Source organism: Streptomyces sp. NPDC006872, assembly GCF_040635845.1.
Classification (GTDB): domain Bacteria; phylum Actinomycetota; class Actinomycetes; order Streptomycetales; family Streptomycetaceae; genus Streptomyces.
This window is the reverse complement of sequence record NZ_JBEYIL010000008.1, coordinates 1-54,861: the sequence shown is the minus strand read 5'-3', so window position 1 is coordinate 54,861 and position 54,861 is coordinate 1. Positions and strand designations below refer to the sequence as shown.

The following is a 54,861-nucleotide window of genomic DNA, read 5'->3' as shown; positions in this document are numbered from 1 at the left end:
GCAGGGTCCGGATCCGAAGGTCCACGGCGTCCGCGTGCACCGCGACGACATCCGCCAACGAGACCTTGCGGTCCAGCACGCGTCGGATGGTGGCGAGATCCATCTCCAGCTCCCGCAGCGTGCGGACGAGTTCCAGACGAAGCACCGCGTCGAGGTCGTAGAGCCGGTAGCCGGCGGGACTGCGGTCGGAGAACGGCACCACCCCCGAATCGGAGTAGAACCGGATCGTCTTCACCGACAGGCCGGTGAGCCGGGCAACTTCCCCGATCGTGTAAGGAGTCGCGTCGTTCATGCCCCTCATCCTGGCGTCTCCCGTAACCGGAGACTCAAGGCCGATTCCGCCGGCTGCACCAGCGCGTCAGTGGTGCCAGGCCCGCCCGCCCGTGTTGTGGATGAAGCGCTGCAGCACTTTGAGTGTGGTCAGGTACTCCTCGTCCGAGATGCCCGCGTGCCGTTCGGCGCTCAGCTCCTCCTGAAGGGCCGCGACCTTGGCGTAGAACGCCTCGCCCTCGGTCGTGAGGCCCAGACGTCCCTCGGCGTCCTCGGTGATCCAGCCCTGGGCGATGGCCGTGTCGATCTCGGACTCGATGCTCTCCGAGCCCTCGTCGAGGTAGTTCCGGAGGAGGCGAGAGACCTCGTCGCGGGTCTTGACGGTGTCCGCGCGTGCGACCTGTGCGAGGACCCACCACTGCGGCTGGGTCGTGCCCAGGTCGGCGAGGGAGGCCCGGATGCGGGTGACGACCGCCTTGGAGGCGGCCCAACTCCAGTAGCCGATGGGCTGCCGGATCAGTTCGGTGTCGCTGTGCGAGTACTCCATGGCCAGTCCCTCTGTCGTCGTCTGCGCTGGTTCGCTGGGACCGACCGTAGGAACTCAACCTGACTTGAGGTCAAGGCCGTGCATCAGGCGCGTCGCTGTTCCGATGCGGTCGGGCCGGGCGACAGGTCCTGGGTGCCGATGACGGAGAGAAGCTCGAGCTGGGCGGCGCCCTCGCTGCCGGGCGGCGCGGTGAACCAGAGCAGGCGTTGGCGTCCGTCCTCGCTGAACAGGCTGTGACAGTCGAGCTCGATGACGCCCAGGGTCGGGTGTGCGATGCGCTTGTGGTCGGTCCGCCGGAGGGCGACGTCGTGGGTGTCCCACAGGACCGTGAATTCTTCGCTGTGTCGGCGGAGTGCGGCCACCATCTGGTGCACCTCGCTGTCCCCGCCGCGTCGGGCGGCGACGGCCTGGAGGTCGGCGACGAAGACCCGCGAGTGGTGGGGATGGTCCTCGGCCGGGTAGACGGCGCGGGCCTCGGGCTCGGTGAACCAGCGGTAGACGAAGCTCGCCGCGGGGCCCCGAACGGCCGGATGCCGACCGACGAGGGCCACGGCCAGCTCGTTCTGGACGACCGTCTCGTGGAGGTCGGTGATGACCTGGGCGGGGGTGGTGGTGAGCCGGTCCAGCAGGCCGAGCAGGGCGGGCTGGACATGCGCGGTCGAGCCGTGCGCGGCCGGTGGCACGGGACGGTCGGCGAGATGGAACAGATGGTCGCGTTGGTCGCCGTTCAGACGCAGCGCCCGGGCCAGAGCGGCGAGCACCTGCGCAGAGGGCTGAGCGCCGCGCCCGCGTTCCAGCTCGGTGTAGTAGTCGGCGGACAGACCCGCCAGCTGGGCGACCTCCTCGCGCCGCAGTCCGGGCACTCGTCGCCGCGGACCCACAGGCAGGCCGACCTCGGTCGGGCGGATGCGGGCGCGCCGGGACTTCAGATATGCGGCGAGTTCGGAATGGTTCACGCTCCCCAGGATGACGCGCACCGCAGCCGTGAGCCAGGGGATGACAACCCCCGGGTACGGACAGCCCTGGCTGGGACCGGATCACCGGCTCACGATGAAGACACACGGCAAGCAGCCCCCGGCGGCAACGCCGACGCCCCACGCCACGGCCACCCCCCGTGGCCCCCGTACTACTCGATTACTCGCAGGAGTCTCCATGCCACACCAGGACACCGCGGCGGATCGCGCCGCAGTCGACCACCCCGCACCGCCGCGCGTCGCCGTCGTCACCGGTGGTTCCCGTGGCATCGGCCGGGAGACGGTGAGCCGGCTGGCCGCCGACGGGTTCGCCGTCGTGGTGGGTTACGCGGGCAACCGTGAGCAGGCCGAAGCCGCCGTAGAGGCGGTCGCGGCCGACGGCGGCCGGGCGGTCGCCGTCCAGGCGGACGTCGCGGACGAGCAGCAGGTGGCCGCACTGTTCGACACGGCCGAGTCGAAGTTCGGCGGCGTCGACGTCGTCGTCCACGCAGCCGGCCGGATGCATCTCTCCCCGGTCGTCGACCTGGACCTGGCGCAGCTGGACGCGGTGTACCGCACCAACATCCGAGGGAGTTTCGTCGTCGCCCAGCAGGCCGCCCGCAGGCTCCGCAGCGGCGGGGCAGTGATCATGTTCTCCACGTCCGTGGTGGGCCTGGCGTTTCCCGGCTACGGCGCCTACAGCGCCAGCAAGGGCGCAGTCGAAGCGCTCACGATGATCCTCGCTCGCGAGCTGCGCGGCCGGGACGTCACCGTCAACGCCGTCGCGCCCGGCCCCACCGCCACCGACCTGTTCCTCGAAGGCAAGGACGAGCAGACCATCGCCCGGTTGGCCGCCCAGCCCCCGCTGGAACGGCTCGGCACCCCCGCCGACATCGCCGAAGTCGTCGCCTTCCTCGCCTCCCCGGCCGGCCACTGGGTCAACGGCCAGGTCGTCCGGGCCAACGGCGGCATCATCTGAGCGACCACGGCGCCTGCGCCGTGTGGCCCCTCATCCCATCTCCACCCCATTCCCATGTCCATGCTCATGTCAGAAACGAGATCCGTCATGCCGTTCGCCAACTTCAAGGTCCCCGCCGGCACCCTCGACGAGAAGCAGAAGGAGAAGATCGTCACGCGCACCACCGAGCTGTACGTCGAGATCTACGGGGAGCGGGCCCGCGCCAACACCATGGTCCTGGTCGAGGAGGTCACCGACGGCGGCTGGGGCATCGGCGGCAACGTCCTGACCCGCGCCATGCTCGAGGAATCGCCCGAGGAATCGCCCGAGGGCTGACGCCTGCGGACGACGCCGGCCCGCCCGATGTCCCTGCCCGGTCGGCGACCGCCGGTGCGGTGACTCACTCAGGATCGGGCAGCTCCATCGACGCGAGCCTGGCCGGGTGGGTCACGGCCGTGAGGTCGGTGATCCGGCCGTCGGCGACGGTGAAGGCGAGGACCGAGAGCGGGGTGCCGTCCGCATGCCAAGACACCACCCCGGGAAGGCCGTTGACGAGCACCGCCCGCCCCCGCGTGGCGGCGCGGGCGGCCAACTGCGCGCCGGCGGCGACCCGGGTCGCGCCGATGGTGACGACCACGCCGTCGGGAGTGTCGGCGGTCAGCCGCACCTCGGGGTCGAGCACCCGCAGCAGCCCGTCGAAGTCGCCGCCGCGAGCGGCCGCCAGGAATGCCTGGACGACCTCTCGCTGCTCCTGTCCGACGGCCGTCGGCCGGTCCGCCGCCTGTACCTTCCTGCGGGCTCGGCTGGCGAGCATCTTGGTGGCGTCGGTGGACTTGCCGAGGATCTGGCCGATCTCCTCGAACGGCACCGCGAACAGGTCGTGCAGCACGAACGCGAGCCGCTCGCTCGGCCCGAGCGACTCGAGGACGACCAGCAGCGCGAGCCCGACCGAGTCGGCGAGCGCCACGTCGTCCTCCGGCGCAGGACCGTCGTCGACCGCCACGACGAGCTCGGGCAGCCGGGCGTCGTAGGACGCCTCGGGGTGGGACTGGCGCGATCGCAGCACGTCGAGACTGATCCGGCCGACCACCGTGGTCAGCCAGCCGGCGAGGTTGTGGATGCTCGCCGTGTCCTGGCGGGACAGCCGCAGCCACGCCTCCTGGACCACGTCCTCGGCGTCGGCGTGTGATCCGAGCATGCGGTAGGCGACCGCGCACAGCCGGTCGCGCTGGGCGTCGAACGCCTCGGCCACCGGGTTCGTGGGGCTGCTGTCGGACATGTTGTTACCTTCCTCGGTGCTGCTCCGTCATGGGTGATGACGGACCCGAACGACCACAGGTAACCGATGAAGGAGCAGCACCGATGGAAACACGTATGAAGAGCCCGGCAGATCCCCAGGTGATCGCGGCGATCCAGCAGCTCAACAAGGCGATTCAAGCCGCCGGCGTCGACCCGCTCGTGCTCGAACTGGTCCACCTGCGGGCCAGCCAGATCAACGGCTGCGGCCCGTGTGTGTTCGCCGGGGTCCGGTCGGCGAAGAAGCATGGAGAGACCGATGAGCGGCTCCACAGCGTGGGCACCTGGCGCGAGACGCCCTTCTTCACGGAGGAGGAGCGGGCGGCCCTCGCACTGGCCGAAGCCGCCACCCGGATCCAGGACGGCGCACCGGGCGTGACCGACGAGATCTGGGACGCCGCCGCCGACCACTTCGACGAGAAGCAGTTGTCCGCGATCATCCTGAACATCTCGATCACCAACTTCTTCAATCGGATCAACCACACGATCCGCGAACAGGCCGGCAAGACCTGGTGAGTCGGACGGGGCGTCACCCGCCTGGAGGCCACGCCCCGGCAACGACCGGTCAGCGTACGAGCAGGTCGACGACGCCGGTCAGGTCCTCCGCGCCGCTGCCCTCGGCCAGGCGGCGGCGCATCAGGTCGAAGTAGGGACGCAGCAGTTCCGGACTGACGCCCTGCTCCTCGGCGGTGTTCAGGAAGGTCGGTGTGCCGGCCACCTGCATGGCCAGGTTGGAGACGACGCCCTCGGTGTAGTCGCCGCTGCGCAGTTGGGCGGCGGTCTGGTGAACCGCCGGGGCCATCGCGACGAGCCAGTCGGCGAGGAGCGGGGCGAGCGACGCGGGGTCGATGTCCTCCTTGCGGATCAGGGCGAAGGCGTGCGCGGCACCGGCGAACATCCCGTACATGGCGCTGAGCAGGGCCACGTCGTGCAGGGCGGCGAAGCCCGCGTCCAGGCCGACGTAGGCAGTGCCGGCCGGGACGCTCAGTGTGTCCCGGTGCCGTTCGAACAGTTCCCGCGAGCCGCTGTAGAAGACGTAACCGCCGGCTCCCGGGACGCCGATCATCGGAGGGACGGCCATGATCCCGCCGTCCAGGTATCGGGCACCGCGCTCGCGGGCCGGTTCGGCGCGGGCGCGGGCCTCGGCCGGGGTGCTGGTGGTGAGGTTGACCAGGTCCTTCCCGGCGAGGTCGGCGCCGGCCAGCACCTCGTCGACCGAGGCGTCGTCCAACAGACAGACGACGACCAGTGTGCTCGCCGCGACCGCCTCGGCGGCGCTGTCCGCGACCCGAGCACCCTCGGCGGCGAGCGCCGCTGCGCGGGCCGGAGTGCGGTTCCAGACGGTGAGCGGGTGGCCTGCGGCAAGCCAGGCGCGCGCCAGCGCGGTGCCCATCGCGCCGAGGCCCAGCAGTGTGACGGGGGTCTTCTCAACAGTGTTGTGTGTCATGCCGATCAGGCTGGTCGCAGCTCCGAAAGCGATCAAGTACGCACTTGGGAGTGGGTGGTTACCCTGAAGTGAGCGAGCACGTCAGAAGGGTGGGGGCATGACGACGCTGAACCGGCCGGGCGCACCGGACGGACACACCTGCGGGATCGACGCCGCGATGGAGGTGATCGGCGGCAAGTGGAAGGTGCTGATCCTCTGGGCGCTCCACGAGCACCCCTGCCGCCGCTTCGGCGAGCTGCGCCGACTGCTCCCGGGGATCACCGAGAAGGTGCTGGCCTCTCACCTGCGAGAGATGGAGGCGGCCGGCGTGGTGCGCCGCGTGTCCTACGACGAGGTGCCGCCCCGCGTCGAGTACTCGCTGACCGAGGACGGCACGCGCCTCAACGAGGCACTCCAGCCGCTGGCCGCCTGGGGACGGGAGCGGCCGACGGCTGGGCGGACGCAGGAGACGGCGGGCCAGCACGTTCGGTGAGAGGGCGCCGGCCACGGCAGGTTGCTCTGCGCCGGTCCCCGATGTCAGTGGGGTCCGTTACCTTCGGGCCATGTCGATCACCGCACAACTGCGTGACTCGGTCAGGCTGCCGGGAGGACACGCGCTGGTCAACGGCTTCGCCTTCGAGAGCCGTGGGGAAGCCCCGCGCCGCGCCCTGCTCCAGAACGGGCACGAGCTGGAGGTCTACGACCTGCACGAGGTCTTCGCGGGGGAGCGCGCCCCGGCTGCCGTCTTCCCTCTGCCCTGGCCCGGATGGGACCGAGGCGTCCACTCGGTGAGCCCCGACGGCCTGGTCGCGGTGTTCTCGGGTCAGCGCGCGGTGCGGGCCGTGGGCAACGGCGGAGAGACGCTGTGGGAGTACCGGCACGGCTGTTGGGGGCCGCAGCTCGGGCACCCGCACACGGGGGACGACCAGGAGGTGTGCAGGGGCATCGAGCACGGTTCCTGCCGCGTCTCCGACGACGGGCGCTTCGTCTGGGCGCATGTGGTCGAGCCGCAGGAGCGCGGCGGGCGGGAGTGCTGGGTCGTCCTGGACGCCTGGGACGGGCGGGAGTTGGCCCGGCTGCCGCTGGACAGCGCGGCCGCCGGTTCGTTCCACCTCTCCCACCCGGACGGTATCCACATGGGGCTGTGCATCGGCATGGGCCAGGACGGCATCCTGCTGTACTGGGCACGCTGGGACGGCGAAGAGCTGACCGCCCGGGACCTCGACGAGACGACCGACCGCGACCGCATCCTGACGGACGTCCACACGGGACATGCGGGCTTTCTGACGGTCGAGCAGGACGGAGCGGACCTGCAACTCCACGCCCTGGACGGCGTCGTGCTCGCGCACGGGGAGCCCGAGTGGGCGGACGAGTACCCGCCCTACTGGGACGACGGCTGCGGTTTCGTCGACGCCGACACCGTCATCGCCTCGACGCTCGAATCCGACGAGGACCCCGAACAGGCCCACCACTGGCTGCTCGACGCCCACACCCTGGAGATACGTGGGTCGGTCGCGTATCCCACCGGCCGGGTCGACAGTTATGTGCGCCCGCTCGGCGACGGGACCTGGCTCACCTACGACGGCAGCAGCGAGACGCTCAGCCGCTGGAGCGAAGCAGCGCGATGAGCGCGGCCACCCGACTTGATCGGGCACAGGATGTCGGGCCAGGAGGGGGAGCGGCTGCCTAACGTGGTGATCACAAAGGAAGGGGACCCCGGAATGCTGGAGCGGCTCAACCAGGCCATGGATCACATCGAGGCCCACCTCGACGAGACCATCGACGTGGCGGAGCTGGCGCGCATCGCGGCCACCTCGGAGTACCACCTGCGCCGGATGTTCTCGGCGCTGGCGGGCACGCCGCTGTCGGAGTACGTCCGGCGCCGGCGGCTCACCGTCGCGGGCGCCGAAGTGCTCGCGGCCCGTGAGCCGTTGTTGGAGATCGCGGTGCGCTATGGCTACGGATCGGGCGAGGCGTTCGCCCGGGCGTTCCGTGCCATGCACGGCGTCGGGCCGGGCGAGGCCCGGCGCACCGGTGCCGCGCTCGTCTCCCAGTCCCGGTTGACCTTCCGCCTCACCGTCGAAGGGAGCAGCAGCATGCGCTATCGCGTAGTGGACAGGCCGGCTTTCACCGTCGTCGGCCTCAAGGCCCGGGTGCCACTGGTGCACGCGGGACCGAACCAGGCGATCATCGACTTCGTCCGCGGGATCGAACCGCGGACCCTGGAGCGCCTGGAGAAGCTGTCGGACCAGGAGCCACGGGGCATCGTCGCGGTCTGCGACGACCTGGACCCGAGCCGCGCCGAAGGCACCGAACTCGACTACTACCAAGGGGTGATCACGTCCGCGGACGCCCTCGACGGCACGACCGTCCTGTCTGTCCCGGCGGGTTCGTGGGCGGTCTTCACCGTCTCGGGGCCGGTGCCGCAGGCCATCCAGAACCTGTGGCGGGACGTGTTCACGGAGTGGTTCCCGTCCAACCCGTACCGCAGCCGCCCCGGCCCCGAGATCCTGCACACCCGCCTGTCCCCGGACAAGACCGAAGCCGACGCCGAACTGTGGCTTCCCGTGGAGCGGGAAGAGGGCCGACGCTACGAGCCGTCCGCGCGGACCGCGTAGACGTAGCGCTGGTCGGGGTACTCGCTGACGTTCCAGATCACGGACTCGCCGTAGGTCCAGCCGGACGCCCCGCTGCTGTGGTAGCTGAGGTCCTCGCAGCCGACCGCCAGGTCGCAGACGGCGCTCGCGGCCGGGGCGCCGGAGGCGAAGGTGCGCAACGCACCTGTCCCGGAAGGGCCGTTGCTCACCGCATGACGGCTCACCACATCGCCACCGTCACTCATGCCTCGCGCCGCGCCCTTGATCCCACAAGGCGGCGACGGTGTCGAGTTCCGCGCGGAACTGGCCGGCGGTGGTGAAGCCGCGCTCGTCGAGGAACAGCAGGGTCTTGCGCCGGTGCTGCTGACCGATGGCGACGGTCACCACATAGCGCGAGCTGACCTGGAAGCCGTACGCCATGTGGACGACCTCCCGGTCGACCAGCTCGAGCGCGTGGACGTCCGCCCACGGGTGCTGTCGGTCCGTCAGAAAGCCCCGGCGTGTGACGCCGTCCGCGGACACGACCGTGCCGAGCCGTAGAATCCGGACGACGACGATGAGGATGACCGCCAGACCCGCGAGCGCCAGCAGGGCCGTTGTCGAGCCGGGTAAGCCGATGCCCCAGGGGATCGCGGACATGATCCCGAGGAACACGACCGCAGCGAAGATCGTGTACCTGATCATGCTGGGTGGGATCCGGTACTTCCTCGGCAGCGTCGACAACGCGGCTCCCCCTTTCGTTCCTGCGTGGATAGCAGGCCACGCTGCGGCGGTCAACGTCGACGAACGCGGTTTCTCGGGCGGCGCAGCCCCGTCGAGTCGAGGTGGTCCCGCATCGGCATCAGCCGGCGTTGCGCCGGGTGCGCAGGGCTGCTCGGGCCGGGAGTGCAGTCGCCGTCATCCCCAGGGCGAGGATCGTCGCGGCGAAGGAGCCGTACAACAGCGGGGGAATGTAGGGCGCTTCGCCCGTCAGTCCCTTCATCATCGGTACGAGAGTCGCCAGGGCGATCGCGGTGCCGAGCCCGATCCCGGTCAGGGTGACCAGCAGGGCCTCCCAGCGGATCATCCGCAGAGTCTGGCGGCGCGTGGTGCCGATGAGGCGCAGGGTGGCGAGTTCGCGGCGGCGGTCGAGGACGGTCATCACCAGGGTGTTGACGGCGGCCACGGCCGCGAAGCCGCCGAGCACCGCTGCCATCACCGTGTTCGCCCAGGCGTTGAGCTCTCGGTCCAGGGACCGCGCGGCGGTGTAGTCGCCGGCGTCGAGGACCCTGCCGAGCGGGGTGAGGGCCTCGGCGGTGCCGCCCTTCGTCCAGACCTCGGTGTCGAACGCCGAGGTGACGTGGGCCGCCAGGTCGGAGCGGCTCAGTGTCACCTGGGACAGGCCCAGGCCTCGTCCGTACGTCGCCACGACCGTCGGCTCCGCCTTGGTGCCGTCGGGCAGGCGCAGGGGGAGCCGGTCGCCGACCCGCACATGGGTGGTGTCGGCCAGCGTCGCGTCGAGCGCGACCTGCCCCGGCTGCAGGGAGACGGCGCCGGTCCGCACGTCGAGGTCCTGGACACGGGCGAGCGCGTGCGGGGAGCCGGTGACGCCCTGGGCGGAGACCGACTCCAGGGAGCCCGAGGCCGGGACCAGCACGGAGGTCCTCAACAGGCCGACGGCGGCGGTGACGCCGGGTGTGCGGGCCGCCCTGTCCACCGCGTCCGGGGCCAGCCCCGCGGGGGAGGTGACGATGTGGTCGGCGACGATGCCCGCCTGCTGCTGGGATGCGATGGCCCGCTCCTCGCTGGTGTGCATGAAGACGAGCGTGCAGGAGAACGCCATGGCCAGCACGATGGGTGTGATCGCCGAAGCCAGTCGGCGGGCGTTGGTCTGGGAGTTGGCCGCCGCCAGCGAGGCCGGAGCGCCGGCGCCGCGCAGCGGGAGGCCGAAGAGCGCGGCGCAGGCCCGGGCCACCAGCGGGCCGAGCAGGGCCACCGCGAGCATGAAGAGGAACACGATGCCGAGTGCCGCGTTGGCCGCGTCCTCGCCGCTGAGCGAGGTGGCCAGACCCGCGCAGACGAAGCCGCCGACCGCCGCGGCGATCCCCAGCGGAGTGCGGATCCAGCCGACGCGCAGTCGTTCCACCGAGACCTCGGCCAACGCCCGGCCGGGCTTGATCCGGGCCGGGCGGCGGGCCGCCGTGTATCCGGCGAGCAGCGCGGTCAACAGGACGGCGCCCACCGCGGAGAGGAGCGGGATCCCGGAGACGGAGAGAGTCACCTCCTGCGGGACGGCCCCCCTGTCCTTGAGCTGGCCGAACCACCAGCGGGCCAGGGCGATGCCGGGCAGACAGCCGAGCGCGCCCGCGAGCGGGGCCACCAGCAGCGTCTCGGTGGCGATGGTCCGGCGGATCTGGCGCGGGGTGGCGCCGATCGCCCTGAGCAGGGCGAACTCCCGGGCACGCTGGCCCACGGAGAGCGCGACCGTGCCGGCCGCCGTGAACACCGCGACCATCGTGGCGACGCCGCCGAAGGAGCCGCCGAGCGCGATGAGCAGTTCCTTGGCCTCGGCCAGTGAGGTGTCCTCCGCGGCGCCGCGGTCGTCGCCGGTGTAGACCTGGGCTCGGTCGCCGAGGGCGTGTGCCACCTGCGACTTGAGCTCGGCCGCAGACACCCCTTGCTCGGGGAGTACGGCGATGGCGTCGATCCGGCCCGGACGGCCGGAGAGGCGTACGGCTTCGGAGTCCGTGAACCAGGCCGTCGGCGGCCGGCCGGCGGAGGCGGTGATGCCGGAGACGCGGAAGTCACGGGGGCCGTCGGCGGTGGTGAGGGCGATGCGGTCGCCGACGTCGGCGGCGCCCTCGGTGAGGACGACCTCGCCGGTGCGCGGCGCCCGCCCTGCGGTCGGCTGCTCGCCCGTGAACGCCGTGGAGCCCCAGCCGTGCGCCGTGAGGGCGCTCTTGCGCAGCTGGATCGGGAAGGTCACGTCCGCCACCGCCGTGCGGGCGCCGGGAACCGAAGCGGCCTTCGCCACCAGGGAGTCGTCGAGGCGGGCGGTGTCGGGCACCGGTGTGGAGTCGTCTTCGCGATCCTCACCGTGGCCGGTGATCCAGTGGGCGCGCTGGTCGGCGGCGGCGACCACGGGAGCGTCGGCGTAGCGCTGCGGCGGGACGAAGGCGCGCACAGGAGGATGCCGCACGCCGACACGATCGCCGCGGCCATCGCCAGTGCGACGAATGTGCCCACGAAGGCGGCGGGCTTGAAGCGGACGGCGGCGCGGGCCAGGCCGTTGGGCACGAACATCAGGCTGCCGCTCCCACACGGGACGGCCTGGTGAGCGCCGTCATACGGGCCGCGATCTGCTGGGCCGAGGCCCCCTCCAGACGGTCGACGATCGAGCCGTCGGCCAGGAACAGCACACGGTCGGCCCAGGCCGCTGCCGCCGGGTCGTGCGTGACCATGACGACCGTGGCGCCGGTGGGGGCGCTTTGGCCAGAGCGAAGACCGAAGTGCGGGACGTCCACCGCGCGGCGCAGCAGACCGAGGATCTCGGTGGCCGTGGTCGTGTCGAGCGCGCCGGTCGGCTCGTCCGCGAAGACGACGTCGGGCCGGGTCACCAGCGCACGGGCGATGGCGACGCGCTGCTGCTGGCCGCCGGAGAGCTGGCCGGGCCGGCGCCGGGCCAGCCCGTCCAGACCGACCTGGGCGAGGACCTGGGCGGCGTGGCGTCGGTCGGCGCGGTGGCCGGCCAGGCGCATCGGCAGCAGCACGTTCTGCTCGACGGTCAGGGACGGCAGCAGGTTGAAGGCCTGGAAGACGAAGCCGAGACGGGTGCGGCGCAGCGCGGTCAGCTTGTTCTCGCTCAGGCTTGTGATCTCCGTGCCGCCCAGGTGGACCGTGCCGGCGCTCGGGCGGTCCAGGCCCGCCGCGCACTGCAGGAACGTGGACTTACCGGAGCCGGAGGGGCCCATCACCGCAGTGAAGCCGCCGCGTGCGAGGGTGAGATCGATACCGCGCAGGGCGTGCACGGCCGAGTTGCCGCGGCCGTACTGCCTGCGCACTCCCCGCAGCTCGATGGCCCGGTCCTGCGCCGGCTCCGCGCCGATCCGCGAGGTGTCGCCGTCCTTCTTCTGCTTCCTCCGCAGGCCCATGGCGGGGTCCGTTCCTTTCGCCGTACGTCCGTTTTCGGTGGTGTCTCGAACGTACGATCTCGGGCGGTGCCGGGACCATGACGGCGGCTGCCGGATCGATGGTGGGGATAACCCCAGGTACCCACCACAAGGACTGCTCCCGGCTACGGCTACGGCTGCGGCCGCGGACCAGGATCCGCGGTCCGAAAAGGGATCATGGTGTCTTCGCGGTGCACGTAGGCTCTGGACGCGCGGTCGACCAGGGTGTGCCGGGCCGGTGCCCGAGAGATTGGACGAAGGGAGCGTTCCACTGTGGCGCATGCTCACGAGGAAGAAGTTCTGGCCCGGATCGCCAAGGGGCTCGTCTACAACGAGACGGAAGCGGCGTTCCAGGCCCCGCGGCGCCGCACCGATCAGATCTTCGAATACAACCACACACCACCGAGCGAACCGCAGAAGCGTCGCTCGCTACTCGACGCGATCTTCGGCTCGGTCGGCGAACGCACGGTGCTGCTGCCTCCGTTCCACGCCGGGTTCGGCAGCAACGTCCATATCGGCGACGACTTCTTCGGGAACGTGAACCTCACGTTCGTCGACGACGTGGACATCCGCATAGGCAACGGTGTCATGATCGCGCCCAGCGTGACACTGACCACGACGGGGCACCCGGTGCATCCCTCACGACGCGTCGACTTCGCACGGTTCTCGGAGCCGATCGTGATCGAGGACAAGGTGTGGATCGGCAGCAACGCCGTGGTCCTGCCGGGTGTTCGCATCGGCTACGGGTCGGTCATCGGCGCCGGCAGCGTCGTCAGCCGCAGCATTCCCCCGATGAGCGTCGCGGTCGGAACCCCTTGCCGGGTGCTCCGCCCCATCACGGACGAGGACCTCGCCACACGTATCGCCGAGCAAGAGCACTGACGCGCTCGGCGTGTCCCCGGCTCCTCAGTCGTCGAGCAGCCGCCATGCGGTCAGGGCGAGCTTGGCCCGTATCAGCCCGGTGGGTTCGGTGAGTTCGATGCCCAGGGCCTTTCCGGTCCGATCGAGTCGGCGGGCGACGCTGCTGTGGTGCAGGTGGAGGAGGTCGGCGGCCCGGCGCAGGGAGGCCGTGGCGCAGTAGGCGTCCAGCGTCTCCAGGTGTTCCGGGTTGCCGGCGATGCGAGCGATCGCCGCTACGTCGGCGTTGTCCCGCGCGGCGTCCTGAGGTGTCTCGGCCAGCAGCGCCAGCGCGCCCAGCTGGTCGTAGCCGATGACAGGTTCGCGTGGGGTGGTGAAGCGGAGGGCCGTGCGGGCCTGCTGCCAGGACCGGTCGGGGGTTTCGGCGGCGCCGATGCCCGCACGTACACCTGCCGGAAACCGGGCCGGGTCCACGGTGGTGGCCAGGATGGCGCCCACGTCGGCGAGCGGCGCCGCCTTCACCGGGCGGGCCGGACAGACCAGGCCGCCGACCTGGTCGAGCGGAACCTGCGACCGGACGGCGATGACGCGGACCGGAAGGTCGGCGGCGAACCCCAGGAGCCGTAACGCCCGGGCTCGGGCCGCCTCGTCGCTGTCGGAGCTGATCGCCAGTTCGACGAGGGCGGGGTCGGCCATCGTGGTGCGGGCCGGGCCGTACCGCTCGACGGCCGTCGCGGCGGCGATGGCGAGCCGGTCGAGGAGAGCTTCGTCGAGCGGATTCGGCGGGCCGGGGCGCTCCAGCCACACCGTGCCGATCTCCTCGTCGTCGAGGGTGATCGGCGCCGTGGTGGACGCCGGTGGCGGCGGGCCGGAGGTCTGCCTGCCGTCGGGCGCGACACGGACCACCCGCCCGGTGCCGTGGAGCCGTATCCCGGCCACGCACTCGGCCAGGCCCGCCGAGGCCCGGGCGAGCGCCGGGAGGTCCACCCGTCGGCGCATCAGCGTGTCGTAGAACATGACGATCCGGACCACGCCTTCAGCTTCCGAGTCCAGTCCCGACAGCCGTAACGCCAGTGCCTCCATGGCAGGAGGATAGGGCCCCCTGGTGGGGAGGAGAAGCGCCGATCGGCGCGCGATCAGGGCGGGATACCCGACAGTCGGCGGACGATTCCGGGGCGGCCGGCGGTGAGGATGGCCGTCATGGATCCCGAACTCGAAGCATTCATCCCCCTCCTCCCCCGCACCGACCTGACCGACCTGGTCGGCTACCGCAAGATCTACGCAGACCTGGCCGCGTCGAGGCCTGCGCCGGACACCTCGGGGCTGGAGATAGAGGACCGTACGGTGCCCGCCGATCCGGACGTGCCGGTGCGGATCTACCGCCCGCAGCAGCCCCAGGGCGCCGTCATCTGGCTGCACGGCGGCGGATGGGTCGTCGGCTCCCTGGACACCGAGCACCTGTGGGCCGCCCCGATGGCGGACCTCTCCGGCGCGGTCGTGATCACCGTCGACTTCCGCCTGTCGCCCGAGCACCGGTTCCCGGCCGCCCTCGACGACGTCTACGCCGTGCTGACCTGGACGCACGACCACGCGGCCGAACTCGGCATCGACCCGGACCGGATCGCGGTCGCAGGCCACAGCGCCGGCGCGGGGCTCGCGGCCCAGGTGGCGTTGCGCGCCCGTGACCGGCAGGGGCCGCCGATCCGCTTCCAACTGCTCAACGAGGCCGAGCTCGACGACCGGCAGGAGACGTGGTCGCAGCGGAACTTCACCGATACGCCCTGGATCGATCGCGACGTGGTCGCCGCATCGTGGCGGCACTATCTGGGCTCCCAGCCCGCCACGCCCTACGCCGCACCGGCGCGCGCCGACGACCTGTCCGGCCTTCCGCCGGCCTACATCGCCACCGCGGAGTTCGATCCGAATCGCGACGATGACATCGCCTACGCGCTGCGCCTGCTCCAGGCGGGTGTGTCGGTCGAGCTGCACCAGTGGCCCGGCACTTTCCACGGGTCGCTGGCGATCCAGTCCGCCGACGTCTCACAGCGGCAACTCGCCGAACTCGGCGCCGTCCTGCGCCGCGCCCTGGCGGAGTGAGGCAGTCGCAGAGCGGGTGCATAGGATCGCCGGCATGGCGCTGCGACCTGTTCAGGTGAACATAAAGGCTCTTGACGGCTCGGCGGTCGGCCGGTTCTGGGCGGAGGCGCTCGGCTGGAGTGTTTTCCGACCCGGTGTGACCACCTACGTCGGACCCGGCGGCGACCTCGTCTGGCCGGACCCGGTCGCCGTCTGCATCGACGTCGTTCCCGTCCCGGAACCCAAGACAACGACCAAGAACCGTGTGCACCTCGATCTCACCACCACCTCCGCGGCCCATCAGGCGGAGTTGGTCGCACGCCTGAAGGCTCTCGGTGCCACGCCCGCCCATGTGGGCCAGGGCGAAGTGCCGTGGACGGTCCTCGCCGACCCGGAGGGCAACGAGTTCTGTGTGCTGGAGCCGCGGGAGATCTACCGGGACACCGGGCCGATCGCCGCGGTGGTGGTCGACTGCGCGGATCCGCGGGCCATGGCCCGGTTCTGGGGTGAGGCGATCGACTGGACCCTGCACGAAGTGACCGACGATCATGCGACGTTGCGCTCCGCCAAAGGTGTCGGCCCGTATCTCGAGTTCCTCCGCACGCCCGACGTGAAGACCGTGCCGGACCGCGTCCATCTCGACCTGCTGCCGTACCCCGGTGACGACAAAGACGCGGAGGTGGCCCGACTGCGGGCCCTCGGTGCCACCGACCTCGACCTCGGCCAGGGCGACGTCCCATGGACGTGCCTGACCGACCCGGAGGGCCACGAATTCTGCGTCCTCGCCCCGTCCTGACGCCGTCCCGACGCGGAGCCCTGACGCCCCCGACCCGTTGGCTGCCCGGGTCGGTCAGGCGACGGGCGTGATGTCCTCCACCTGGGCGGCCAGGCCCGGCGCGGGCGGCCGTCGTTTGAGGGCCAGGCTCCAGCCATGCCGCCCGATACGCCCCGCCACCCGGACAGACGGGGCGGCATGCCTGTGCGGGTGGTCGGCCAGCAGGAGCCGCAGCACGGGCTCCCAGGTCGAGAAGTCGCGTATCGATGCCACGGAGGGCCCTTGATCAGCCATGCGCAGACCGTACGCGGAACCACTGACAACCGCGGTCGCCGGGCCCGCAGTCGCCGGGCCCGCACTTGTCAGGGACCGACAACGCCGCACATCAGGGGGACAGGAGTGTGTGCCAGTCCTGGGCGGCTGCCCAGTCGGCGAAACTGTGCCAGCCGACTTCGGGGTAGTCCCGTCGCAGCCCGACGACGTCGACGTCGAGCCCGACGGTGGTGAAGTACTCGAACATGGCCGCCAGATCGGCGGATCGCGTCCGGACGTGGGCCAGCGGGACCTCTTGGTGGGTGATCGGCCGGTCGGCGGCCGCAGCGAGGATCTCGGCGATCTGGCCGGGGGTGCGCTCGTCGGAGGCGATGTCGATGCGGCGGCCGGCGAACTCGTCGCGGCGCTGGAGCGCGAGCGCCGCGAACGCGCCGATGTCGACGGCGGGGATGAGCGTGAGCGGCCGGTCGGCGGGCATGGGCCAGGCGAACGTGTCGTCGCGCAGCCCGTCGAGGGCCCAGCCGCCGGCGTAGTTGTCCATGAAGGCCGCCGGGGCGATCACGGTCCAGGGCACACCGGCTGCGCGAAGGTGCCGCTCGACCAGGTGCTTGCTCTCGTAGTGCGGGACTTCGGTGCCGCGGTCCGCGTGGGCGACGGAGGTGAGCACGATGTGCCCGAGGCGGGCAGCTGCCGCGGCGTCGACGAGGGCCTTGCCCTGCCGCGTTTCGATGGCGGTGTCGGCGCCGAAGGGGGTGGTGACCGCGAAGAGTGAGTCCGTCCCGGCGAGGGCGGCGTCGAGGGAGGCGCGGTCGTCGAAGTCGGCGTGGCGCACGTCGGCTCCCAGGCCGCGCAGGGCGTCGGCGGTGGGCGAGTCGAGGCGGCGGGTGAGTGCGCGCACATGGTGGCCTGCGGCCAGCAGGGCGCGGGCGGTGGCTCCGCCCTGGGCTCCGGTGGCTCCGGTGACGGCGACGGTGAGCATGGATTCTCCAGACTGGTAAGGGCACTTCGTTCGCTGCGTGGAACATTAACTGCGTCACGCAGTTAAGCGCCAGGAGATATTGCTGCGCTGTGAAGTGCTGCGCTGCGAAGTGATTGGCGTGCTAGCCCCGTAGCCCCGTAGCTCCTGTGACGAGCGTCACCATCGAAGGTTCGAACTTCGGCATGCGCCGTGCATCTAGTCCGCGTCTGACATCTGGCCCTTCACCAAGGAACGAACAATGGGTTATCTGCGCGGCTTCATCCCCTGGATCGTCTCGGGCGTCGTCTCGTCCTTCGACTGGCGTTGGGGTGCGATCGGGGGCCTCGTCTCGGGTCTGCTGCTTCTGTTGCAGGACCGCAGGCGAGGAGTGGCCCTCGACGCTCTGGTCCTGGACATCGCCACCATCGCCTACTTCGTCGTGGTCGGCGCGGTGGCTGTCGTCAGCCCGAACTCGGCTCTGGCAGACCACACCGACGTCGTCTCCTTTGCCTGGCTGGCCGCCACCGCCTGGGGGAGCCTGGCGATGGGCCGCGCCTTCACGCTGGGCATCGCCAAGCGGCAGACTCCGCGCGAGTACTGGGACATGCCGGAGTTCGTCCAGGTCAACAACCACATCACCAGTGCGTGGGGAGTCGGCTTCAGCTTCATCGGCGTCAGCCTGCTCATCTGCGGCGCGGTGGAGGCCCCGGCCTGGGTGGGTATCACCGCCCATGTGCTCGGGCTCGTCGGCCCCGCCGTCTTCACGAAGGTCTACCCCGCCCGGGTCCAGGCCCGAATGGAGGCCCAGGCGTCGGTGGCAGCCGGATGACCGACGAGACGACCCTTCCCCTGTATCTGCGGGGCCGCTTCGCCCCGGTCCCCGAGGAGCACAGCGCGGCCGATCTCACCGTACGGGGCTCGCTGCCGCCCGAGTTGGACGGCCGCTATCTGCGCAACGGCCCCAATCCCCTGCCCGGCGAGGAGAAGGGGCACTGGTTCACCGGTCCCGGCATGCTCCACGGCGTCCGACTGCGAGACGGACACGCCGAGTGGTACCGCAACCGATGGGTGCGCACCCGGGAGTTGGAGGGACATCCCCTCATCCGCGAGGACTTCACCGTCGACCTGGCCGCGACGCCCGCCAACACCCACGTCATCCGGCATGCCGGCACCGTGCTGGCGCTGTGCGAGGTCGGTCTGCCCTACTGGGTCACTCCGGAGCTGGAGACCGTCGGGCCGTACGACTTCGGCGGCCGGCTGCGCACCGCGATGACCGCCCACCCCAAGGAGGACCCGGTCACCGGCGAACTCCACCTGTTCGGGACCGGGTTCGCCCCGCCCTACCTCACCTATCACCGAGTCACGGCGGAAGGGGCCCTGCTGGACAGCCGGCCGATCGACGTGCCGGGCCCGACGATGATGCACGACTTCGCCATAACCGAGCGCCATATCGTCTGGATGGACCTGCCGGTCGTCTTCGATCCCGATCTGGCCGGGCGCGGCGGTATGCCCTACCGGTGGGACGAGGCGTACGGCGCACGGCTCGGGGTCATGCCCCGCACACCCGGCAGCACCGAGGTGCGGTGGTACGAGATCGATCCCTGCTACGTCTTCCATGTGGGCAACGCCTACGAGGACGCGCAGGGGTGCATCGTGCTGGACGCGGTGCGCTACGACCACACCGGATTCCAGCGGAGCTGGTCGGACATCGGCGGTCCCACCGGGCCGAGCGGTCTGGCGATGCCCCCGCCGGGCGACTCGCCGACCCCGGCCGTTCTGCACCGCTGGCTGCTGGACCCGGCCACCGGCCGCGTCACCGAATCCCGACTGGACGACCGGGCGGCCGAGTTCCCCACGCACAACGAGACCCGCACCGGGCGCCCCCACCGCTACCTGTACACCGTCTCCGGTGACGGCATCGCTAAGCACGACCTCACCCACGGCACCAGGAGCATCCATGAGACGCCAGGCAGCCGTCATGCCGGGGAGGCGGTCTTCGTACCGGCGGCGGACGGCACCGGCGAGGACGACGGCTGGCTCCTGACGCTCGTCTCGGACGACAACGGCGAGGCGGGCGAACTCCTTGTGCTGGACGCCGCGGAACTCTCCGTCCAGGCCGTGGTGGAATTGCCTCACCCCGTGCCGGCCGGGTTCCACGGAAGCTGGCTGCCGGAGTTTCACCGTGACGCATCGCCACGGAGGCGTTGACCTATGGCACCCCTCGACCCGCCCACCGACGAGGAACTCACCCGCCGGGCGCAAGCCGGTGAGACCGGATCCCTCGGGCTGCTGCTGGCCCGGCATCAGGCGCCGATGCGCGCGGTGGCGCTGAGCCTGCTCGGCTACGGCCCCGACGCGGAGGACGCGATGCAGGATGCGGCGCTGACCGCGCTGCGACGTATCGGCGACGTACGGGATCCCGCGGCCGTGGGGGCGTGGCTGCGGGCGATCGTGCGCAACAGCGCCCGGATGCGGCTGCGCGCCACACGGGAGATGCCCGGGCTGGACGGCCTCGACCACCTGTACCCGTGTGACCACGAGCCGTCGCACCCCGAGCGCGTCGTCGAGCAGCATGCGATGCGGGACTGGCTCTGGGACGCGGTGGAGGAACTGCCCGAGCAGCAGCGGCTGGTGCTGATGCTGCGGCATTTCAGCGGCATCACCTCGTACCAGGAGATCGCCGCCACGTGCGAGATACCGGTCGGCACGGTGCGCAGCCGGCTCAACCAGGCCCGGGCGAAGCTGTCCCAGGTGCTGCTGTCGACCGCGACACAAGCGCACGACGACGCTGCCGCCCTCACCGAGGACAGCAGACAGGAGGCCCTGGTGACTTTGGAGGGCGCTGCGCGTGGCAGCCTGTCCCGGGAGATAGCCGAGTTGTGGCCCGCGGAGACCGAACTGCTCGGCGTGCTCAGCCGACCGGGAGAACGCACCCATCCCGTCCCGGCCATGCGACAGAACCGGGAAGCCGGGGTGCGCCAGCATCTGCGCCATGTCGTGGCCAGCCGGGACATCACGATCTGGGAGATGGACGTCACCAACCCCGCAGGCGCCGTCAACCCCTGCCCGCCGACCCTGGCCTGGCTCATGATCCGCAGCGACAGGAGGGTTCGCACCCTCCGGGTGGTCTTCCCCGAGCCGACGCCGTGAGCATGGCAACACCCCAGCGTGACCCAGATCATGCCAACGGGATCGAACTTCCTCCCTGCTCCCGCATCTTGTCGGTGTTCATCGAACGACCCTCAAGATCGGGAGCTGTGATGGTCCTACCTGGCACTGACCCTCTGGCCGCGGGAGTCCACACCGTCGAGGTGGAGGGCGCAGTCCTGCGCTACCACGTCCACGGCACCGGGCCGCTGTGCGTGGCGCACCCCGGCGGGCCGGGTATCGCATGGGAGTACCTGCGTGCACCGGAGCTGGAGAAGAAGCTCACCCTGGTGTATGTCGAGCCGGTCGGCACCGGCGGCTCCGATCGGCTGCCCAGCCATCCCCACGGCTACACCAGGGCCCTATACAGCAGGCATCTGGCCGCAGTGATCGATCACCTCGCCGTGCCGCGTGTGCATCTGCTGGGCCATTCCCACGGCGGTTTCGTCGCCCAGTACCACGCGCTGCACCGTCCCGACCAACTCGCGGGAATCGTGCTGTACGACAGTGCGCCGGTCACCGGGGACGAGCACGCGGCCGAAGTGATGCGCTCAGTGCAGGAGTTCGCCGCCCGGCAGGCCGACCACCCGGAGCTGCCGGCCGTGCTGAAGGCCTTCGCGGCCATCCCGGCCATAGCCGACGACGCGGCCATGCTGGCCGCCGCGAGAGGCGTGCTGCCGGCCTACATCGCCGGTTACTGGGCCGAACCGCAGCGGTGGGCGCCGCTGCGGGAGTCCCTACGGGCGACCTACATCTCGGGGCTGGACGAGCACGACGCACCCGATCAGGTCGACGACCGCGTGCCGCTTGCCGCTCTTTCCCTGCCCGCGCTGGTGGTCGCGGGACGGTACGACGTCGTATGCGGGGCGCGATGGGCCGAGGAACTGCACAAACTGATCCCCGCCTCGCAGCTGGTGATCCTGGAACGCAGCGGCCACTTCGGCCATCTGGAAGAGCCCGGGCGATTCGCCGACGAAGTCGCCGCGTTCGTAACCGCGGATCACGCGACCGACCGGCCCGAGTAGCGCCGCGTCCTGTTCCAACTGCTCGATGTCGACGATTTCGCGCGCTCGGACGCTCGGGCCGAGAGTCCGCGGGGCCGAGGAGGACGACCCGGGGCAGCCGGATCGCCTCCAGGCCCGGCTCGAACCGCGGGGGGATCACCCCACCACTCCTCCGGCTCCCAGGCCTGGAGCAGGTCGAAGAGGCATTGGTCGCCGTCGAGCTTCACGGAGTTCACCGCGGCGGGCTTGTGCGGCCAGGGGCTCGTCGTTGCGCAGCAGGTGGACAGGAACTCGTCGGCACCGTCGAGTGCCGCCTCGTCCGGCAGCGGCTGCGGGGCGCCCACGGTGATCTGGGCGTCGTAGGTGTGCAGCGCGATCTCCTGGAGCTGATGTCGAGCGACTGCACCGGACGTCTGCGGCGACTGCGACGTACCCCACCACGTCCGGTCGGCACCTGCACGTCGAGGCCGGGAGCGGGGGTGCCGACGCCGAGCGCGTCGTCCCGGTGCTCGAAGCAGGCGGGACGGGACGGGCGGGCTCGGCGGGGTGTGCTTCATGCCGGACCGGCTCCGCGATGCGCTGCGATGCGATGCGATGCGCTGCGCGGAGTCACGGAAGTCGAGGAGTTCAGCGGGTCGGCGGGACGAACTCGGGCTGGTCGAGCAGGCGCAGCCAGCTTCCGTCAGGCTGGCGCCGGACGACCTGCGCCCGGGCGCCGGCCCCGTCCTTCGGCGGGGTCGATGTGAGGGCGATACCGCCGCTGATCAACGTCGGCAGCGGTTGTTCCGGTTCGAAACGAGGACGGTTGGTCAGTACTTTCTCCCACAGCGCACGGATCGCCTCCCGCCCCACCGTCAGCTCCCCAGGCGGGTAGGCCAACACCGCTTCCTCTTCGTAGAGCGCGGCGACTCCGGCCGCGTCACCGGCGTTGGATCGCTCGACGAACAAGCGCGTGATGTCCTCGGGCCGCAGGGCCTTCTCGTACTCCGGCATGGGTTCCTCCTGACGTCTGGCTTCGGTGCTCCCCAGCCTGGTCGCCCGCCGATCAGAAGTCCAACAGATGGATTTGCTGGAAGCTAGAATCTGCAGTCATGGAGCAGTCATGGAACTGAGGCAGCTGGAATACTTCGTCGCAGTCGCCGAAGAGCGGAACTTCACCCGGGCGGCCGAGCGTGTGCACATCAGCCAGTCCGGCGTCAGCGCCCAGATCCGGCAGCTGGAACGTGAACTCGGCGCCGAGCTGTTCGACCGCTCGGCGCGCACCGCCACCCTCACGGTCGCCGGAAAGGCCGCGCTCGAACACGCCCGCGCCGCACTTGCCGCAGCTGAAGCGGTCGGCCAGGCAGTGGGGCAGGTGACCGATCTGATCCGGGGTCGGCTCACGGTCGGGATGGTCATGGGCTGCACCCTCACCCCGCTGTTCGACGCCCTGGCCGCTTTTCACCGGGCGCATCCCGGTGTCGAGATCTCCCTGCTGGAGGACAACTCCGACCGGCTCGTCGAGGAGGTGCGCGCCGGCGCCATCGACCTGGCTCTCATCGGCACCGCGACCGCCACCCCCGACGGGCTGGACGCCCTGACCATCGTCAGCGAGCGGCTCGTCGCAGCGGTTCCGGCCGAGCACCCCTTGGCGAAACGACGGCGGGTCACTCTGCGCGACCTGACCGCCCACCCAATCGTATGCATGCCACCCGGCACCGGCCTGCGCACGGTGTTCGACCGGGCCTGCGCTGCACAGAGCCTCCAACCCACGATCGCCTTGCAAGCCAGCGCCGCGGACGCCATCGCCGACCTCGCGACCCGCGGACTCGGCGTCGCCATCCTCAGCAGTTCGATGGCCGTGAGCTACCGTGACCGGCTCACCGCCCGCATCATCGATGACGTCGAAGCACCGGCGCTGCTGGCCCTGATCTGGAAAAGCATGCAAAGCACGCACAACCCGGCGGTGCGCGAGTTGCTCAAGCACAGCCGGGAAGCGTTCGCCCAATCCGACCCCACTGAACAGTAACTGCCTCTGCTCGACGGACACTTGGACGCATGCGGCCCTGGCAGGGGCCGTGCCGAGGCCCTAGGGTCAAACCCTTGGGGGCCGAAGAGGAAACCTGGAGGACCGCGGAGCGTGCGAGAGACAGTGACACCCTCGGTGCTGCCCACCCCTGCGGCGGGACCGAGGAAGCGGGTACAGGACGCGGCCCCGGAGCGAGCCGTTGGGCAGCAGGTGCCGCACCCTGCCGGGCTCGCCGTCCTCCAGCGGACGGCAGGCAACGCGGCTGTGACGCGCTGGCTGCAGCGCCAGGAAAACCCCGAGGCAAGGGAGGACGCACAGCGGCACGCCGCTGATCCCACCGTGCACGGGGAGTGGGGCACCTTCCGCGCCATGATGGCTCGGGCCGGCTTCCCCGACGACGTCACGGACATCGCCTGGCAGCTCATCCTCGGCGGCATCGCCGAACAGGGACAGCTCAACGACGACGCCATGGCGAAGTTCAGCGAACGCCAGAAGCAACGCGACCACCGCGCGTCGAACAGCTGGTATCAGGAGCTGGTGAAGCTCGTCGGCGACTATCTGGCGATCGACACGCCGACGCTGGCACTCTGGTCGGGCGGCAGGGCGGTCAGCGACTACGCCCGGGCCAAGGGCCACACCCCTCTGGAGGCCAGCCCCTTCGGCGGCGTGGTCGACAAGCTGACCCTGACCTCGGACTGGATGCTGAAGACGCCGATGTGGAACGTCCTGTCCAAGGCGTTCGTGAGCCGGGCTCGCGGCCCCGTCCATATCTTTCTGCGGGCGTACAACCCCGACAGCGTCCTCATCGCGCAGGAAGTCCCGCAGCTCCGCGTGGTCATGGCGCTCAACCCTGCGGTGCAGCTCATCTGGCACCCGGTGTACGCCGCTGCCGACGGCAAGCTGATGGAGGTCACCAAGAACCTCGAGCTGGCCTCCGACGCGGCCTACCCCAGCCGGGACAAGTGCGTGCAGGTCCTCTACGACTACCTCCGGCTCATCCACGACCCGGCCAACGCCCACTCGCAACTCGCCTACGAGGGGATGAGCGCCCGTCTCGCCGCCAACGGAATCCCGCAGTAGCGCCGGGCTGACCCACGCGAACCTCGGGCAGCGCCTGAACCATCCCGTCGATCCATGGGATTTGAACCATGACCCGCACTAGGCTGCTGCTTCGTGCAGGAGACACGCCTCGACATTGCCCGGATCCGGGCGGCTCGCCGGGTGATCGACCCGGTCTTTCTCGACACCCCGCTGTACCGCTGTGAGGCGCTGGAGCCCGAGCTCGGGTGTGCGGTGAGCGTCAAGCTCGAAACGGCGAACCCGGTGCGCAGCTTCAAGGGCCGCGGCACCGAGGTGATCGCGAACCTGCTGGCCGACAACGGCTCGCGAGCCGCGGTGTGCGCCAGCGCGGGCAATCTCGGCCAGGCCCTCGCCTGGTCCGGTCGCGGCCGGGGGCTCGAGGTGAGCGTCGTGGCGTCCCGCTTCGCGACTGTGGCCAAGCTCGACCGCATCCGCGCGTTGGGCGCCAGGCTGGAGCTGGTGGACGGCGACCACGAGCTGGCTCGCGAGCGGGCGGCGGCCATCGCGCGGTATGACGGCATCCGGCTGGTCGAAGACAGTCTGGACATCGAGACCTGTGAGGGCGCGGCGACCATCGGCCTGGAACTGGCGGACGCCGCACCGTCGTTCGACACGGTCCTGATCGCTCTCGGCGGCGGGGCGCTGGCCACCGGCGTGGGCCATGTGCTGAAGGCGCTGGCACCCGAAGTCGAGGTGATCTGCGTCCAGCCGCTGGGCGCACCGGCGTTGACACTCTCGTGGCGCAGGCGACGTGTCGTCACCACTGACGCGACCGACACCATCGCCGACGGCGTCGCCGGCCGACGTCCCATCCCGGCCGTCCTGGACGACCTCCTCCTCGTCGCTGACGACGCCGTCCTGGTGCAGGAGGCGTCGATCATCGCCGGTATGCGGATGCTTTTCGACCATGCCGGCCTGGTGGTCGAACCGTCGGCCGCGCTCGGCATCGCTGCGATCCTCGAAGACCGTGACCGCTTCGCCGGTCGACACGTAGTCACCATCGTGTGCGGCAGCAACGTCGACGTGGACGCCTATCACCGCTGGATCGGTGGGGCTCCCCTCCACCGGTCTTGACAAGCTTGAGCCGACCGCCGCCCGGCGTCTCACCTTCTACCGCTCAACGACGGCAGCGGGCTCTGCCTGCGGGTCCCCGGCACCGGGGACGGGCTCGTGCCGGTGCAGGACACCTGCACCGGCGCTGCTGACCGCTCCTGGACGCTGGCCGCGTCGACCGGCGGCGCCATCCGCACGCTACGCAACGCGCACAGCGGCCGATGCCTGGCCGTGGCGGGCGCGGAGAACTTCTCCCCGGCCCGCCGACCCGCCGGCCCGCCGGCTCGCCTGCACCGCCCGGCCCGACGGGCAGCACTGGGAGCAGCTGTGGGGGACCGGTGACCGGGCCGGGCACTTCATGCTGCGCAGCGTCGGCAACGCCAAGTGCCTCGTGGTTCAGGGCCGCGAGGCGGCCCGGCCCGCGGCGCAGACGTCCTGCGGCGAGGAGTACGACGACCAGAGGTGGCACTTCGCCCCCTAGGCCTCGGCGACGCGCCTGTTCGGGATCCCACGATCGGCCAACGCCAGGATCACGGTGGATCCCGACGTCGACAGCCTGCCGACCAGGCCCTCGAAGGTCCGCGATCAGCCACGGACATCCAGGCCGTTGTGACCGAGTGCTGCTCGGATCTGGCCGAGCCACTCTGCGCCCAGCCGGCGCCCGTTCGGGAGTTGGTCGTCTCGATCCCAGCGCCACGTCGTGATGATCGCCAGCACGAGGATCCGGCACTCGCGCAGCAAGTCTTGATCGACACCGGGACAGTGCTCGCTGACTTCTTCGGGCGCATGGGCGAGGTCGAATTCGACCGGCCCACGGCAACACGTCTCAAGGTCGATGAACAGCAGCCCGTTCTCCGTGGTGAGCAGGTTGCCCGGGTGCGGCTCGCCGTGCAGCAGCTGCTCGGCGCCGCCGCGCTCGCCGATCACTCGTCTCAGGCTTCGTAGCGTGTCGCCGAGAAGCTCCCGGTCCGCCTCGGCGAGTGCCGGAGTGCGGTCGCGGTTCGCCACGAGCTGTTGTGCCTGTTCGACTCGATCCGTGAAATGCGGGGTCGGGACGTCGAGCCTGCGCATGCCGGCGTGCAGCCGTTCGAGCGCATGGGCGTAGTCGGCCGGTGAGACCTCGTGAGGTGTCACGGGTTCGTAGTAGGTCCATAGCGTGACCACGAAGCCATCACGCTCATGGACGCGTGGCTCCACTCGAGGCTCGAGAGCAGCCACGGGACACCCGGATTCGACGAGCCGCTGAGCAAGCTCGACTTCGAACTGCGCGACCTGATGCGCCACGGGTGCCACCCGGGCCAGGACGTCACAAGGCAGCAGACGCAGAGTGAGCTTGTTCGAGTCATGAAGAACGAGCGCGTCGTCGACCGTCAGGCCAAGCGATGAGGCGATCGACATGGCCGCGGCCACCGCACGCGGAAACTCAGACGCCTGCATCGTCGCCCGGCCCCTTTCCCTTGCCGGTGACGATCTGTCCGCGGCGAAGAGTCTTCAGAAAGGCCCAGTTCAGGTCGCTGAGGGTCGGCTCGGTCCTCCATCGGGCCCGCAGGACGCCGTCGCTGTCGGTCATCACAGCGGTGAATAGAGGGTGCCGTGAGTCGACGTCCAGGGGCAGGGCGGCAGCGGCGCGAGCACCCGCGATCCGAGCAGCCGGCGCCCGGTACTCGCTTTCGTCCGCGATCGTGCTGGTGATCACCCCGTTCCCGTCTTCCCAGACGAGTTCCACCGGGCCTTTCTCGGGGAGCGTGGCGAGAACTGCATCGATGTCGGCGGACAGGTCCGGCCAGACGGTCAACTTGGCACGCGGGCTGAGCCTCGCGCGCACCGCATCCAGGGTGTCCTCCGTGAGGCGGTGCCAGCGGGAGGCATTGTCGACGTAGCCCTCCTCCAGTACGGCTGCCTGTCGCACCGCGACGGACCGGCGCAGACGGGCCCAGAAGTCGTCGTCGGCGGGTCGTTGTACGCCGGGCTCGTCGAAGTCGGCCTCGTAGGGCGACGCCTGCAATCGTTCCGGGAAGAGGCCGAGTGCCCGGGTATGTGCAAGGGCGTTCTCGCTCGGCTTGTCGGTACGGACGTAGACGTATTGGTCCCACCCGACGTGCACGGCGAACGTGTCCTCGACTTCCAGACGGCACCAGGCGCCGTTGTCGCGGAGCATGGCGCGTACCAGCTCCAGACCGACGGAAAGAGGGATCTCTGCGCCGTCGTGGAATCCGCTGAGATCGGGTGGGAAGAGCCCGCCCAGACCGTGGCCCTCTACGGCCGGCTCCAGGCCGAAGTGGGCAAGGCCGGTGATCTGGGGCTCGCGAATGGCCAGATGGTCGACGCCTGCGGCCGCGGCGAAGGCAGCGACAGCCTGCAGGTAGGCCGACTCGACCGCCCCGTGGTCGCTGGTCGGCTCCTCACTGCCGATGTAGTGGCCGTGCTCGTCGCGGTCGGCGGGATCGTACTTGGTGATCCGGTGGACGAAAGGCGGCACACTGCTCCCCGTGGTTGTCCGCGATGCTCGCTCAGCGGTCGATCTCGTCATCGAGAGCGTAGGGCAGGCTGGGTCGACTCCAGCATGACCCCGCCTCCTGGCCGAGCTCGACGCCGAAGAGACCGGGAGCCGGCCGCCCGGACCGCGCAGCGCGCCGCGCAGGCTCGCCACGCTGGGCGACGCGGTCGGCACCGCGCTCGACTCCGGTCCGGTCGGCGGCCCCAACTTCGGGCTGCCCGGCCTGGACGCCGCTGCAGATGGTCTGCAGTCAGGCGGCCTGCGGCTCGTACTCGAACCAGTCGAAGTGGAGCGTGCCTTCGGCCGCGTACATGCCGATGACGCGACCGGTGAAGCCGCCGGCCACCTCGGTCGACAGGTAGCGGCCGTCGAGTGTCGCGAGCACGGTGAACGTGCCGTCGGGCTCCTCGACGCCGAGGGAGACTACGTCGGGTCCGGTGCGCGCGTCGTGCGGAGCCGGCGGGGCGCCGACCGCGATGCCGAGGACCAGCGGCAGGCCGGGCACGGGCCGCTCGGCCACGAGGGTGCGCAGCGGGCCGACGCGTGCGAGCACCCGCACCTGCGTGGCGGACGCCTCGATCTCGTAGTGGTGCTGCTCGTCGAGGCGGACGGCGAGACCGCCGCGTCCCTCCGCCGGGTCGACGAGGGCACGCGCCCGGCACGCCAGGTGCTGCTGGCGCCGGCCGACGAAGACGACGTCGGGCTCGTCCAGGGAGCCGCCCCGCGCGCGGAGGGTCAGCCATCCGGAGCGCTTCTCGGTGGTGCAGTGCTCGGCGGGTCGGTCACGCAGGGAGATCCAGGACGGCCGTAGTTCGCCGAGGTCGAAGTCGTCCCGGGGCGCCTCACCGGGGTGGGGAGCGAGCGGCCATGGGGGAGTGGGCAGGTGCAGTTCCACCTCGCCGACGACCGGCCAGCCGTCCACCCAGGTCACGGGGGCCAGGAACGTCTCACGGCCGAGCACGTGCCAGCCCGGTGTGCCACCGCCCGGCCGTACGCCGAGCAGCAGCATCCACCAGGAACCGTCGGGGGCCTGCACCAGATCCGCGTGGCCGGTGTTCTGGACGGGGTGATCGGTGCCGCGGTGGGTGAGGATCGGGTTGGCCGGGCACGGCTCGAACGGGCCGGTGGGTGCGCTGCCGCGGGCGATGGAGACGCCGTGGCCGCGCTCGGTGCCGCCCTCGGCGATGAGCAGATACCAGTGGTCGCCGATCCGGTACAGATGCGGCGCCTCCGGAGCCTTGGCGCCGGGGCCGCCCGACCAGAGTCGCCTCGGTGGGCCGTAGGTCTCGCCGGTGTACGGGTCGACGCGGATCTGTCCGACCCCCGCGAAGGTGCACCAGCAGGTGCCGTCCTCGTCCCAGGCGAGGTCCGGGTCGATGCCGGGGATGTCGGGCAGCGGGAGGGGATCCGACCAGGGGCCGGCGGGGTCGGTGGCGGTGACGAGCAGGTTGCCGCCGCCTTCGCTCACATTGGTGACGATCAGCCAGAAACGGCCGTCGTGGTGGCGCAGGGTGGGGGCGTAGATCCCGCCGGAGGACGGCACGCCGACGGGCAGACGCAGTTGGCTCGGCCGGTCCAGGACGTTGCCGATCTGCGTCCAGTGCACCAGGTCGCGGCTGTGGAAGAGGGGGACGCCGGGGAAGTACTCGAAGCTGGAGCACGCGAGGTAGTAGTCGTCGCCGACGCGGCAGACGCTGGGGTCGGGGTGGAAACCGGGGATCACGGGGTTGGCGAGGGCGTCGTCCGCCCGGTGCTGGTGGGGCATCCCCTGCGTCCTTTCGTCGTCGAAGCGCTTCACCTGACAGCGAAGCTAGCGACATGTTTCCGACGAAACAATAGGAGGAATCAAGGGAATGGCTCTTTGTTCTGCTGTATTGACGGTCCAGCAGGGTGGTGCTCGGTGTCGATGCGCTTCGACGAATGCCAGGAAGTCGTCTCCCCGGGCGGCGTAGACGTGGGTCCTCCTTGAGCCCGTACCGAGCGGAGAGTGAGCTCCGCTCGGTACGGGCGGAGGGCAGCGCGGGCCTTCCACCGCGCGCGCTGCTGCTCTGGGCCGCCGGCTCGCGGCAGTCGTCAGGCCTCGGCCTGGAGCTGCGCCAGCTCGGCCTCGAGGTGAGCCATGGCTTCGCCGCCGGCCATGAGGTCGGTGATCTCTTCGCGAGTGCGCTCGCCCTTGCGGAAGTCGTCGGCCTTCTGACCGCGGATCAGGACGGCGAAGTGGTCGCCGACCATCATGGCGTGGCGGACGTTGTGGGTGACGAGGATGACCGCGACGCCCTTGGCCCGGGCCTGCATGATGATCCGCAGGACGTGTGCGGCCTCCTTGACGCCGAGGGCTGCGGTGGGCTCGTCGAGGATGAGGACGTTGGCCCCGAAGTACACGGCGCGGGCGATCGCGAGGGCCTGGCGCTCACCCCCGGACAGGCTGCCCACCAGACGGGCGCCGTCGGTGACCCGGGTGATGCCCAGGGACTGCATCTCGCGGACGGCGATCTCACCGGCCATCTTCTTGTCGAACAGCTTGAACGGGCCCCATCCCTTGGTGGGCTCGGCCCCGACGAAGAAGCAGCGGCCGACGCCCATCAACGGGAACGTCCCGCCGAACTGGTGGACGGTGGCGATGCCCCGAGAGCTGGCGTCCCGGGGGCTGTCGAAGACGACCGGCTCGCCGTTGACCTCGATCGTGCCGGTGGTGGGCTTGTGGAACCCGGAGAGGATCTTGATGAGGGTCGACTTGCCGGCGCCGTTGTCGCCGAGCAGACACAGCACCTTCCCGGGATCCACCTCGAGGGAGATGTCCTGCAGGGCGTTGGTGCCGACGAACGACTTGCTGACGTCGGTCAGGCGCAGAAGGGGCGCGGTCATGGTCAGGCCTTCTTAGCGTTGCGAGGGGTGTAGGACAGGGCGAGCCGGCGGAAGGTGTTGTTCATCAACACGGCGGTGAGGATGAGGATGCCGAGGATCAGGCTGGCCCAGTCGGAGTTCCAACCGGTGTAGTAGATGCCCTGGTTGACGATGGCGAAGGTCAGCGTCCCCAGCGCCACGCCGAAGACGGAGCCGTAGCCGCCGGTGAGCAGGACGCCGCCCACGACGACGGCGATGATGGAGTTGAAGACGAAGGACTGGCCGTTGGCGACCTGCGCGCCGTTGTAGAGGATCGTCTGGATCACGCCGACCAGGGCCGCCCCGAACCCGCTCGCCATGTACAGGGCGATCTTCACCTTGGAGACCGGGATGCCGGTGGCGCGGGCGCTCTCCTTGTCACCGCCGATGGCGAAGATCCAGTTTCCGTACTTCGTCATCTGCAGCAGCACCGCGACGACGACCGCCGCCGCGAGCCACCAGAAGATCGCCACCTCGAACTGGCCGTCGATCAGCTGCCCGAAGAGCGACTTCGACAGGGGGTCGGGGGCGATGGCCACGCTGGTGGTGCCGGTCGTGGCGCGGGACAGGCCCAGGGTGAGACCGGCCATGCCGGCCATCGTGGCGAGAGTGACGACCAGGGACGGGACGTTGGTCCGCGTGACGATGATCCCGTTGAGCAGCCCGGTCAACAGGCCGAGGCCGAGGGCGAGGACGATGCCGACGATCATCGGGGCGCCCCAGTGCCCGGACACGATGGCCAGCGTCATCGAACTGCCCGCGAGCACCGAGCCCACGGAGACGTCGAGTTCGCCGGCGATCATCAGCAGTCCGACGGGGATGGCGATGATGCCGAGCTCGGCGGCGATGTTCAGCCAGCTCGCCGCACCCGCGGGGGCCAGGAACTTCTCTCCGCCGAAGATCGCGAAGAAGACGAAGACGCTGATCGTTCCGATGAGCGCGCCGGCCTCGGGCCGATGCCACAGTCGGCCCAGTCGGCTTTCGGACTCCTTTGCTGGGGTGACGGCGGTCTCGGGCTCGGCCGTCGACTGGGGGAGTGAGGTTGTCATCGGGTCTGGTACCACCTTTGTGGATCTTGGAGTGCTGCAAGAAGCGGAGCGCCGGTCAGAGGCGCCGGCCCGGCCCGGTCCCGTCGAATGGGGTCCCGTCGGACGGGGTCCCGTCGGGTCCGGTCCGGGCCCGGCACCTCTGATGCATCAGCGGACGCCGGCCTTGGTGCCGGCGATCGCGGCGGCGACGTTCTCGGACGTGACCAGAAGGGGGCCGGTCAGGAGGGGGTTCTGCGGCGGGAGCACGCCGTAGGACAGGTACTGGTTGGCGATGGACACGGCGTAGAAGCCCTGGAGGTACGGCTGCTGGTCGATCGCGAAGAGCTGCTTGCCGGCCTTGATCCGGTCCAGTTGGCTCTGCGAGAGGTCGAAGGTGCCCAGCTTGACCTTGTCAACGGCCTTGGCCTGCTCGATCGCGGCGGCGGCGCTGTCCGCGTCCTGCACGCCGATCGTCACCAGGGCGTCGATGCTGTCGTCCTTCAGCAGCGCACCCTTGATCGCCTGGGTGACCGCGGACGGGTTGCCGAAGTTGGAGGACGCCAGGGGCAGTTGCTTGGACGCCGAGCCCTTGCTCTTGGCGCCGTCGGCGATGCCCTTGCAGCGTGCCTCCTGATTGGCCGAACCGGGCACGGTGTTGACGCACAGGATGTTCTTGGCGCCCGACTCGGCGAACTTGACGCCGCCGGCCTTGCCCGCCTCGTAGTCGTCCGACCCGATGTACTTGACACCGCCGACGCGCTCGGCCGCGTCCGCGCCGCCCGAGTTGTAGATGAACACCGGGACGCCCTTGGCCACGGCCTGCTTGATGGCCGCGTCCTGGTTGTCGGGAACCCAGTCCGGCACGAGGATGGCCGACGGGTTCTGCGACAGTGCGGTGAGCGTCAGCTTGGCGGCGTCCGGGCCGAGGTTGTCGTAGTTCTGCGGGCCCAGGAAGGTCACCTTGCCGCCGTCGGCGCTGACCAGCTTCGCCGCGTCCTCGCCACCGCGCTTGATCGCGGACCAGAACGGGTCGTCGGCCTTGCCGCCGATGACGTAGATCGAGACCTTGCCGTTGCTCTTCGCCGGGGTGGTGCCAGACCCGTCGGCGCTCGCCGTCGCCTGTGCCGTGTCGCCCGTGGCCTTGCCGCTGCTGCACCCGGTCAGTGCGGTCGCCGCCACGGTGAGCACGCTGACCGCCGTCAGGACTCTGCGGGAGAGGCGACGGCCGACCAGCGGTCGACGGGTCTGTATGCGTTCCATGTGCTGGGTGCTCCTTCAAGTGAATCCGGGCGGCTGCCTGGGCGGACCAGGAGTGCCTCGGAGGGTCGAGCGAGATGGGTCCCGCGTGAGCCGAGGACCCGCGAATCGCGGGGGAGTGGCAGGCGGGACGTCCAGGTGAGAGCGGTCTCGGCGACGAGGGCTTACCGCACGGGTATCGCGGCACCGGTCGCGTCAACGCAATTCTGAGCAATTGCTCTTGGGAAACTTCTCGGTAATATGCGCGCCTTTTTAAAGCGCTTTAAGCGGTGCGCAGAGCATCCTTCTGTTTCGGGAGGGTGTCAAGGGCTTGTGCTCACCTGTACTCAATCGAAACCATGCCGCCGCCTCGGGGTGTCTCGGAGCGCCTCAGGGCGGCGGGCGGTCGACGTCGTCCGCACTGTCTCTGGTCGACTTGCGCCAGGGCCCTTGACACGCGACTGCGTGGGCGCTGATAGTACGAGTACTTAAAGCGCTTTAAGAGATGCTCTCGGTCGGCCTTTGCCAGCTTTCCGGTCGGCTTTATCCGGCGATCTCTATCGGCGTTCTCTGTCGGCCTTGCGCCCCTCGCACCGGGGAAGCCTGACGGTGAAGGCGGCGCCGCGTCCGGGTGCGCTGGAAGCCGTCAGGACGCCGCCCCGTGCGCCTCAAGGGTGACCCGGCCGTCGGGCGGCGTGTGGCGGACGGCGTTGGACACGAGGTTGCCGACGACCTGACGCAGCCGCAGCGGATCGCCCCACAGCTCCAACTCGCCCGGGTCGTGGACCAGCAGCGTGACCTCCGCCTTCTCCGCCGTGGCTCGGTGCGCCGACGCCACATGCCTCAGGACGGCCGCCGCCAGGACCGGTTCCGAGTACACCCGCAGGGTGCCCGCATCGGCGGCGACGAGATCCTGCAGGTCGTCGATGACGTGCTGCTGCAGCAGCCCTCCGGCGGGGTCGACGTGCCCGACCTGCAGGAACTCCAGAGGCGTTGCCGTATCGAGGCGTTCAGTCGGTAGCCGAGCCTACGCCGCACGCCCGACCGGACGGAGAACCATCAGTGAGCCCTCCAAGGTCGCCGCCATCGCAAAGGGGAACCGGTCGAGCTCGAGACAGAGCGCGACGTCGTCAGGATGGACTCCCTGTCGCACACCCTCCGCCAGCTCGGACGCGGCGCGGGACTCGCCGGCGCGGCGGAGGAACTCGGCCGCATCCGTCTCGGCCTCGGTGGCCCGCCGAGCGATGTACTGAGCGCACGCCAGATCTTCGTCGGCGTGCCCGTCTTCGCCGGTGACCACGAACGTGACACTGTCGCACCCGCGTGACCGCAAGAGCTGAGCCGTCGCCTCCGCCACCACGAAGCTGGCGCACAGCACCAGCGACGCCTCCTTGACCGCGAGGGCGCCTACGGTCCCTGCCGTGGTCTTCTGCACAACGGTCCGTCCGCCGAGGGCAATGGCCCGCAGCAGGCCCGGCGAGTTGACGGTGTCGAACCCGGGGGCGGGCGGACCGTCCTTGAGCGCCACCCACTCCGGGTGACGAGCCTTGAGGGCCAGGGCTTCGTCCAGCGACTCGGCAAGAACGATCTTTTCCGCCCCTTGGGCAAAGGCCCAGGCGGCCACCGTGAAAGCGCGCATGACGTCGACTACGACGGCCACGGCCGGGGCTTCGACCAGCTCGGCGATGCCGAGGAAACGAGCGTCCATCGGGTCATGATCGCGCATGCTCGACCCGATGCGCTCTCTGGGGGTGCAAGGCACACCCCCTCACGAGTGTGCGATCGCCTTGTGGGTGAAGGTGGGGGACGTTCCCGGGTTGGCCCAGGAGGCGGTCAGTTCGCTGGAGGGGAAGAACTGGAGGAAGCGGGGGTCGGCCTGGGAGCGGTCGACCAGGGTCTTCTCGACGATCAGCGAGTTGTACTGGTCGGCGGTCGTCTCGATGGTGTTGGCGTTGAGGACGACCTCCTGGCCCCAGGTGCGGGCCCAGCGGGCGATGCCCGGCATCCGGGAGTGCTCGGGGGTCAGGCACTCGGCGGCGATGACGTTCTCGCTGCTCGCCCAGATGCCGGTGGAGGTGTTGAGGACGATGGTCTGGTTGCCGAGCACGTGCCCCGGCGTCTCGACCACGGCGACGCCCGGGCCGAGGATCAGGGAGCCGTCGACGGGGAGGAACGCGTCCGGCCGTACGTCCCGATAGGTCTCCGGCTGGTACCAGGGCTGTTGGAGTGGGTGCAGCTGGGACATGGCCAGCAACTCGTGGCGCTGCACGATGACCTTGGCGTTGGGGAAGGCCGGCCGCACGGTGCCGCCGAGGTCGGCCTGGGGGCTCGTGGTGCCGACCCAGCGGCGCAGGTCCTGGGTGTGCAGATGGTCGAAGAGGAGATAGTCGACGTCCTCCGGCCTGATGCCGAGACGGGCCAGGTGCCCCAGGACTGTGCCGTGTTCGGTGGTGAGCAGTGACTGCAGCGGACCCGGCGTGCGGCGGATCAGTGCGGCGAAGTACGGCGTGTTCTGGCCCAGTTCGTGGTCGCTGGGCTCGAACAGCAGCACGCGTTTGCGTCCGTCGCTCTCCGTCCACCGCACCACCAGCATGCGGTTGGTGATCGACAGGAACGGGGCGATCGCCCGACTGGCCCGGAACAGGCCGAACTTGGTCGGGTACGGCAGTGTGATCAGGTCGCAGGTCGTGACGCTGTCCGGGGTGCCGGTCGCGGCGAACTCGGTGCGGAAGACCTTGGCCTGTTCGCGGGCCCAGGCGAGTTTGGCGCCGTAGCCGCCGGGCACCTCGGTCAGTCCGTCGAAGGCGGTGACACGGGTGTCCAGGGTGGGCATGTCGAGGACGTCGGAGTCCTGCCAGGCGAGCTTCATCGATCCTCCTGGACGATGTGAACAGGGGCTTTGTGGAGGGGCCTCGGCAGGCTTCAGTAGGGGGCCTTCTCGCCCTCGGTCGTCACTTCGAAGGTGTTCAGGAAGTTGCAGACCAACTGGTAGAAGCCGACCGTCAGGACCAGGTCGGAGAGCTGCCCGGCGGTGAGGAACGAGAGCGCCTCGGCACGGTCGGCCTCGGTGAGCGTGTGCTGTTCCAGCAACCGGTCGGTCAGGGAGAGGACCGCCGTCTGCTCTGCGGTCAGCCCCTCGGCGGAACCACTTCCGGCGGCGGCGATGCCGGCCTCGTCGAGCCCGAGGAGCCGGCCGATGTTCTCGTGGTGGTGGATCTCGTACGGCGCCCGGTAGGCGTGTCCGACCCGGAGGATGGCGAGTTCGCGCAAGGGGTGCGGGAGGGCTCCCTGGAAGATCGCGTCGGCCATCTGCAGGAAGGCGGGTGCCAGGGCGGGGGAGTGGAACACCATGCGGTAGATGTTCACGGCGGACCGCTCGGCGGCGATCTTCTGCAGGTCGGCGGGGAGTTCGGTCAGGTCGGGATATTCCATGGTCTTCTCTTTCGTGTTCGTACGGCGGTGTCAGCCGACCTTGTTGATGGGGTTGGTGCCGTCCCACGCGGCCGCCATCTCCCGCAGTGCCGCGAAGAGTTCGCCCTTGGCTCCGCCGATGTCGGAGATCTCGATGACCGTGCCGGGGTGCGTCTCGGTGTCGAGGTAGGCGAAGCGGCCGCCCTGGATCGCGCCCTCCTGGGCGACGGCGTAGCCGAGGGACAGAGCGCGGTCGTAGAGCTCCTGGTAGTCCTTCGTCCAGTAGGCGACGTGCTGTGCGCCCTCGTGGCCGGCGTCCAGGAAGTCCTTGTAGAGGGAGGGCTCGTCGTTGAGCGGCTGGATCAACTCGATCTGCACATCACCGGAGTTGGCGACCGCGGCGGCCATCTGCATGCCGGATGCGACGCCCCGGTACTTGAACCAGTCCGTCTGCACCGGGTCCTGGTAGAACCAGGGACCGACGCCCTGGGCGACCCAGAACTCCATCGCGGAGTGCAGGTCGCGGACGACGTATCCGATCTGCGCGATCTGTCCGAAGACGCGGCTCATGAAGTGACCTCCAGAACGATCTTTCCTACGGCTGTGTTCGAACGCATGTGGTCCGCCGCCGCCTTGGCGTCGTCGAAGGCGAAGACGCGGTCGACGACAGCTCGGACCCGGCCCTCCTCCACGGCGGGTACGACATCGGTGGCGAGGGCGGCACAGGCTTCGGCGAGTTCGTCGGGCGTGCGCACGCTGAACGTCGTGCCGAGAACCCGGAGGCGGCGGAACGACAGCTGGTTGAGGTCGATGGTGGACTCGGCCCCGGCCAGCCGCCCGACGTTGACGACGGTGCCGCCGACGCGCGTGGCCAGGAAGGTGTCGGCGAACAGCTGCCCGCCTACGTGGTCGAGGGCGAGGTCCACCCCGGCGCCGCCGGTGACGTTGGCCACGGCCTCGGCGAGGTTCTCGGACGCCGTGTCGACGACGACGTCCGCACCGACGGACTTCAGGGCCTCGGCCTTGCTGCCGGAGGTGGTGGTCGCGATGACCTGGGCCGCGCCGAGCGCCTTGGCCAACTGGACGCCGATCAGGCCGACCGAGGAGGTGGCGCCGACGACGAGGACGCTCTGCCGCAGGCCGAAGCCGCCCTGGGCGAGGGCGTCGTGCTCGGTCGCCAGCGCCACGGGCAGGGCCGCGGCGTCGGTCCACGACAGGGATTCCGGCACCGTGATCACATGCCGGTGGTCGACCAGCGCGTAGGGGGCGAAGGCGCCCAGGGTGACGCCCATGACCCGGTCGCCGACGGACCGGTGCCGCACGTCGGCGCCGATCGCGTCGACCTCGCCGGCGAATTCGAGACCGGCGGTGAACAGGTCGCTCGTCTTCGCTCGCGGGTTGTACGTGCCTTGCAGCATGTACAGGTCCGCCCGGTTGACGGCCGCGGCCCGCACACGAACGCGGATCTGCCCCGGTCCCGGCGTCGGTACGTCGACGTTCCGTACGTCCCATTCGGGTCCGGCGCCGCCCATGAGCGCCCGCATGGTGCTGGTCATCAGTGGTTCTCCGTTACTACATGGAAAGGATTCCGAAAAACTTACGGTGTATGTCCGCCGTTTCCTCAAGCTAGACTTACGGAATAAGTCACGTCAAGAGCCCGCACGGGAGTGTGGCCGGCGAGCTCGCGACCCGCTTCCTCGTCCAGGGCGTCGCGGTCGCTCTCCGATGTGACGACCCCGATGCGCGGACCGTCGTCCTCGTGTGGACGCGGGCGGCGATTCTGGGTGTCTTCCAGGCCTCGACCTGCCGCGATTCCTCGTGGCGCTTGAAACTTATGAGATAAGTTGTTATGTGGCGCAGGGGTGCGCCGCTGAGCGAAAGGGATGGGCGATGGCGCAGAGGATGACCCGCCGTGGGCCGCTGACCAGGGAGGAGATCGTGCGCCAGGCCTTGGTGGTGGCCGAGACGGAGGGCATGGAGAAGCTGTCGCTCCACAAGATCGCGGCGGCGGTCGGGGTGCGGACCATGTCGCTGTACAACCATGTCGACGACAAGGCCGACGTGCTGGACGCCATGGCGGACGTGATCCTGAGCGGGATCCGGATTCCCGAGGCTGACGAGATGTCGTGGGAGGACGGACTGCGCTCCCTCGCTCACTCCTTCCGTGCCGCCGCCCTGGGGTATCCCCGTTCCTCGTCCCTGGTGCTGACCCGCCGACTCAACGCGCCCGCCGCGATGCCGGTGGTGGAGGCCGCGCTGCGTTTCCTGAACCGCGCCGGCCTGGAAGGCGCCGACGCCGTGCATGTCCTGCGGGCCTTCATCGCCTTCCTGATCGGGACGCTCTCGCGAGAGGTGGGGTTCGCGCCGACGTACGCCGGCGCCATCCCGGGTGTGACCACCATGCGTGAGGAGGAACTCGTCGAAGGCGGGCTGCCCGCCGTGGCCGCCGCGGCCGCCGAACTGGCCGTGATCGACCACGAGGCGGAGATGGAGTTCGGCCTGGAGCTCCTTCTCGACGCGGTGCGCCGCAGGGCCGCTGCGCTTTCGTAGCCGCGGTGGGCCCGAGCTGTCGGGAGCCATGCCGCCGACAGCTCGGGCACACCCGCGTCACCCACCGGCACCTCGGTCCGCTCGGCGTCCTTCTGCTGTGTGCGGTCGGGGAGGTCGGCGCCCTCGATGCCCACGTCGGGCAGGGTCCAGGCGGGGCGGCCGAGCAGGGCCATGGCGGCGGGCACCAGGGTCATCCGGACGACGAAGGCGTCAGTGACTGACGGGCCACGGGACCGCCCTGCGCGAGCGGCGGGAGGGCCGGCTGACACTGGACGCGCTGGAGCACTGGCTGCGCGAGGAGATCGCCCACCGGAAGCGGCGCCGGGGCAGCCGGTCGCGCGCCCGTGCGCGGCGCCGACTGAACCGACCTCAGGCGGTTCAGCCGGCGCCGGCCCGTCCGGTCCTCAGTGGCGGGTCACACCGAGCCCGGAGCGACGAGGCTCACCGCTTCGTCAGCGGTGTGACGGTGAGCTGGTCGATGACCGGGGCGTACGCGGAACGCTGGTCGTACGCGTTGTAGGTGTCGCCGTCGAAGTCGGGCAGTTCCTCCGCCGTGAAGGTGAGCCGGTTCGTGCCCTTCTTGAGGGTGACCGGGACGGTCAGCTCGCGGAAGTCGTTGAAGTGGAAGGTGGTCGGGAACAGCACTCGGCGGGCCGGTCCGCCGTTCACCGAGAGATCGGCGTGCCGGGCGATCGGGTCGGGGTTGTAGTGGGTGGCGGGCGCCTGCTCGGCGTTGGAATAGCGGATCGTCACCGCGTGCCGTCCCGCTCTGGCGGCCACCACGTCGAGGGTGAGGGCGTTGGCGGTCCCGTCGCCGATGCCTGTGACGGACTTGCCGTTCGTGGCGAAGGTGTACGCGTCGGTCGTCGTCGCCGCTCCGGAGAGCGTTCCGTTCTCGGCCTGGTACACGGTCGGGATCAGGGTGCCCTTCGACGGCGCGACCCGCAGCCGGTCGAGCACGGTCTGACCCGAAGTCCCCGTGACGGTCAGCTTGTTGATGCCGCCGGAGAGGAACACCTTGACCGTGTCGGTTCCCTTCCGGCCGCCTCCGATCGCCGGAACGTCGAGTTCTTCGCCGTTGAGCGACAGGCTCGCCCGTCCTCCGCCGAGGTGGTCGACGGAAACGGTCGACTCACCGTCGGTGGGCGAGTACACCCAGAAGGTCGCCGAGGCGCGCTTCGGCAGCCTCAGGGTGCCGGGGCCGGACGCGCCGGGGCGGGTGTAGTCGGTCCGGGCTCCGGCAAGGGTGGCGTACTCGGCCTCGTAGATCGCCGGTCGGGTCACCTGTGCATCGCGCAGGGACAGGTCGATCTTGTCGATGATGGCGTCGCCCTTGGTGACGCCCAGGTCCGCGTCCTTGGCGGCGAGCGTGAGGGTGTGCCTGCCGGCGGTCAGCTTCACCGTGGTGTCGGTGTGCCCCCAGACCACCCACTTGTAGCCGAGCGGCAGCCGCAGCTCCTGCGGGTCCACGCCGTCTACGCGAAGGAAGACATTGGTGGGTCCCTGCTCCTTCACCAGGCCGTACAAGTTGTACGAGTTGGCGAACACGCTCAGGTCGTACGTCCCGGTCGTGGGAACGTCGACGTCGAAGGCGAGGACCCCGTCCGAACCGGTGCGCAGTCCGCCGACGTTGTAGTTGCCGGACGTGGCGAACTTGCCGACGTCGGAGGGCGTGCCCTCGGGGCCGTTCCTGGAGTAGCCGCCGCCGGTGTAGGCGGCGTTCTCCGCCTCGTACGACGCGCGCCAGCTCACCGAAGGCGTGGCCGACTCACCGCCGTTGCCGCCCGGGGAGAGGATGACCTGGTACGCGGACATCGCGTTCATCCCCGTCATCGGCAGCTTCACCGAGCCGTCCGAGCCGACCGCGATCTCCTGGTCGGCCAGTCGTATGGGCTGCGCCGAGTCACCGACCTGTCCGGTCCACGGGATCTCCTGGACGGTGGCGTGGACCGTCGTCCCGAACACGGCCGGGTCGACGTTCGCGAAGACGATGTCCGCGTCGCCGCTCTGGCCGCCGAAGAGCACCCGGGACTGCTTCTTGCTCTCGTCGAGCGTGGCGACACCCTGGAGGGTGTACTGCTGGTTGGGGTGCGGGGCGTTCACCTCGACCGTGTGGCCGGACATCTGACCGTAGGCGTTGAACAGCCACCACTGGCCGTTGCCCTTGTTGGCCTCGACGGCCGAGTCGTTGAGGTTGCCGTCGATGTTCCAGTACGCCAGATCGGCGTCGATCTTGGACTCCTCGATGGCGGAGACCCACTGGACGACCTGGCCTGGCACGGACAGGTGGTAGTTGTGGCCGTACTCGTTGACGTTGATCTGCAGCGGTCCGACGCCGACGTCCTTCTCCATCTGCCGGTACTTCGCCACGTTCGTGCGGACCGCGGCGGGGGACGACAGCTCGTGCCAGGTCATCACGTCGGGGACGACGTCATTGGCCTTGGCGTACTCCAGGAAGCCCCTGACCTGGTCGTAGAGGACGCTGGTGTTCGGGCCCGCGATGCGCGCGTCCGGGTCCAGGCCCTTGATGAGGTGGTACGCCTCCTTCCAGGCCGCGAAGTAGTACCGGGGGTCGTTCAGCCAGGAGACCTTGTTGTAGCTCCAGTTGCCGGTGCCGAACATGTTCCCTTCGGGCTCGTTGAAGGGGACGTAGACGACGTGGTCCTTGTAGTCGCCCATCGTCAGGACCTGCTGGACCTGCTTCTTGAGCTTCTCCTTGAAGTCGGCCATCCGTGCGGGGCCGTCCGCACCCGGCCACTCGTACGGGAAGCCCCGGTAGATGTCGGTCATATAGATGTAGACGTCCTTGCCGCCCGAGTCCACGAACGAGGGCAGGATCTCCAGCGCGTCCGCCCCGGGGTGCTGCGGACCGTCCTGGGCCTTGGTCGACACCGTGCGGACGTGCATGCCCTCGACCAGATTGCGGCTCGGCACTCCGTCGCCGTAGATCCCGTAGAGCGTGCCGCTCGCGCCGCCGTGGAAGGCGCCGGTGTCGGTGCCGAGATCGATGACCAGCCTGTCCGGCTCGGCTGCCCGGGCCGGGCCGGCGGTGGGCAGGGCGAGCAGGCCGGCCATCACCGCCGCCACCGTGGCGCCGATGGCTGTCGTTCTCTTTCGTCGCACTGAGGTCTCCGTGGTGTCCATGTGGTGTCCATCGTGTCCGTCGTGTCCGTCGTGTCCGTGCGGGGTGGTGGAGAAGAGCTTCACGGTCGAACCGGTTCGACATGGGGGCAGGCGTGGCCCCTGTGTGGCGGCGACTACTTGTGGCAGGCATGCCAGAGAACCCCGGAGCGGTTGTCGAACCGGTTCGGGGAAGCTAGCACCGAGCAAAACGGCCAGCAATACTCCGGACCGAGTTTCCGGCTCGTCGGGAAAGTTCTGTTGCAGGCGTTGACACCTGTTCGCGGACGCTCCTAACTTCACTTCACGCGAACCGGTTCGACGCTCGGCTCGCCACTCGAACCGGTTCGACGAAGGAGCGCCGTGAACATCGGTGAGATCGCCAAGCGGGCCGGTGTCTCGCGGAGCACCGTGTCGTACGCGCTGAGCGGCAAGCGCCCGGTGTCGGACGACACCCGCCAGAAGATCCAGCGGGTCATCGACGAGCTGGGCTACCGGCCCAACGCCAGTGCGCGGGCGCTGGCCAACGGCAGGACCAGCACCATCGGCCTGGTCTTCCCGCCGGCCGGCAACCACTACACCGGAATGCAGCTGGATTTCATCGGCAGTGTCGTGGAAGCCGCCGCCGCCCACGACTACGACGTACTGCTCTCGCCGAGCGGCATGGACAGCGACCGCTTGTTCCAGCGGCTGCTGGGTGAGCGCCGGGTCGACGGCGCGATCCTGATGGAGATCAGACTGGAGGACGACCGGGTCGACCACCTCGACGCGCTGGACTTCCCCTCGGTGGCCATCGGCCGTACCGCACACCCGGAACGCGGCTGGTGGGTCGGACTGGACCACACCGCGCTGGCGCAGGCATGCGTCCACCACCTCGCCGACCTCGGCCACCGCCGGGTCGCCTTCGTCAACCGGCCCGAGCAGCTGCTACGGGCCGGGTACGAGTCCGCCCAGCGGGGACTGGACGGGTTCACCAAGGCCGCGGCGGAGCGCGGGCTCACCGTCCGGACCTACTGCTGCGGGGACGACGCCGCCTCGGGCCAGGCCTGTCTGGAGCGGATCCTGTACGACGACCCGGCCACCACCGCCCTGGTCACGCTGAACGAGGCCGCGCTCGGCGGCCTCTACCGGGGGCTGGCCCAGGCCGGCCGCCATGTGCCGCGCGACTTCTCCGTCACCGGGGTCGTCGCCGGCCGCTGGGCGGAGACGGTGACCCCGCAGCTCACCGCGGCGGATGTACCGGCGGCCGAGATGGGCCGCCTCGCCGTCAACCTGCTCGTGGAGCGACTCGACCACCCCGACGCGCCGCCCCGGCACCAGCTTCTCGCCCCGCCGATCTCGCTGCGCTCCAGCACGGGGCCCGCCGGTACCCCGCCCGCCGGCCAGGCAGCGGACGCGGGCCTCGACGCGACCTCCTGACCCTCCGAACCCAACCTCGTCCCCACCGACACTCCTCGTCCCCACCGACACTTCTCGTCCCCTCCAGCACGCTTCCTTCTTTCCAGCGCGCCTCCCCCCCCGCGCGTCTTTCCCCTTCCGTCAGGGCCGCCCGATCAACCCGGTGGCCCGGTTCGGCAGGCCCCGACACCCCCAGGCCACCCCTTCCCGGGCACCCCTGTGCCAAGAACCAAGAGGAACCCGCAATGAACACACCCGCCAGACGGCGCTTCACCGCCGCAGCCCTGACCGTCGTCGCCCTCGCCACCGGCACCACCGCGTGCTCCTCCGGTGGAAGCGGTTCCACGAAGGCCGAGGACAGCGGCACGTACACCATCTGGGACCCGTACCCGCAGTTCGACAAGACCTCGGCGTGGGCGAAGCTGCTGGACGGCTGCGGTGCCGAGGCCGGCGTGAAGATCAAGCGGACCGCCTTCGACACCAGCGACCTGTCGAACAAGGCGCTGCTGGCCGCGCAGCAGGACAACTCCGCGGACCTGCTCATCGTCGACAACCCCGTGGTGTCGACGCTGGCCGAGGCAGGTGTGCTCACCACGACCGACGACAACAAGATCGACACCGCGGCCGTCGACGCCAACCTGCTCGGCGCCGGCCAGGTGGGCGGGAAGACGTACGGCACCCCGATCGGGGCCAACACCCTGGCGCTCTACTACAACAAGGAGGTGCTGAAGGCGGCCGGGGTGGACATCGCCTCGGTCAAGGACTGGGATTCGCTGACGGCGGCGCTGGAGAAGGTCAAGAAGTCCGGCAAGAAGGGCATCACGTTCTCCGCGATCGGGACCGAGGAGGGCAGCTTCCAGTTCCTGCCCTGGTTCTGGGGCTCGGGCGCGCAGCTCACCGACGTCGCCTCGACCGGGGCCGTGTCCGCGCTGTCGCTGTGGAAGGGCTGGCTGGACAAGGGCTACGCCCCCAACTCGGTCATCAACAACACCCAGACCACCAGCTGGCAGGAGTTCGCGACCGGCGACTACGCGTTCAGCGAGAACGGCACCTGGCAGCTCGCGAACGCCGAGAAGGCGGGCTTCGAGTACGGGGTCGTCCCGGTGCCCGCCGCCTCCGGAGGCAACGCCGCGGCTCCGACGGGCGGCGAGTTCGTCACCGTCCCCGTGCAGGGCGACACCGGCCGCTACGCCACCTCGCAGAAGCTCGTGTCGTGCCTGACCAGCACCGAGAACCTCCTCGCCACCGACACCACGTTGTCCTACATCGCGCCCACCACCGAGGTCCAGGACAAGCAGGTGGCGGCCGACGCCCAGCTGCAGCCATGGGTCGACGCGGTGAAGGCGGCCAAGGGGCGCACGAGCGACGGCCTGGGCACCAAGTACCCCAAGATCTCGGAGCAGATGTGGAAGGCGGTCCAGGCCGCCCTCAGCGGTTCCGAGTCGCCCGAGGACGCGCTCACGGCCGCCCAGTCCGCCGTCAAGTAGCCGATGTCAGAGGCCCGTTGATGAACCGCACGACACACCCGCCGGACCCGCAGCCGGTGCGCGGGGGGACCGGGGCGGCCACCGCCGCCCCGCCCCCGGCCCGCGCGACGACCCGTCGCCGTCCCGCCTCCCCGCAGTGGGCGGCCTGGGCGTTCCTCGCCCCGGTCACCCTCTACCTCGTCCTCTTCTACGCCTATCCGCTCTACCGCAACATCGATCTGAGCCTGCGGAACTACACCGTCCGCTCCTTCGTCCAGGGCGACGCCCCGTTCACGGGCCTGAGCAACTACCGAGCCGTCCTCGACGATCCGACCTTCGCCCCAGCGCTCCTGCACACCGCGGTGTTCACCGCCGTGTGCCTGGTCTTCCAATACGCGATCGGCCTGGCCCTCGCGGTCTTCTTCAACCAGCACTTCCGGCTCTCCGCCACCCTGCGCGCGCTGTTCCTCGTGCCGTGGCTGCTGCCGCTCATCGTGTCGGCGTCCACCTGGTCGTGGATGCTCAACAGCGACTCGGGTGTCGTCAACGCAGCCCTGCACGCCGTCGGCGTCGGGCCGGTGAACTGGCTGACCTCGCCGGACTGGTCGCTCACCTCGGTGATCATCGCGAACATCTGGATCGGCGTCCCGTTCAACCTGGTGGTGCTCTACAGCGGCCTCCAGTCCATCCCCACCAGCCTGTACGAGGCCGCGGCCCTGGACGGCGCGAACGCCTGGCAGCGGTTCTGGCGCATCACGTTCCCCCTGCTGCGCCCGGTGTCCGCCATCACCTTGCTGCTGGGCCTCGTCTACACGCTCAAGGTCTTCGACATCATCTGGATCATGAGCAAGGGCGGTCCGGCGGACTCGTCCACCACCTTCGCCACCTGGTCCTACCAGCTCGGTTTCGGCAACCTGCTGCCCGCCTTCGGCCCCGGCGCGGCCGTCGGCAACCTGCTTGTCGTCGCCGCCCTGGTCTTCGGGCTGGTGTACATGAGGGTCCAGCGAAAGCAGACGGTGTCATGAACCTCCCCGCCCGACGCGGCCGCACGTGGTGGAAGACCGGCATCGGTCTCCTGCTGACCGCGCTCATGCTCTTCCCGGTCTACTGGATGCTGAACGTGTCCTTCACCCGCGACCAGGACATGCGCAAGAGCCCGCCGGACCTGTTCCCGGTCAACGGCACCCTGGAGGGCTACCGGGCCGTCGTGGACCAGCAGTTGCCGTATCTCGGCACCAGTCTCGTCATCGGTCTGGGCACCGTCGTGCTGACCGTGGCGCTGGCCGCGCCCGCCGGTTACGCGCTGGCCAAGCTGCGCCCGCGCGGCGGCGGAGTCCTGAACTTCGTCCTCCTGGCCGCCCAGATGATCCCCGGCATCATCATGGCGATGGGCTTCTACGCCGTCTACCTCAGCCTCGGCCTGCTCCAGTCCGTGCCCGGCCTGATCGTCGCGGACTCGACGCTGGCGGTGCCCTTCGCCGTACTGATCTTCACCGCGTTCATGTCCGGCATCCCCGGCGAACTGCTCCAGGCCGCGAAGACCGACGGCGCCGGCCCGCTGCGCACCTTCTGGTCCATCGTGCTGCCGATGAGCCGCAACGCGATCGTCACGGTGTCGCTGTTCGCGTTCCTGTGGTCCTGGTCCGACTTCGTCTTCGCGAGCACCCTCGCGGCCGGCGGCGCCCATCAGCCGATCACCCTCGGCATCTACCAGTACATCGGCAACAACAACCAGGAGTGGAACGCCATCATGGCCACCGCCGTCGTGGCCTCGCTGCCCGCCGCGGTCATCCTCGTCCTCGCCCAGCGGTACGTCGCCGCCGGTGTGACGGCCGGCGCCGTCAAGGACTGACGCTCCCCCCTTTTCGTGCCGTAGACACCCCGTTGAAGAAACGAGTCACGCCGCCATGACCGCCGCCTCGTCCGGCCCTGCCTTCTCCGTCCACGACATCCCGTTCAGCATGCACGGATCCTGGTTCGGGATCTCTCCCGTGCTCGCGGAGAAGACCCGCGCCGAGGACCTCCACCTCGTCTCGCACCAGAACGGCATGCACGCCGTCCTACGGTTCGTCCCCCTCGACCCGGCGACGGGCGACCGGGCGGAGACCCGCATACAGGCGTCGCCGAGTCTGCTCGGCTGGACCGGTGGGGGCGGGCGCGTCGACCTCGCCTACGAGTCGCCGGACACCGTGCGCCTGCGCGGCACCGGACTCGGGTTCAGCGTCAGCGCGGCGGCGCAGGCACTGACCCCGTTCAGCGGTACGTACTTCTTCCACGACCCGGCAGCCGACGCCCACGTGTTCACCTCGTACGAGACCGGGCGCCGCTACCGCATCACCGTGCTGGCCGGCGTCGTGGCCGAGGTGTCCGGCGCCCAGGCGCTGGGGCGAGGGGACCGCGGTCTCACGATCTGCGCCGATGCCGACGGTCGCTGGGAGGCCGCCGTCGAGGAACTCGACACCGCGCGACCGCCGTACGTCTCCTCGGCGCCGTTCGACGAGGTGGTGGCCGTCGCGCGGCGCTCCTTCGCCGCGTTCGTCGACACGGTCGCCCCCTGGCGCTCGTCGGGCACCCCGGCCGCCGAACTCGCCGCGTACGTGGTGTGGTCCGCGACCGTGCGCCCCGCCGGCCTGGTCACGCGACCGGCGGTGCTGATGTCCAAGCACTGGATGGACAAGGTGTGGAGCTGGGACCACTGCTTCAACGCCCTTGCCCTGGCCCCCGGTTCGCCCGAGCTGGCCGGGGACCAGTTCGCGCTGCCCTTCGACCACCAGGACGAGAGCGGGGCCCTGCCCGACTCGGTCACCCACTCCGAGGTCCTCTACAACTTCGTCAAGCCGCCCATCCACGGCTGGGCCTTCGGTCACCTTCGCCGACGGCTGCCCGAGCCACTCGGCCGACCGGAACTCGCCCAGGCGTACGGCATGTTGAAGCGCTGGACGGACTTCTGGCTCACCGCCCGCCGAGCCGCCGACAGCGCCCTGCCCCACTACCAGCACGGCAACGACAGCGGCTGGGACAACGCCACGACCTTCGACCCCGAGCGGGTGCTCGTCAGCGCCGACCTGGCCGCGTTCCTCGTCCTGCAGATGCGTGAACTCGCCGATCTGGCCAGTGAGTTGGGCCGCTCCGACGACGCCCACCACTGGACGCGTACAGCCGACGCGACCCAGGCGGCCATACTCGACCAACTGTGGACGGGGGACCGGTTCGTCGCCCGTTCCGCCCACGGTGACCACTCCTGGAGCAGCTCCAGTCTGCTCGACCTGATGCCCATCGCGCTCGGCGAGCACCTGCCGGAGGACATCAGCGCCGTGCTGGCCGAACGCATCGAGACCCACCTGACCGATCACGGCCTGGCCACCGAACTGCCCGCCTCACCGCACTACCTCTCCGACGGCTACTGGCGCGGCCCGATCTGGGCCCCCGCCACCGTCCTCATCGAGGACGGCCTGCGCCGGGCCGGCCACCACCGTCTCGCGGACGAGATCAGCGCCCGCTTCCGCGCCCTGTGCGAGACCCACGGCTTCGCGGAGAACTTCGACGCCCTGACCGGCAAGGGCCTGCGCGACCGCGCCTACACCTGGACCGCCAGCAGCTACCTCCTCCTCGCCGAAGCCCACGAACTCCGTACCGCGGAGTCCCTCGCGGCCACCGGCGACTGAAGACCGCCTGGGCCGAGCCGCGCCCAGGCACCACACCGACACTCGGGAGACCCGCAGTGCGTACACCTCGCGTACCTTCCCCGATCGGACGGGGGCGCAGACAGGGCCGTACAGGGGCCCGCCGCCTCCGCGTGCCCACCGCGCTCGCCGTCCTGCTGGCCTCGCTCGCCGCCGTCACGCTCCCCGGCACCAGCGCGCAGGCCGCCGACACCTCCGTCACCGTCGACTTCTCCACCGCCGGGGGCGCCCCCGCCTATCGTGCCTCGGGCACCATCTACGGGATGTCCGAGAACGGTTCGCTGCCGCAGGAGCACTTCTACACGGACATCAAGTGGAAGTTCATGCGGGCCGGCGGCGCCCAGCTGGACAGCCCCGGCGGCTGGGTCGCGGGCAAGTACGACCGCCGCTGGAACTCCACCCTCGCCCAGTACAACCGGACCAAGGCGCTCGGCGGGACCTTCGTCATCCTGCCGCACGACCTGTGGGGCGCGGACGGTACCACCACCCCCACCTACCCCGGTGACGGCGGGGACTGGACGAACTTCGACGCGTTCTACACACGGCTGCTGTCCGACGTGGTGGCGGCGGGCATGACGGACATCCAGTGGGACATCTGGAACGAGCCGGACTGCTCGCTCTTCTGGGGCTCCGGGCAGACCCAGTACCTGGAGATGTGGAAGCGGGCCTACCAGAAGATCCGGGCCGCCATCCCGGGCGCGGTCGTCGTGGGGGCGAGCACCTGCGGCAGGCCCACGAGTTCGAACACCTGGTGGAACACCTACCTCGACTACGTGAAGGCCAACAACGTCGAGCCGAACGTCTACAGCTGGCACGACCTCCCGGGTGACCCAGTCGCCGACGGCAGCTCCCTGCGGTCCAAGCTGTCGGCCCGATCGATGACGACGAGCCGTCCGTTCCAGGTCAACGAGTACGGCAACACCGACGAGCAGAACCCCGGCCGCGGCGCCTGGTACATCTCCCGTCTGGAGCGGGCCGGAGCGGACGGCCTGCGTGCCAACTGGGCCTCGGCCGGCAACCTGCACGACTTCGAGGCGAACCTGCTCACCAAGACCGGCAGCCAGTACCTGCCGCTCGGCGAGTGGTTCATGTACCGCTACTACGGCTCGCAGTCCGGCAACATCGTCAACTTCATCCCCGGCACCAACACCGACGGGCTCGCGACCAAGGACAACACCGCGAAGAACGCGAAGATCCTGCTCGGCAGCAACGGCAACACCGGCACCGTCACGGTCAACCTGAACCGCCTCGACACCACGTCCGTCGTCGAGAACGGCAAGGTACGCGCGGTCCTCCAGCGCATCCCCAGCAACGGCGGCGCAGCCGTGACCGGCCCGGTCACCGTCTCCGACCAGACCCTGACCGTCAGCGGCAACGCCGCCTCCGTCACCGTCCCCTGGACGAGCGCCTCCGACGGCTACACCCTCACCCTGCTCCCGCCGTCCGACACCACCGTCGCCACGGTCGCCGTGAGCCAGAACAGCGGACAGTGCCTGGACGACACCGGCCGCAGCACCGCCAACGGCACGCAGTACCAGCAGTACCACTGCGAGGGCGGGTATCAGCAGATGCTGGACTTCAAGCCGGTGAGCGGCAAGACCAACACGTACACCGTGGTGAACGAGTACAGCGGCAAGTGCCTGGACGTGTCCGGGGCCTCCTCCGCCGACGGCGCCGCCGTCATCCAGTACACCTGCAACGGCACCACCAACCAGCAGTTCACCCTCAACCCCGTCACCGCGCTCGGCAACAGCCACGACTACCAGCTGGTCGCCGTGCACAGCGGCAAGTGCGTCGACGTCAGCAACGTCTCGACGACGGCCGGCGCGCTGGTCCACCAGTGGACCTGTGACGCGGCGAGCGTGCTGAGCACCAAGAGGAACCAGATCTGGCGGCTGCTCGGCAAGAGCTGACCGAGCGCGTCGGATCAAGCGGGCTGTGGGGTCAGGCGCTTGTGGCCCTTGCGGTCGTAGTACGCGGTCATCGCGAAGCCGAAGAGCAGCGCGATGGCCGCGCCGATCGCGATCATGATCCAGGCGCGGGTGAGGCCGGCGTCGCCCCGCGCGTCGAAGTAGAGGATCGCGCGGACGCCGTCGCTGAGCTGGCGCATGGGCTCGAAGTGGGACAGGAAGTCGTAGAAGCCGGGTACTGCTTGGAGCGGCACGGTGGCACCCGAGGACGGCAGCCCCAGGACGATGAACACGAACATGGACACCAGCTGGCCGATCCCGCCGAAGGCGGCGTTGATGGCCTGGACGCCGAGGCCGACCGCGAGGGACGCGCAGTAGGAGTAGATCCACAGCAGGGGGATGTGGGTCGCGTCCATGTCGAGGATGCTGACGCAGGCGAGCAGCACGAGGGAGACGCTGATGAGTGTGATGCCCGCCGTCATGGCCATCTTCAGCAGCAGGGTCTGGGTGCGGTTGATCGGGACCGTGGGCAGTCGGGTGTGCCAGGGGCCGATCTCGTTGTCGGCGTAGCCGAGGGCGGTGTCCACGCCGTTGCTGATGACGTTGCCGCCCATGAATCCGGCCAGGACGAGCAGCAGGGTGTAGTAGAACGCGGTCAGTCCCAGTCCGCTGTGGTTGCCGAGGGGGTGGCCGACCTGGGTGGTGACGGCGACCGGATCGGCGAGGAGCAGTTTCGTCCTCGAGTCCGCGGTGGCCGTCGTGAGCTGTTTGCCGATGGTCTGCGAGGCCTGGTGGCCGGCCGCCGTGGTGATCTGGCTCGCCAGGGAGGAGCCGAGGCTACCCTTGCCCGGGTTGGTGAGCACGGTGATGACCGGACGCTCGGTGGCCTTGGCCGTGGTGAGCGCGGCGACGGAGTCCGTGAAGTCGGAGGGGATCACCAGGGCGCCGTAGACCTTGCCGGAGTCCAGTTCGTCCTGGGCCTGCGCACGGGTGAGCGTGCGCCACTCGGCCTTGCCGCCGGCGGAGTCGGCGGTGATGGCCGCGCTGATCTGGGTGCCCAGGTTCTGCTGCTGGCCGGGCAGCGGCTTGCCCGTGTCCGCGTTGACGAGCGCGATCGGCAGGTCGTGCAGGTCGCCCTGCGGGTTGACGATGCCGCCCATGTAGAGCAGGGACAGCAGCAGGGCGAGCAGTCCGGTGAGGATCGTGGGCGCCAGCCACAGCTTGGGGCGGCGCAGGAGTGCGGTGGCGCGTGCCTGTGGGCCGGTGCCGGGAGGCGTGGCGCCGGGAGGCGTGGCGTCGGAGGTCATGGTTCTCCGTCGTGTTCTGGGACGCGGTGGGTGGGGGCCCGCACGGGACTCCTCGTTACGCGCTCTCGCGCGCCTTCTCGTACAGGACGGGGTCGTGGGCGCTGACGATGGTGAGGTCAGTATCGGCGCGCCGGTACAGCTCGGCCAGACGGGCGTGGTTGTCGCGGACCTTCTTCAGGTCGAACCCGACGACGGTCTCCATGCCGCGCAGGGAGGCGGGGACGGGGGAGCGGCCGTCGAGGGTGCCGTGGTGGTAGAAGGCGTCACCGGCGTGCAGGATCCAGCGGGTGCCGGTGTCGACCGCCACGGCGGCGTGGCCGCGGGTGTGGCCGGGGAGGGCGATCAGGACGATGCCGGGCGCGATCGTGTCGAGTTCCCTGGCCGCGGCGAACCCGCGCCACTTCTCGCCGTCGGGACGGTGTTCGACGAGCTTCGGGCCGTGCGCCCACTGCGCCGAGCTGTAGCGGATCCGCTCCCGCCAGGTGGGGGAGTGGACGGCTCCGCGCGCCTCGTCCGCGGTGAGGTGGACCTGGGCGTGGGGGAAGTCGGAGAGGCCGCCGATGTGGTCGGCGTCGAAGTGGGTGAGCACGATGTGGCGGACGTCGTCCCGGCGGAAGCCGAGCTTCTCGACCTGGCGGGCGGCGGTCTCCTCGGGGTCGAACACCGGCCGGACGAAGCGGCGCGCCGGACCGACGCGCCGCTTGGGGTCGGCGATGTCGTCGAGGCCGTAGCCGGAGTCGACGAGGACCAGGCCGTTCGCGGTCTCGATCAGCAGGACGTGGCAGACGAGGTGGGTGCCGGGCGGATGCATGGTGCCGCAGTTCAGATGGTGGACCTTCATGGTGGGCGTCCTCTACAGGTCATAAGACTTATGGTGTATATCAATTTCGATTCAAGCTAGACTTACGACATAAGTACTGTCAAACGCGTGCCCTCCGGCGCGAGTCAAGGAGCAGAACCATGAAGATCGTCGTGCTGGGCGCCACCGGCAACATCGGCTCACACGTGGTGAAGGAAGCGCTGTCCCAGGGGCATGAGGTCGTGGCCTACGTCCGCAACCCCGACGCGGTGCAGCGGCAGGCCGGGGTGACCGTCGTGCAGGGTTCCCTCGACGACCAGGCCGCGCTGGCGAAGGCCTTCGTCGGCAGCGACGCGGTGATCTCGGCGATCGGGGTCGCCCTGCGGGCGAAGAAGCCCGTAGACCTGATGCAGCGCACCCTGCCGGTCGTCACCGACGCGGCGCGGGACGCCGGTGTCGAGCGGTTCGTGCTCGTCTCCGCGTTCGGTGTCGGGGACACGGCGGCGAAGGCGTCGTTCCTCGCGCGGCTGGTCTACAAGACGGTCGTCGCCGCGATCTTCAAGGACAAGGAGCTCTCGGAGCAGAGCCTGCCCGCGAGCGGTCTGAACTGGACGATCGTCCACCCGGTCAACCTCAAGGAGGCCCCTGCCGCACCCTCCGCCGCGGTCGAGCGCCTCGACCGGGTCGCCAAGGTCCCCGGCCTGCCCACCCTCCCGTTCGCGAACGTCGCGCGCGCCCTCGTCGAGATCGCCGGCGACCGCGGCCTCGCCGGGCAGCGGCTGCTGGTCACGACCGAGAAGGGCTGGAAACCGCAGGGGCACGGGGCCTGAGAGGGGCGTGGCTTCGCTGGTCGGCGGACCGGGCCCTGTTGCCGCGCGGCGGTCAGCCCCGTCCGGCGCTGGAGGCCGAGGCGCGCTGTTCCAGCCGCTTCAGGGCCATCTCCCCCCAACGGAGGTCGTCCCTTTCGAAGGCCATGCCGCGCAGCAGGGTGAGGTAGGGGCCGATGGGCTCGCCGCCGGCGACGTACTCGTCCTCCGTGCGCCCGTTCAGCAGGCGCTGCTGCAGGCGCGTGTAGCGGGCCAGCTTGGCCGTGGCCCACTCCATGCGCTCGGCGATCGCGGAGCGCACGGCCTCGATGTCGCCGGCGTCGACGCTCTGGACCTTGACCATCAGCTCGTCCCTGATGGCCGTCGGCCTGCCCGGCGGCTCGGCGGTGTAGGCCCACACCGCCTCCAGTCCGGCCTCGGTGAGGGAGAACAGCCGCTTGTTGGGGCGGCGCTCCTGTTCCACGACGCGGGCCGTGATGAGCCCGTCGGCCTCCATGCGTTCCAGTTCCCGGTAGAGCTGCTGGGGGGTGGCCATCCAGAAGTTGGCGACATAGGCGTCGAACCCCTTCGCGAGGTCGTACCCGGACGCCTCGCCCTGCAAGAGAGCGGCCATCACCGCGTGACGTAGAGCCATGACTCCAAGCTAGCACCAGGTTGAATAGTCAAAAAAGTGACTATGGTATGGACTTCTCGCGCCCTCGCTTCTAATCTGCGATGCACCTATTCAAATCGTTGACTATGAGAGGCGATCTCGTGCACCCCTTCCGCAAGGCCGTCGAAGCAGGCGACAAGGAAGCCGTCGCCGCCCTGTTGGCCGACAACGTCGTCTTCACCAGCCCCGTGGCCTTCAAGCCGTATCCGGGCAAGGCGATCACCGCCGCGATCCTGAACGCCGTGTCGGAGGTCTTCGAGGACTTCACCTACATCCGGGAGATCGCCAACCCGGACGGCCGTGACCACGCCTTCGTCTTCACCGCCACCGTGAACGGCAAGCAGCTCACGGGCTGCGACTTCCTCCACTTCGACGAGGAGGGCAAGATCGACGACTTCATGGTCATGGTCCGCCCGCTCTCTGGCGCGAACGCGCTGGCCGCCGCGATGGGCGCCAGGTTCGACGAGATCGCGCGTGAGGCAGGCGGCCATGAGTGACTTCGACGCCGTGCCCACGGCCGTACGGGACGATCTCGCCGGTCGGCCGGAAGGTGTCGGGCCCCGCTCGGTCCTCTAGGGGCTGTCTCTAGTTGTGATCATTGGGCTTTGAGGAGGCTGCTGATCCAGATGGTCGCTGCGCGGAGGTGGAGTCCGGCGAGGTAGCTCTC

56 protein-coding genes and 2 pseudogenes (1 of these 58 only partly in view) are annotated in these 54,861 nt (G+C 69.9%); 28 read left to right on the top strand and 30 right to left on the bottom strand.

Annotated features, from left to right (window positions below; translation table 11 throughout):
- The 3 genes from ABZ725_RS23835 to ABZ725_RS23825 form a co-directional block, all read right to left on the bottom strand.
- Positions 1–292 carry the 5' end (the start) of a MerR family transcriptional regulator gene (locus ABZ725_RS23835; RefSeq protein ID WP_358804595.1) on the bottom strand. Its footprint begins 635 nt before the window's first position, so the window shows 292 of its 927 coding nt (coding positions 1–292); it begins with the start codon at positions 290–292; the stop codon falls past the left edge of the window.
- Between the two features lie 66 nt (positions 293–358).
- Entirely contained in the window at positions 359–817 is a 459-nt protein-coding gene (locus ABZ725_RS23830; protein WP_358804594.1) for a MarR family winged helix-turn-helix transcriptional regulator, read from the bottom strand.
- Between the two features lie 83 nt (positions 818–900).
- Entirely contained in the window at positions 901–1,773 is an 873-nt protein-coding gene (locus ABZ725_RS23825; RefSeq protein WP_358804593.1) for a helix-turn-helix transcriptional regulator, read from the bottom strand.
- Positions 1,774–1,969: 196 nt separating this feature from the next.
- Between ABZ725_RS23825 and ABZ725_RS23820 the strand changes: the two genes are divergently transcribed.
- Positions 1,970–2,749, top strand: coding sequence for an SDR family oxidoreductase (locus ABZ725_RS23820; protein ID WP_358804592.1), 780 nt, complete (start codon positions 1,970–1,972; stop codon positions 2,747–2,749).
- 87 nt (positions 2,750–2,836) lie between these two features.
- Positions 2,837–3,064 (top strand): 4-oxalocrotonate tautomerase family protein, encoded by a 228-nt coding sequence (locus ABZ725_RS23815; protein WP_358804958.1) that lies wholly within the window; start codon positions 2,837–2,839, stop codon positions 3,062–3,064.
- Positions 3,065–3,128: 64 nt separating this feature from the next.
- Here the strand turns inward: ABZ725_RS23815 and ABZ725_RS23810 are convergent, their stop codons facing one another.
- Complete coding sequence (locus ABZ725_RS23810; RefSeq protein WP_358804591.1) at positions 3,129–4,007, bottom strand: sigma-70 family RNA polymerase sigma factor; 879 nt, start codon at positions 4,005–4,007, stop codon at positions 3,129–3,131.
- 83 nt (positions 4,008–4,090) lie between these two features.
- Here ABZ725_RS23810 and ABZ725_RS23805 point away from each other — a divergent pair, with 83 nt between their 5' ends.
- On the top strand, positions 4,091–4,540 hold the full coding sequence (locus ABZ725_RS23805; protein ID WP_358804590.1) for a carboxymuconolactone decarboxylase family protein: 450 nt from the start codon (positions 4,091–4,093) through the stop codon (positions 4,538–4,540).
- 49 nt (positions 4,541–4,589) lie between these two features.
- Here the strand turns inward: ABZ725_RS23805 and ABZ725_RS23800 are convergent, their stop codons facing one another.
- Positions 4,590–5,471, bottom strand: a complete 882-nt coding sequence (locus tag ABZ725_RS23800) for an NAD(P)-binding domain-containing protein (protein ID WP_358804589.1) — start codon at positions 5,469–5,471, stop codon at positions 4,590–4,592.
- A gap of 97 nt (positions 5,472–5,568) precedes the next feature.
- Between ABZ725_RS23800 and ABZ725_RS23795 the strand changes: the two genes are divergently transcribed.
- The 3 genes from ABZ725_RS23795 to ABZ725_RS23785 all read left to right on the top strand — a co-directional run bounded on the left by ABZ725_RS23795 (position 5,569) and on the right by ABZ725_RS23785 (position 8,068).
- The gene (locus ABZ725_RS23795) at positions 5,569–5,943 is read left to right on the top strand and encodes a helix-turn-helix domain-containing protein (RefSeq protein ID WP_358804588.1); all 375 of its coding nucleotides are present in this window, start codon (positions 5,569–5,571) and stop codon (positions 5,941–5,943) included.
- Between the two features lie 70 nt (positions 5,944–6,013).
- Positions 6,014–7,078, top strand: a complete 1,065-nt coding sequence (locus tag ABZ725_RS23790) for a hypothetical protein (RefSeq protein ID WP_358804587.1) — start codon at positions 6,014–6,016, stop codon at positions 7,076–7,078.
- Between the two features lie 93 nt (positions 7,079–7,171).
- Positions 7,172–8,068 carry an AraC family transcriptional regulator gene (locus tag ABZ725_RS23785; protein ID WP_358804957.1) on the top strand — a complete coding sequence of 299 codons (897 nt, stop codon included), beginning with the start codon at positions 7,172–7,174 and terminating at the stop codon, positions 8,066–8,068.
- On the opposite strand, the gene ABZ725_RS23780 is transcribed toward ABZ725_RS23785, so the two are convergent.
- The 4 genes and pseudogenes from ABZ725_RS23780 to ABZ725_RS23765 all read right to left on the bottom strand — a co-directional run bounded on the left by ABZ725_RS23780 (position 8,041) and on the right by ABZ725_RS23765 (position 12,177).
- Positions 8,041–8,292 (bottom strand): hypothetical protein, encoded by a 252-nt coding sequence (locus ABZ725_RS23780; RefSeq protein WP_358804586.1) that lies wholly within the window; start codon positions 8,290–8,292, stop codon positions 8,041–8,043. The two genes, ABZ725_RS23785 and ABZ725_RS23780, sit on opposite strands and share 28 nt — an antisense overlap.
- Positions 8,285–8,731 carry a hypothetical protein gene (locus ABZ725_RS23775; protein ID WP_358804585.1) on the bottom strand — a complete coding sequence of 149 codons (447 nt, stop codon included), beginning with the start codon at positions 8,729–8,731 and terminating at the stop codon, positions 8,285–8,287. Before ABZ725_RS23775 ends, ABZ725_RS23780 begins: the two co-directional genes overlap by 8 nt.
- A 157-nt stretch (positions 8,732–8,888) precedes the next feature.
- A pseudogene (locus ABZ725_RS23770) lies at positions 8,889–11,329 on the bottom strand (FtsX-like permease family protein).
- On the bottom strand, positions 11,329–12,177 hold the full coding sequence (locus ABZ725_RS23765; protein WP_358804584.1) for an ABC transporter ATP-binding protein: 849 nt from the start codon (positions 12,175–12,177) through the stop codon (positions 11,329–11,331). Before ABZ725_RS23765 ends, ABZ725_RS23770 begins: the two are co-directional and overlap by 1 nt.
- Before the next feature lie 291 nt (positions 12,178–12,468).
- On the opposite strand from ABZ725_RS23765, the gene ABZ725_RS23760 reads away from it, so the two are divergent.
- Positions 12,469–13,077: a sugar O-acetyltransferase gene (locus ABZ725_RS23760; protein ID WP_358804583.1), complete on the top strand. Its 609-nt coding sequence runs from the start codon at positions 12,469–12,471 to the stop codon at positions 13,075–13,077.
- Positions 13,078–13,101: 24 nt separating this feature from the next.
- On the opposite strand, the gene ABZ725_RS23755 is transcribed toward ABZ725_RS23760, so the two are convergent.
- The gene (locus ABZ725_RS23755; protein ID WP_358804582.1) at positions 13,102–14,136 is read right to left on the bottom strand and encodes a helix-turn-helix domain-containing protein; all 1,035 of its coding nucleotides are present in this window, start codon (positions 14,134–14,136) and stop codon (positions 13,102–13,104) included.
- A gap of 117 nt (positions 14,137–14,253) precedes the next feature.
- On the opposite strand from ABZ725_RS23755, the gene ABZ725_RS23750 reads away from it, so the two are divergent.
- Together ABZ725_RS23750 and ABZ725_RS23745 are read left to right on the top strand one after the other, a co-directional pair.
- Complete coding sequence (locus ABZ725_RS23750) at positions 14,254–15,150, top strand: alpha/beta hydrolase (protein ID WP_358804581.1); 897 nt, start codon at positions 14,254–14,256, stop codon at positions 15,148–15,150.
- 34 nt (positions 15,151–15,184) lie between these two features.
- On the top strand, positions 15,185–15,925 hold the full coding sequence (locus tag ABZ725_RS23745; protein ID WP_358804580.1) for a VOC family protein: 741 nt from the start codon (positions 15,185–15,187) through the stop codon (positions 15,923–15,925).
- Between the two features lie 54 nt (positions 15,926–15,979).
- On the opposite strand, the gene ABZ725_RS23740 is transcribed toward ABZ725_RS23745, so the two are convergent.
- Both ABZ725_RS23740 and ABZ725_RS23735 read right to left on the bottom strand, forming a co-directional pair.
- Positions 15,980–16,198: a hypothetical protein gene (locus tag ABZ725_RS23740; RefSeq protein WP_358804579.1), complete on the bottom strand. Its 219-nt coding sequence runs from the start codon at positions 16,196–16,198 to the stop codon at positions 15,980–15,982.
- Positions 16,199–16,289: 91 nt separating this feature from the next.
- Complete coding sequence (locus tag ABZ725_RS23735) at positions 16,290–17,156, bottom strand: NmrA/HSCARG family protein (protein ID WP_358804578.1); 867 nt, start codon at positions 17,154–17,156, stop codon at positions 16,290–16,292.
- Between the two features lie 238 nt (positions 17,157–17,394).
- On the opposite strand from ABZ725_RS23735, the gene ABZ725_RS23730 reads away from it, so the two are divergent.
- The 4 genes from ABZ725_RS23730 (at position 17,395) to ABZ725_RS23715 (ending at position 21,307) form a co-directional block, all read left to right on the top strand.
- Entirely contained in the window at positions 17,395–17,964 is a 570-nt protein-coding gene (locus tag ABZ725_RS23730; protein ID WP_358804577.1) for a hypothetical protein, read from the top strand.
- The gene (locus ABZ725_RS23725) at positions 17,961–19,343 is read left to right on the top strand and encodes a carotenoid oxygenase family protein (RefSeq protein WP_358804576.1); all 1,383 of its coding nucleotides are present in this window, start codon (positions 17,961–17,963) and stop codon (positions 19,341–19,343) included. The genes ABZ725_RS23730 and ABZ725_RS23725 overlap by 4 nt, the downstream gene beginning before the upstream one ends.
- 3 nt (positions 19,344–19,346) lie before the next feature.
- The gene (locus ABZ725_RS23720; protein WP_358804575.1) at positions 19,347–20,285 is read left to right on the top strand and encodes a sigma-70 family RNA polymerase sigma factor; all 939 of its coding nucleotides are present in this window, start codon (positions 19,347–19,349) and stop codon (positions 20,283–20,285) included.
- Between the two features lie 110 nt (positions 20,286–20,395).
- Positions 20,396–21,307 carry an alpha/beta hydrolase gene (locus tag ABZ725_RS23715; RefSeq protein WP_358804574.1) on the top strand — a complete coding sequence of 304 codons (912 nt, stop codon included), beginning with the start codon at positions 20,396–20,398 and terminating at the stop codon, positions 21,305–21,307.
- Here the strand turns inward: ABZ725_RS23715 and ABZ725_RS23710 are convergent.
- Together ABZ725_RS23710 and ABZ725_RS23705 are read right to left on the bottom strand one after the other, a co-directional pair.
- Positions 21,283–21,750: pseudogene (locus ABZ725_RS23710) on the bottom strand (hypothetical protein); the annotation flags it as partial. The gene ABZ725_RS23715 and the pseudogene ABZ725_RS23710 sit on opposite strands and share 25 nt — an antisense overlap.
- Positions 21,751–21,913: 163 nt before the next feature.
- Entirely contained in the window at positions 21,914–22,279 is a 366-nt protein-coding gene (locus tag ABZ725_RS23705) for a nuclear transport factor 2 family protein (RefSeq protein WP_358804573.1), read from the bottom strand.
- 109 nt (positions 22,280–22,388) lie between these two features.
- On the opposite strand from ABZ725_RS23705, the gene ABZ725_RS23700 reads away from it, so the two are divergent.
- The 5 genes from ABZ725_RS23700 to ABZ725_RS23680 all read left to right on the top strand — a co-directional run bounded on the left by ABZ725_RS23700 (position 22,389) and on the right by ABZ725_RS23680 (position 25,908).
- Positions 22,389–23,294: a LysR substrate-binding domain-containing protein gene (locus ABZ725_RS23700; RefSeq protein WP_358804572.1), complete on the top strand. Its 906-nt coding sequence runs from the start codon at positions 22,389–22,391 to the stop codon at positions 23,292–23,294.
- Positions 23,295–23,405: 111 nt separating this feature from the next.
- Positions 23,406–24,374 carry a hypothetical protein gene (locus ABZ725_RS23695; protein WP_358804571.1) on the top strand — a complete coding sequence of 323 codons (969 nt, stop codon included), beginning with the start codon at positions 23,406–23,408 and terminating at the stop codon, positions 24,372–24,374.
- Positions 24,375–24,467: 93 nt separating this feature from the next.
- Positions 24,468–25,448: a pyridoxal-phosphate dependent enzyme gene (locus ABZ725_RS23690; protein WP_358804570.1), complete on the top strand. Its 981-nt coding sequence runs from the start codon at positions 24,468–24,470 to the stop codon at positions 25,446–25,448.
- A gap of 96 nt (positions 25,449–25,544) precedes the next feature.
- Positions 25,545–25,769: a hypothetical protein gene (locus tag ABZ725_RS23685; RefSeq protein ID WP_358804569.1), complete on the top strand. Its 225-nt coding sequence runs from the start codon at positions 25,545–25,547 to the stop codon at positions 25,767–25,769.
- A 16-nt stretch (positions 25,770–25,785) separates the two neighbouring features.
- A complete protein-coding gene (locus ABZ725_RS23680; RefSeq protein ID WP_358804568.1) occupies positions 25,786–25,908 on the top strand; it encodes a hypothetical protein in 123 nt (40 codons plus the stop codon).
- A gap of 104 nt (positions 25,909–26,012) precedes the next feature.
- On the opposite strand, the gene ABZ725_RS23675 is transcribed toward ABZ725_RS23680, so the two are convergent.
- The 7 genes from ABZ725_RS23675 to ABZ725_RS23645 form a co-directional block, all read right to left on the bottom strand.
- Positions 26,013–26,864, bottom strand: a complete 852-nt coding sequence (locus tag ABZ725_RS23675) for an aminoglycoside phosphotransferase family protein (RefSeq protein ID WP_358804567.1) — start codon at positions 26,862–26,864, stop codon at positions 26,013–26,015.
- Positions 26,851–27,906 carry an RNA-binding protein gene (locus tag ABZ725_RS23670; RefSeq protein ID WP_358804566.1) on the bottom strand — a complete coding sequence of 352 codons (1,056 nt, stop codon included), beginning with the start codon at positions 27,904–27,906 and terminating at the stop codon, positions 26,851–26,853. The genes ABZ725_RS23675 and ABZ725_RS23670 overlap by 14 nt, the downstream gene beginning before the upstream one ends.
- A 268-nt stretch (positions 27,907–28,174) precedes the next feature.
- Positions 28,175–29,689, bottom strand: coding sequence for a glycoside hydrolase family 43 protein (locus ABZ725_RS23665; protein ID WP_358804565.1), 1,515 nt, complete (start codon positions 29,687–29,689; stop codon positions 28,175–28,177).
- A gap of 308 nt (positions 29,690–29,997) precedes the next feature.
- Positions 29,998–30,789: an ATP-binding cassette domain-containing protein gene (locus ABZ725_RS23660; RefSeq protein WP_358804564.1), complete on the bottom strand. Its 792-nt coding sequence runs from the start codon at positions 30,787–30,789 to the stop codon at positions 29,998–30,000.
- A gap of 2 nt (positions 30,790–30,791) precedes the next feature.
- Entirely contained in the window at positions 30,792–31,856 is a 1,065-nt protein-coding gene (locus ABZ725_RS23655; RefSeq protein ID WP_351911216.1) for an ABC transporter permease, read from the bottom strand.
- A 147-nt stretch (positions 31,857–32,003) separates the two neighbouring features.
- Positions 32,004–33,095, bottom strand: a complete 1,092-nt coding sequence (locus tag ABZ725_RS23650; RefSeq protein WP_358804563.1) for a sugar ABC transporter substrate-binding protein — start codon at positions 33,093–33,095, stop codon at positions 32,004–32,006.
- 622 nt (positions 33,096–33,717) lie between these two features.
- Positions 33,718–33,909 (bottom strand): ATP-binding protein, encoded by a 192-nt coding sequence (locus tag ABZ725_RS23645; protein WP_358804562.1) that lies wholly within the window; start codon positions 33,907–33,909, stop codon positions 33,718–33,720.
- On the opposite strand from ABZ725_RS23645, the gene ABZ725_RS23640 reads away from it, so the two are divergent.
- Entirely contained in the window at positions 33,910–34,092 is a 183-nt protein-coding gene (locus tag ABZ725_RS23640) for a hypothetical protein (protein WP_358804561.1), read from the top strand. It abuts the gene before it with no gap.
- A gap of 6 nt (positions 34,093–34,098) precedes the next feature.
- Here the strand turns inward: ABZ725_RS23640 and ABZ725_RS23635 are convergent, their stop codons facing one another.
- Genes ABZ725_RS23635 through ABZ725_RS23615 form a run of 5 tightly spaced genes read right to left on the bottom strand, consistent with a single transcriptional unit; the run spans position 34,099 to position 38,038 of the window.
- Positions 34,099–34,779 (bottom strand): 2-phosphosulfolactate phosphatase, encoded by a 681-nt coding sequence (locus ABZ725_RS23635; RefSeq protein ID WP_358804560.1) that lies wholly within the window; start codon positions 34,777–34,779, stop codon positions 34,099–34,101.
- A gap of 60 nt (positions 34,780–34,839) precedes the next feature.
- Positions 34,840–35,940, bottom strand: a complete 1,101-nt coding sequence (locus ABZ725_RS23630; RefSeq protein WP_358804559.1) for a hypothetical protein — start codon at positions 35,938–35,940, stop codon at positions 34,840–34,842.
- A gap of 53 nt (positions 35,941–35,993) precedes the next feature.
- Positions 35,994–36,503, bottom strand: coding sequence for a carboxymuconolactone decarboxylase family protein (locus tag ABZ725_RS23625; RefSeq protein ID WP_358804558.1), 510 nt, complete (start codon positions 36,501–36,503; stop codon positions 35,994–35,996).
- Between the two features lie 30 nt (positions 36,504–36,533).
- Entirely contained in the window at positions 36,534–37,052 is a 519-nt protein-coding gene (locus ABZ725_RS23620; protein WP_358804557.1) for a VOC family protein, read from the bottom strand.
- Entirely contained in the window at positions 37,049–38,038 is a 990-nt protein-coding gene (locus tag ABZ725_RS23615; protein ID WP_358804556.1) for a zinc-binding dehydrogenase, read from the bottom strand. Before ABZ725_RS23615 ends, ABZ725_RS23620 begins: the two co-directional genes overlap by 4 nt.
- Positions 38,039–38,372: 334 nt before the next feature.
- Between ABZ725_RS23615 and ABZ725_RS23610 the strand changes: the two genes are divergently transcribed.
- A complete protein-coding gene (locus ABZ725_RS23610) occupies positions 38,373–39,032 on the top strand; it encodes a TetR/AcrR family transcriptional regulator C-terminal domain-containing protein (RefSeq protein WP_358804555.1) in 660 nt (219 codons plus the stop codon).
- A 441-nt stretch (positions 39,033–39,473) separates the two neighbouring features.
- Here ABZ725_RS23610 and ABZ725_RS23605 read toward each other — a convergent pair whose 3' ends face one another.
- Positions 39,474–42,107, bottom strand: a complete 2,634-nt coding sequence (locus tag ABZ725_RS23605) for a cellulosome protein (protein WP_358804956.1) — start codon at positions 42,105–42,107, stop codon at positions 39,474–39,476.
- 408 nt (positions 42,108–42,515) lie between these two features.
- On the opposite strand from ABZ725_RS23605, the gene ABZ725_RS23600 reads away from it, so the two are divergent.
- From ABZ725_RS23600 to ABZ725_RS23575, 6 genes are all read left to right on the top strand, one after another.
- Positions 42,516–43,571, top strand: a complete 1,056-nt coding sequence (locus tag ABZ725_RS23600) for a LacI family DNA-binding transcriptional regulator (RefSeq protein WP_358804554.1) — start codon at positions 42,516–42,518, stop codon at positions 43,569–43,571.
- Between the two features lie 224 nt (positions 43,572–43,795).
- Complete coding sequence (locus ABZ725_RS23595) at positions 43,796–45,037, top strand: extracellular solute-binding protein (RefSeq protein WP_358804553.1); 1,242 nt, start codon at positions 43,796–43,798, stop codon at positions 45,035–45,037.
- Between the two features lie 20 nt (positions 45,038–45,057).
- The gene (locus ABZ725_RS23590; RefSeq protein ID WP_358804552.1) at positions 45,058–46,041 is read left to right on the top strand and encodes a sugar ABC transporter permease; all 984 of its coding nucleotides are present in this window, start codon (positions 45,058–45,060) and stop codon (positions 46,039–46,041) included.
- Positions 46,038–46,868 carry a carbohydrate ABC transporter permease gene (locus ABZ725_RS23585; RefSeq protein ID WP_358804551.1) on the top strand — a complete coding sequence of 277 codons (831 nt, stop codon included), beginning with the start codon at positions 46,038–46,040 and terminating at the stop codon, positions 46,866–46,868. Before ABZ725_RS23590 ends, ABZ725_RS23585 begins: the two co-directional genes overlap by 4 nt.
- 55 nt (positions 46,869–46,923) lie before the next feature.
- On the top strand, positions 46,924–48,681 hold the full coding sequence (locus ABZ725_RS23580; protein ID WP_358804550.1) for a trehalase family glycosidase: 1,758 nt from the start codon (positions 46,924–46,926) through the stop codon (positions 48,679–48,681).
- 131 nt (positions 48,682–48,812) lie between these two features.
- Complete coding sequence (locus ABZ725_RS23575) at positions 48,813–50,612, top strand: RICIN domain-containing protein (protein ID WP_358804549.1); 1,800 nt, start codon at positions 48,813–48,815, stop codon at positions 50,610–50,612.
- Between the two features lie 14 nt (positions 50,613–50,626).
- Here the strand turns inward: ABZ725_RS23575 and ABZ725_RS23570 are convergent, their stop codons facing one another.
- Positions 50,627–51,916 (bottom strand): DUF3533 domain-containing protein, encoded by a 1,290-nt coding sequence (locus ABZ725_RS23570; RefSeq protein WP_358804548.1) that lies wholly within the window; start codon positions 51,914–51,916, stop codon positions 50,627–50,629.
- Positions 51,917–51,971: 55 nt separating this feature from the next.
- Complete coding sequence (locus ABZ725_RS23565) at positions 51,972–52,757, bottom strand: MBL fold metallo-hydrolase (protein WP_358804547.1); 786 nt, start codon at positions 52,755–52,757, stop codon at positions 51,972–51,974.
- Positions 52,758–52,876: 119 nt separating this feature from the next.
- Between ABZ725_RS23565 and ABZ725_RS23560 the strand changes: the two genes are divergently transcribed.
- Entirely contained in the window at positions 52,877–53,545 is a 669-nt protein-coding gene (locus ABZ725_RS23560; RefSeq protein WP_358804546.1) for an NAD(P)-binding oxidoreductase, read from the top strand.
- A 52-nt stretch (positions 53,546–53,597) separates the two neighbouring features.
- Here the strand turns inward: ABZ725_RS23560 and ABZ725_RS23555 are convergent, their stop codons facing one another.
- Positions 53,598–54,176 (bottom strand): PadR family transcriptional regulator, encoded by a 579-nt coding sequence (locus tag ABZ725_RS23555; protein ID WP_358804545.1) that lies wholly within the window; start codon positions 54,174–54,176, stop codon positions 53,598–53,600.
- A 119-nt stretch (positions 54,177–54,295) separates the two neighbouring features.
- Between ABZ725_RS23555 and ABZ725_RS23550 the strand changes: the two genes are divergently transcribed.
- Positions 54,296–54,691: a nuclear transport factor 2 family protein gene (locus ABZ725_RS23550; protein ID WP_358804955.1), complete on the top strand. Its 396-nt coding sequence runs from the start codon at positions 54,296–54,298 to the stop codon at positions 54,689–54,691.
- Positions 54,692–54,861 lie beyond the last annotated feature (170 nt).

Coding starts and splice junctions, on each gene's coding strand:
- ABZ725_RS23805 (WP_358804590.1), top strand. CDS start 4,091: ATGGAAACACGTATGAAGAGCCCGGCAGATCCCCAGGTGATCGCGGCG.
- ABZ725_RS23790 (WP_358804587.1), top strand. CDS start 6,014: ATGTCGATCACCGCACAACTGCGTGACTCGGTCAGGCTGCCGGGAGGA.
- ABZ725_RS23610 (WP_358804555.1), top strand. CDS start 38,373: ATGGCGCAGAGGATGACCCGCCGTGGGCCGCTGACCAGGGAGGAGATC.
- ABZ725_RS23780 (WP_358804586.1), bottom strand. CDS start 8,292: ATGAGTGACGGTGGCGATGTGGTGAGCCGTCATGCGGTGAGCAACGGC.
- ABZ725_RS23565 (WP_358804547.1), bottom strand. CDS start 52,757: ATGAAGGTCCACCATCTGAACTGCGGCACCATGCATCCGCCCGGCACC.
- ABZ725_RS23700 (WP_358804572.1), top strand. CDS start 22,389: ATGGAACTGAGGCAGCTGGAATACTTCGTCGCAGTCGCCGAAGAGCGG.
- ABZ725_RS23560 (WP_358804546.1), top strand. CDS start 52,877: ATGAAGATCGTCGTGCTGGGCGCCACCGGCAACATCGGCTCACACGTG.
- ABZ725_RS23795 (WP_358804588.1), top strand. CDS start 5,569: ATGACGACGCTGAACCGGCCGGGCGCACCGGACGGACACACCTGCGGG.
- ABZ725_RS23830 (WP_358804594.1), bottom strand. CDS start 817: ATGGAGTACTCGCACAGCGACACCGAACTGATCCGGCAGCCCATCGGC.
- ABZ725_RS23705 (WP_358804573.1), bottom strand. CDS start 22,279: ATGCCGGAGTACGAGAAGGCCCTGCGGCCCGAGGACATCACGCGCTTG.
- ABZ725_RS23625 (WP_358804558.1), bottom strand. CDS start 36,503: ATGGAATATCCCGACCTGACCGAACTCCCCGCCGACCTGCAGAAGATC.
- ABZ725_RS23585 (WP_358804551.1), top strand. CDS start 46,038: ATGAACCTCCCCGCCCGACGCGGCCGCACGTGGTGGAAGACCGGCATC.
- ABZ725_RS23765 (WP_358804584.1), bottom strand. CDS start 12,177: ATGGGCCTGCGGAGGAAGCAGAAGAAGGACGGCGACACCTCGCGGATC.
- ABZ725_RS23775 (WP_358804585.1), bottom strand. CDS start 8,731: ATGATCAGGTACACGATCTTCGCTGCGGTCGTGTTCCTCGGGATCATG.
- ABZ725_RS23720 (WP_358804575.1), top strand. CDS start 19,347: ATGGCACCCCTCGACCCGCCCACCGACGAGGAACTCACCCGCCGGGCG.
- ABZ725_RS23555 (WP_358804545.1), bottom strand. CDS start 54,176: ATGGCTCTACGTCACGCGGTGATGGCCGCTCTCTTGCAGGGCGAGGCG.
- ABZ725_RS23595 (WP_358804553.1), top strand. CDS start 43,796: ATGAACACACCCGCCAGACGGCGCTTCACCGCCGCAGCCCTGACCGTC.
- ABZ725_RS23715 (WP_358804574.1), top strand. CDS start 20,396: ATGGTCCTACCTGGCACTGACCCTCTGGCCGCGGGAGTCCACACCGTC.
- ABZ725_RS23615 (WP_358804556.1), bottom strand. CDS start 38,038: ATGACCAGCACCATGCGGGCGCTCATGGGCGGCGCCGGACCCGAATGG.
- ABZ725_RS23675 (WP_358804567.1), bottom strand. CDS start 26,864: ATGCAGGCGTCTGAGTTTCCGCGTGCGGTGGCCGCGGCCATGTCGATC.
- ABZ725_RS23755 (WP_358804582.1), bottom strand. CDS start 14,136: ATGGAGGCACTGGCGTTACGGCTGTCGGGACTGGACTCGGAAGCTGAA.
- ABZ725_RS23785 (WP_358804957.1), top strand. CDS start 7,172: ATGCTGGAGCGGCTCAACCAGGCCATGGATCACATCGAGGCCCACCTC.
- ABZ725_RS23655 (WP_351911216.1), bottom strand. CDS start 31,856: ATGACAACCTCACTCCCCCAGTCGACGGCCGAGCCCGAGACCGCCGTC.
- ABZ725_RS23605 (WP_358804956.1), bottom strand. CDS start 42,107: ATGGCCGGCCTGCTCGCCCTGCCCACCGCCGGCCCGGCCCGGGCAGCC.
- ABZ725_RS23740 (WP_358804579.1), bottom strand. CDS start 16,198: ATGGCTGATCAAGGGCCCTCCGTGGCATCGATACGCGACTTCTCGACC.
- ABZ725_RS23620 (WP_358804557.1), bottom strand. CDS start 37,052: ATGAGCCGCGTCTTCGGACAGATCGCGCAGATCGGATACGTCGTCCGC.
- ABZ725_RS23665 (WP_358804565.1), bottom strand. CDS start 29,689: ATGCCCCACCAGCACCGGGCGGACGACGCCCTCGCCAACCCCGTGATC.
- ABZ725_RS23735 (WP_358804578.1), bottom strand. CDS start 17,156: ATGCTCACCGTCGCCGTCACCGGAGCCACCGGAGCCCAGGGCGGAGCC.
- ABZ725_RS23630 (WP_358804559.1), bottom strand. CDS start 35,940: ATGAAGCTCGCCTGGCAGGACTCCGACGTCCTCGACATGCCCACCCTG.
- ABZ725_RS23590 (WP_358804552.1), top strand. CDS start 45,058: ATGAACCGCACGACACACCCGCCGGACCCGCAGCCGGTGCGCGGGGGG.
- ABZ725_RS23745 (WP_358804580.1), top strand. CDS start 15,185: ATGGCGCTGCGACCTGTTCAGGTGAACATAAAGGCTCTTGACGGCTCG.
- ABZ725_RS23570 (WP_358804548.1), bottom strand. CDS start 51,916: ATGACCTCCGACGCCACGCCTCCCGGCGCCACGCCTCCCGGCACCGGC.
- ABZ725_RS23730 (WP_358804577.1), top strand. CDS start 17,395: ATGGGTTATCTGCGCGGCTTCATCCCCTGGATCGTCTCGGGCGTCGTC.
- ABZ725_RS23635 (WP_358804560.1), bottom strand. CDS start 34,779: ATGGACGCTCGTTTCCTCGGCATCGCCGAGCTGGTCGAAGCCCCGGCC.
- ABZ725_RS23580 (WP_358804550.1), top strand. CDS start 46,924: ATGACCGCCGCCTCGTCCGGCCCTGCCTTCTCCGTCCACGACATCCCG.
- ABZ725_RS23815 (WP_358804958.1), top strand. CDS start 2,837: ATGCCGTTCGCCAACTTCAAGGTCCCCGCCGGCACCCTCGACGAGAAG.
- ABZ725_RS23725 (WP_358804576.1), top strand. CDS start 17,961: ATGACCGACGAGACGACCCTTCCCCTGTATCTGCGGGGCCGCTTCGCC.
- ABZ725_RS23750 (WP_358804581.1), top strand. CDS start 14,254: ATGGATCCCGAACTCGAAGCATTCATCCCCCTCCTCCCCCGCACCGAC.
- ABZ725_RS23640 (WP_358804561.1), top strand. CDS start 33,910: ATGCCTCAGGACGGCCGCCGCCAGGACCGGTTCCGAGTACACCCGCAG.
- ABZ725_RS23650 (WP_358804563.1), bottom strand. CDS start 33,095: ATGGAACGCATACAGACCCGTCGACCGCTGGTCGGCCGTCGCCTCTCC.
- ABZ725_RS23810 (WP_358804591.1), bottom strand. CDS start 4,007: ATGTCCGACAGCAGCCCCACGAACCCGGTGGCCGAGGCGTTCGACGCC.
- ABZ725_RS23820 (WP_358804592.1), top strand. CDS start 1,970: ATGCCACACCAGGACACCGCGGCGGATCGCGCCGCAGTCGACCACCCC.
- ABZ725_RS23680 (WP_358804568.1), top strand. CDS start 25,786: ATGCTGCGCAGCGTCGGCAACGCCAAGTGCCTCGTGGTTCAGGGCCGC.
- ABZ725_RS23660 (WP_358804564.1), bottom strand. CDS start 30,789: ATGACCGCGCCCCTTCTGCGCCTGACCGACGTCAGCAAGTCGTTCGTC.
- ABZ725_RS23800 (WP_358804589.1), bottom strand. CDS start 5,471: ATGACACACAACACTGTTGAGAAGACCCCCGTCACACTGCTGGGCCTC.